At 70.6% G+C, this 57,671-nt stretch carries 52 protein-coding genes, 1 tRNA gene and 1 pseudogene (1 of these 54 running past the window's edge); 33 read left to right on the top strand and 21 right to left on the bottom strand.

Annotation, left to right across the window (positions count from 1 at the left end):
• Positions 1–206 carry the 5' end (the start) of a hypothetical protein gene (locus WFK95_RS21310; RefSeq protein WP_224652161.1) on the bottom strand. The gene continues 574 nt to the left of window position 1, outside the view, so only the first 206 of its 780 coding nucleotides appear in the window; its start codon is at positions 204–206; its stop codon lies beyond the left edge, outside the window.
• A gap of 118 nt (positions 207–324) precedes the next feature.
• On the opposite strand from WFK95_RS21310, the gene WFK95_RS21305 reads away from it, so the two are divergent.
• The 8 genes and pseudogenes from WFK95_RS21305 to WFK95_RS21270 all read left to right on the top strand — a co-directional run bounded on the left by WFK95_RS21305 (position 325) and on the right by WFK95_RS21270 (position 9,597).
• Positions 325–753, top strand: a complete 429-nt coding sequence (locus tag WFK95_RS21305; protein WP_259140398.1) for an acyl-CoA thioesterase — start codon at positions 325–327, stop codon at positions 751–753.
• 10 nt (positions 754–763) lie between these two features.
• Positions 764–1,387: a GNAT family N-acetyltransferase gene (locus tag WFK95_RS21300; protein WP_336671881.1), complete on the top strand. Its 624-nt coding sequence runs from the start codon at positions 764–766 to the stop codon at positions 1,385–1,387.
• Between the two features lie 2 nt (positions 1,388–1,389).
• A complete protein-coding gene (locus WFK95_RS21295; protein ID WP_336671880.1) occupies positions 1,390–4,266 on the top strand; it encodes a DEAD/DEAH box helicase in 2,877 nt (958 codons plus the stop codon).
• Between the two features lie 43 nt (positions 4,267–4,309).
• Positions 4,310–5,059 carry a hypothetical protein gene (locus WFK95_RS21290; protein WP_336671879.1) on the top strand — a complete coding sequence of 250 codons (750 nt, stop codon included), beginning with the start codon at positions 4,310–4,312 and terminating at the stop codon, positions 5,057–5,059.
• A 58-nt stretch (positions 5,060–5,117) separates the two neighbouring features.
• A pseudogene (locus tag WFK95_RS21285) lies at positions 5,118–5,270 on the top strand (type II toxin-antitoxin system VapB family antitoxin); the annotation flags it as partial.
• 101 nt (positions 5,271–5,371) lie between these two features.
• Positions 5,372–5,752 carry a VapC toxin family PIN domain ribonuclease gene (locus WFK95_RS21280; RefSeq protein WP_336672011.1) on the top strand — a complete coding sequence of 127 codons (381 nt, stop codon included), beginning with the start codon at positions 5,372–5,374 and terminating at the stop codon, positions 5,750–5,752.
• 78 nt (positions 5,753–5,830) lie between these two features.
• A complete protein-coding gene (locus WFK95_RS21275; protein ID WP_336671878.1) occupies positions 5,831–6,967 on the top strand; it encodes a metallophosphoesterase family protein in 1,137 nt (378 codons plus the stop codon).
• Positions 6,964–9,597: an AAA family ATPase gene (locus tag WFK95_RS21270; RefSeq protein WP_336671877.1), complete on the top strand. Its 2,634-nt coding sequence runs from the start codon at positions 6,964–6,966 to the stop codon at positions 9,595–9,597. The genes WFK95_RS21275 and WFK95_RS21270 overlap by 4 nt, the downstream gene beginning before the upstream one ends.
• A 135-nt stretch (positions 9,598–9,732) precedes the next feature.
• On the opposite strand, the gene WFK95_RS21265 is transcribed toward WFK95_RS21270, so the two are convergent.
• Together WFK95_RS21265 and WFK95_RS21260 are read right to left on the bottom strand one after the other, a co-directional pair.
• Positions 9,733–11,256 (bottom strand): acyl-CoA synthetase, encoded by a 1,524-nt coding sequence (locus tag WFK95_RS21265; RefSeq protein ID WP_336671876.1) that lies wholly within the window; start codon positions 11,254–11,256, stop codon positions 9,733–9,735.
• Between the two features lie 225 nt (positions 11,257–11,481).
• Complete coding sequence (locus WFK95_RS21260) at positions 11,482–11,952, bottom strand: SRPBCC family protein (RefSeq protein ID WP_336671875.1); 471 nt, start codon at positions 11,950–11,952, stop codon at positions 11,482–11,484.
• A 150-nt stretch (positions 11,953–12,102) separates the two neighbouring features.
• On the opposite strand from WFK95_RS21260, the gene WFK95_RS21255 reads away from it, so the two are divergent.
• On the top strand, positions 12,103–14,562 hold the full coding sequence (locus tag WFK95_RS21255; RefSeq protein ID WP_336671874.1) for an HAD-IC family P-type ATPase: 2,460 nt from the start codon (positions 12,103–12,105) through the stop codon (positions 14,560–14,562).
• Positions 14,563–14,566: 4 nt separating this feature from the next.
• Here WFK95_RS21255 and WFK95_RS21250 read toward each other — a convergent pair whose 3' ends face one another.
• From WFK95_RS21250 to WFK95_RS21240, 3 genes are all read right to left on the bottom strand, one after another.
• Positions 14,567–15,016 carry a hypothetical protein gene (locus WFK95_RS21250; RefSeq protein ID WP_336671873.1) on the bottom strand — a complete coding sequence of 150 codons (450 nt, stop codon included), beginning with the start codon at positions 15,014–15,016 and terminating at the stop codon, positions 14,567–14,569.
• A complete protein-coding gene (locus WFK95_RS21245; protein WP_336671872.1) occupies positions 15,013–15,360 on the bottom strand; it encodes a hypothetical protein in 348 nt (115 codons plus the stop codon). The genes WFK95_RS21250 and WFK95_RS21245 overlap by 4 nt, the downstream gene beginning before the upstream one ends.
• Before the next feature lie 77 nt (positions 15,361–15,437).
• Positions 15,438–16,529, bottom strand: a complete 1,092-nt coding sequence (locus WFK95_RS21240; protein ID WP_336671871.1) for a GGDEF domain-containing protein — start codon at positions 16,527–16,529, stop codon at positions 15,438–15,440.
• Between the two features lie 147 nt (positions 16,530–16,676).
• Here WFK95_RS21240 and WFK95_RS21235 point away from each other — a divergent pair, with 147 nt between their 5' ends.
• Together WFK95_RS21235 and WFK95_RS21230 are read left to right on the top strand one after the other, a co-directional pair.
• Entirely contained in the window at positions 16,677–17,381 is a 705-nt protein-coding gene (locus WFK95_RS21235; RefSeq protein ID WP_336671870.1) for an O-methyltransferase, read from the top strand.
• Between the two features lie 198 nt (positions 17,382–17,579).
• A complete protein-coding gene (locus WFK95_RS21230; RefSeq protein ID WP_336671869.1) occupies positions 17,580–19,184 on the top strand; it encodes an HNH endonuclease signature motif containing protein in 1,605 nt (534 codons plus the stop codon).
• A gap of 4 nt (positions 19,185–19,188) precedes the next feature.
• Here the strand turns inward: WFK95_RS21230 and WFK95_RS21225 are convergent, their stop codons facing one another.
• Together WFK95_RS21225 and WFK95_RS21220 are read right to left on the bottom strand one after the other, a co-directional pair.
• Positions 19,189–20,823, bottom strand: coding sequence for an FUSC family protein (locus WFK95_RS21225; protein WP_336671868.1), 1,635 nt, complete (start codon positions 20,821–20,823; stop codon positions 19,189–19,191).
• 90 nt (positions 20,824–20,913) lie between these two features.
• Positions 20,914–20,986: transfer RNA gene (locus tag WFK95_RS21220), tRNA-Arg, on the bottom strand.
• A 76-nt stretch (positions 20,987–21,062) separates the two neighbouring features.
• Between WFK95_RS21220 and argS the strand changes: the two genes are divergently transcribed.
• The 6 genes from argS (at position 21,063) to rho (ending at position 29,850) form a co-directional block, all read left to right on the top strand.
• Positions 21,063–22,715 carry an arginine--tRNA ligase gene (gene argS / locus WFK95_RS21215; RefSeq protein ID WP_336671867.1) on the top strand — a complete coding sequence of 551 codons (1,653 nt, stop codon included), beginning with the start codon at positions 21,063–21,065 and terminating at the stop codon, positions 22,713–22,715.
• The gene (gene lysA / locus WFK95_RS21210; RefSeq protein ID WP_336671866.1) at positions 22,690–24,090 is read left to right on the top strand and encodes a diaminopimelate decarboxylase; all 1,401 of its coding nucleotides are present in this window, start codon (positions 22,690–22,692) and stop codon (positions 24,088–24,090) included. The genes argS and lysA overlap by 26 nt, the downstream gene beginning before the upstream one ends.
• Positions 24,090–25,424 (top strand): homoserine dehydrogenase, encoded by a 1,335-nt coding sequence (locus tag WFK95_RS21205; protein WP_336671865.1) that lies wholly within the window; start codon positions 24,090–24,092, stop codon positions 25,422–25,424. Before lysA ends, WFK95_RS21205 begins: the two co-directional genes overlap by 1 nt.
• Entirely contained in the window at positions 25,417–26,514 is a 1,098-nt protein-coding gene (gene thrC / locus WFK95_RS21200; protein ID WP_224647880.1) for a threonine synthase, read from the top strand. Before WFK95_RS21205 ends, thrC begins: the two co-directional genes overlap by 8 nt.
• A gap of 8 nt (positions 26,515–26,522) precedes the next feature.
• On the top strand, positions 26,523–27,533 hold the full coding sequence (gene thrB, locus WFK95_RS21195) for a homoserine kinase (protein ID WP_336671864.1): 1,011 nt from the start codon (positions 26,523–26,525) through the stop codon (positions 27,531–27,533).
• 331 nt (positions 27,534–27,864) lie between these two features.
• On the top strand, positions 27,865–29,850 hold the full coding sequence (gene rho / locus WFK95_RS21190; protein ID WP_336671863.1) for a transcription termination factor Rho: 1,986 nt from the start codon (positions 27,865–27,867) through the stop codon (positions 29,848–29,850).
• Positions 29,851–29,906: 56 nt separating this feature from the next.
• Here the strand turns inward: rho and WFK95_RS21185 are convergent, their stop codons facing one another.
• Positions 29,907–30,122 carry a GNAT family N-acetyltransferase gene (locus WFK95_RS21185; protein ID WP_336671862.1) on the bottom strand — a complete coding sequence of 72 codons (216 nt, stop codon included), beginning with the start codon at positions 30,120–30,122 and terminating at the stop codon, positions 29,907–29,909.
• 154 nt (positions 30,123–30,276) lie between these two features.
• Positions 30,277–31,947, bottom strand: coding sequence for a serine/threonine-protein kinase (locus WFK95_RS21180; RefSeq protein WP_224647877.1), 1,671 nt, complete (start codon positions 31,945–31,947; stop codon positions 30,277–30,279).
• Between the two features lie 282 nt (positions 31,948–32,229).
• Here WFK95_RS21180 and rpmE point away from each other — a divergent pair, with 282 nt between their 5' ends.
• The 4 genes from rpmE (at position 32,230) to WFK95_RS21160 (ending at position 35,181) form a co-directional block, all read left to right on the top strand.
• Complete coding sequence (gene rpmE, locus WFK95_RS21175; protein WP_224647876.1) at positions 32,230–32,472, top strand: 50S ribosomal protein L31; 243 nt, start codon at positions 32,230–32,232, stop codon at positions 32,470–32,472.
• Between the two features lie 106 nt (positions 32,473–32,578).
• Positions 32,579–33,667: a peptide chain release factor 1 gene (prfA, locus tag WFK95_RS21170; protein ID WP_224647875.1), complete on the top strand. Its 1,089-nt coding sequence runs from the start codon at positions 32,579–32,581 to the stop codon at positions 33,665–33,667.
• A gap of 6 nt (positions 33,668–33,673) precedes the next feature.
• Positions 33,674–34,525: a peptide chain release factor N(5)-glutamine methyltransferase gene (prmC, locus tag WFK95_RS21165; protein WP_443081583.1), complete on the top strand. Its 852-nt coding sequence runs from the start codon at positions 33,674–33,676 to the stop codon at positions 34,523–34,525.
• Positions 34,522–35,181: an L-threonylcarbamoyladenylate synthase gene (locus WFK95_RS21160; protein WP_224647874.1), complete on the top strand. Its 660-nt coding sequence runs from the start codon at positions 34,522–34,524 to the stop codon at positions 35,179–35,181. Before prmC ends, WFK95_RS21160 begins: the two co-directional genes overlap by 4 nt.
• Position 35,182: 1 nt before the next feature.
• Here WFK95_RS21160 and WFK95_RS21155 read toward each other — a convergent pair whose 3' ends face one another.
• The 10 genes from WFK95_RS21155 to WFK95_RS21110 all read right to left on the bottom strand — a co-directional run bounded on the left by WFK95_RS21155 (position 35,183) and on the right by WFK95_RS21110 (position 45,005).
• Positions 35,183–35,806, bottom strand: a complete 624-nt coding sequence (locus WFK95_RS21155) for a hypothetical protein (RefSeq protein ID WP_336671861.1) — start codon at positions 35,804–35,806, stop codon at positions 35,183–35,185.
• Between the two features lie 84 nt (positions 35,807–35,890).
• Complete coding sequence (locus tag WFK95_RS21150; RefSeq protein ID WP_224647872.1) at positions 35,891–36,787, bottom strand: hypothetical protein; 897 nt, start codon at positions 36,785–36,787, stop codon at positions 35,891–35,893.
• Positions 36,788–36,833: 46 nt separating this feature from the next.
• Complete coding sequence (locus tag WFK95_RS21145) at positions 36,834–37,778, bottom strand: MlaD family protein (protein WP_336671860.1); 945 nt, start codon at positions 37,776–37,778, stop codon at positions 36,834–36,836.
• 14 nt (positions 37,779–37,792) lie between these two features.
• Positions 37,793–38,842, bottom strand: a complete 1,050-nt coding sequence (locus WFK95_RS21140; protein WP_336671859.1) for an MlaD family protein — start codon at positions 38,840–38,842, stop codon at positions 37,793–37,795.
• Positions 38,842–39,945 (bottom strand): MlaD family protein, encoded by a 1,104-nt coding sequence (locus WFK95_RS21135; RefSeq protein ID WP_336671858.1) that lies wholly within the window; start codon positions 39,943–39,945, stop codon positions 38,842–38,844. Before WFK95_RS21135 ends, WFK95_RS21140 begins: the two co-directional genes overlap by 1 nt.
• Positions 39,945–40,964 (bottom strand): MlaD family protein, encoded by a 1,020-nt coding sequence (locus WFK95_RS21130; RefSeq protein WP_224647868.1) that lies wholly within the window; start codon positions 40,962–40,964, stop codon positions 39,945–39,947. Before WFK95_RS21130 ends, WFK95_RS21135 begins: the two co-directional genes overlap by 1 nt.
• Entirely contained in the window at positions 40,949–41,974 is a 1,026-nt protein-coding gene (locus WFK95_RS21125) for an MlaD family protein (RefSeq protein ID WP_336671857.1), read from the bottom strand. Before WFK95_RS21125 ends, WFK95_RS21130 begins: the two co-directional genes overlap by 16 nt.
• A gap of 16 nt (positions 41,975–41,990) precedes the next feature.
• Positions 41,991–43,139: an MlaD family protein gene (locus WFK95_RS21120; protein ID WP_336671856.1), complete on the bottom strand. Its 1,149-nt coding sequence runs from the start codon at positions 43,137–43,139 to the stop codon at positions 41,991–41,993.
• 27 nt (positions 43,140–43,166) lie between these two features.
• Entirely contained in the window at positions 43,167–44,030 is an 864-nt protein-coding gene (locus tag WFK95_RS21115; RefSeq protein ID WP_224647865.1) for an ABC transporter permease, read from the bottom strand.
• A 117-nt stretch (positions 44,031–44,147) separates the two neighbouring features.
• On the bottom strand, positions 44,148–45,005 hold the full coding sequence (locus WFK95_RS21110) for an MlaE family ABC transporter permease (RefSeq protein WP_336671855.1): 858 nt from the start codon (positions 45,003–45,005) through the stop codon (positions 44,148–44,150).
• Positions 45,006–45,285: 280 nt separating this feature from the next.
• Here WFK95_RS21110 and WFK95_RS21105 point away from each other — a divergent pair, with 280 nt between their 5' ends.
• The 11 genes from WFK95_RS21105 to WFK95_RS21055 all read left to right on the top strand — a co-directional run bounded on the left by WFK95_RS21105 (position 45,286) and on the right by WFK95_RS21055 (position 55,048).
• Positions 45,286–46,488 (top strand): glycosyltransferase family 4 protein, encoded by a 1,203-nt coding sequence (locus WFK95_RS21105; protein WP_224647900.1) that lies wholly within the window; start codon positions 45,286–45,288, stop codon positions 46,486–46,488.
• A gap of 211 nt (positions 46,489–46,699) precedes the next feature.
• Positions 46,700–47,113, top strand: a complete 414-nt coding sequence (locus tag WFK95_RS21100; RefSeq protein ID WP_224647863.1) for an ATP synthase subunit I — start codon at positions 46,700–46,702, stop codon at positions 47,111–47,113.
• Entirely contained in the window at positions 47,110–47,862 is a 753-nt protein-coding gene (gene atpB, locus WFK95_RS21095; protein ID WP_224647862.1) for a F0F1 ATP synthase subunit A, read from the top strand. The genes WFK95_RS21100 and atpB overlap by 4 nt, the downstream gene beginning before the upstream one ends.
• A gap of 77 nt (positions 47,863–47,939) precedes the next feature.
• Positions 47,940–48,194: a F0F1 ATP synthase subunit C gene (locus WFK95_RS21090; RefSeq protein WP_040765682.1), complete on the top strand. Its 255-nt coding sequence runs from the start codon at positions 47,940–47,942 to the stop codon at positions 48,192–48,194.
• A gap of 29 nt (positions 48,195–48,223) precedes the next feature.
• Complete coding sequence (locus WFK95_RS21085; protein ID WP_224647861.1) at positions 48,224–48,736, top strand: F0F1 ATP synthase subunit B; 513 nt, start codon at positions 48,224–48,226, stop codon at positions 48,734–48,736.
• Entirely contained in the window at positions 48,737–50,083 is a 1,347-nt protein-coding gene (locus WFK95_RS21080; protein ID WP_224647860.1) for a F0F1 ATP synthase subunit B/delta, read from the top strand. It abuts the gene before it with no gap.
• Between the two features lie 46 nt (positions 50,084–50,129).
• Positions 50,130–51,764 (top strand): F0F1 ATP synthase subunit alpha, encoded by a 1,635-nt coding sequence (gene atpA, locus WFK95_RS21075; RefSeq protein WP_224647859.1) that lies wholly within the window; start codon positions 50,130–50,132, stop codon positions 51,762–51,764.
• Positions 51,757–52,677, top strand: a complete 921-nt coding sequence (locus tag WFK95_RS21070) for a F0F1 ATP synthase subunit gamma (RefSeq protein ID WP_224647858.1) — start codon at positions 51,757–51,759, stop codon at positions 52,675–52,677. The genes atpA and WFK95_RS21070 overlap by 8 nt, the downstream gene beginning before the upstream one ends.
• An 18-nt stretch (positions 52,678–52,695) precedes the next feature.
• Positions 52,696–54,141 carry a F0F1 ATP synthase subunit beta gene (gene atpD / locus WFK95_RS21065; RefSeq protein ID WP_224647857.1) on the top strand — a complete coding sequence of 482 codons (1,446 nt, stop codon included), beginning with the start codon at positions 52,696–52,698 and terminating at the stop codon, positions 54,139–54,141.
• Positions 54,142–54,147: 6 nt separating this feature from the next.
• Positions 54,148–54,531 (top strand): F0F1 ATP synthase subunit epsilon, encoded by a 384-nt coding sequence (locus WFK95_RS21060; protein ID WP_068524661.1) that lies wholly within the window; start codon positions 54,148–54,150, stop codon positions 54,529–54,531.
• A gap of 91 nt (positions 54,532–54,622) precedes the next feature.
• A complete protein-coding gene (locus WFK95_RS21055; RefSeq protein ID WP_336671854.1) occupies positions 54,623–55,048 on the top strand; it encodes a DUF2550 domain-containing protein in 426 nt (141 codons plus the stop codon).
• A gap of 12 nt (positions 55,049–55,060) precedes the next feature.
• On the opposite strand, the gene WFK95_RS21050 is transcribed toward WFK95_RS21055, so the two are convergent.
• Positions 55,061–55,633, bottom strand: a complete 573-nt coding sequence (locus WFK95_RS21050; RefSeq protein ID WP_224647855.1) for a cob(I)yrinic acid a,c-diamide adenosyltransferase — start codon at positions 55,631–55,633, stop codon at positions 55,061–55,063.
• Positions 55,634–55,681: 48 nt separating this feature from the next.
• Between WFK95_RS21050 and murA the strand changes: the two genes are divergently transcribed.
• Positions 55,682–56,935 (top strand): UDP-N-acetylglucosamine 1-carboxyvinyltransferase, encoded by a 1,254-nt coding sequence (gene murA, locus WFK95_RS21045; RefSeq protein WP_336671853.1) that lies wholly within the window; start codon positions 55,682–55,684, stop codon positions 56,933–56,935.
• Positions 56,936–57,671 lie beyond the last annotated feature (736 nt).

Raw genomic sequence — 57,671 nt, 5'->3', positions numbered from 1 at the left:
AGGTAGCGCTTCTCGAGCCGCTCGATGATCTGCGTGGGCGACTCGTCGGGGTGGTCGGCGCGCAGGCTCGCGACGTACTTCGCGACGGCCGGCGCCTGCAGGCGGGCGGCGCGGTCGATGACGGAGCCGAGGACGCCGCCACCGTCGCGCTGGACGGCGGGGAGCTGAGGCTCATCGGACTGGATGCGGGCGGGCTTGTTCGCCATGGTGACCTCCGTGGGAAGCGATCCTGGTGACCTTGTACTCCATCTAACCCCCGGCAACCCCCGGAAAGTTCCCGACCGGCGCACGCACCCGCGCGCCGCGCGCGTACCGTCGGACACCGTGCCGAGCATCGACGAGCAGCCGTACACCCTGGTCATCCCCACGCGGTGGAAGGACAACGACGTGTACGGGCACGTCAACAACGTCGTCTACTACAGCTTCTTCGACACGGTGATCAACACCTTCCTCATCCGCGAGGGCGGGCTGGACATCCACGACGGCGCCGTGATCGGCCTCTGTGTGGAATCTCACTGCCGCTACGACGCCCCGCTCGCCTTCCCCGAGCCCGTCACCGCCGGTCTCGCGGTCACCAAGCTGGGCCGGTCGAGTGTCACCTACGCCGTCACGCTGTTCGACGGTGCCGGCGCCCCCGCCGCCGAGGGCTGGTTCGTCCACGTCTTCGTCGACCGGGAGAGCCGACGCCCCGCCGGGGTTCCCGACGGGATCCGCGCCGCGCTGGAGCGCCTGCTCGTCAGTGCCCCGCAGTAGCCTGCGAACCATGGCCTTCCGCACCCCGCTGGAGCCCGTCACCCTGACGGGTCACCTCGTCACGCTCGCGCCGCTGGCGCACGACCAGCACGACGGCCTCCTCGAGGCGCTCGAGGACGGGCAACTCTGGGACCGCTGGTACACCTCCGTGCCCGCCCCGTCGGGCCTGCGCGCCGAGATCGACCGCCGCCTGGACCTGCAGGAGAAGGGCGAGATGATCCCCTTCACCGCGATCGACACGGCGGGCCGGGTGCTCGGCATGACCACCTACTACGACATCGACCCGACTGTCCCGCGGATGGAGATCGGCTACACCTGGAACCGCGCCTCCGCGCACGGCACCGGCACCAACGCGGAGTCCAAGTTGCTGCTGCTCCAGCACGCCTTCGATGTGCTCGGCTGCGAGTGCATCGGCCTGCGCACCCAGTGGGTCAACACCCAGTCCCGGGAGGCCATCGCCCGGCTCGGCGCCAAGCAGGACGGCGTGCTGCGCAGCTACAAGCGGTACCGCAACGGCGCCCTGCAGGACGCGGTGCTGTTCTCGATCCTCCGGCACGAGTGGCCCACGGTGGACGCGCACCTGCGGCACCGCCTGCGCCACCGGCACGAGGCCTACCGCTCCGTCCCGGAGTAGTCGTGCCCCGCCCCCAGGCCGCGGCGCACGGGCTGTGGCGCCCGGGCCTCGGGCTCGCGCTGTGGTTCACCGACGAGGTCGGCGAGCCCACCGCCGATCCCGACGTCGCGGTGCTGCCCGCGCCGATCGCCGAGGTGCTCGGCGACCGCCGACCCCGCCGCTCGGTCTCCCTCGCCGGGCCGCAGGGCCGGCTCGTCGCCCCCGCCCTCACCCTCGGCCCCGCCCGCGCCGCCGCGCTGCTCGATGAGCTCTCCCCGTCCGACGGTGCCGGCGACCTGCGCTACTTGCGCTGGGTCGCGAAGTCCGTCGAGCGGTTCGTCGCCGCCGGGGCCCTGACGCCCGCGCTGCGCAGCGACGACGGCGAGTGGATCGTCCGGTGGGCGCCCGTCGAGTCCGTGCAGTGGCGCACCTGGGTGCAGACCGCGGCCGCCGCGATGCCGCCGGTGCTGCGCCGCACGGGAGACCTCGCCGCCGTCCTCGACATGGGCGCGGAACTCACTGACCGGTACGCCCGCCTGCGGCTCGGCGACGGGCCGTGGTCCTGGGTCGCGGCGCCGTCCCTGCGCGCCCTCGTCGACGGTGAGCCCCTCCCGCCCCGGTCCGTCGCCGATGCCGGGGCCGCCGCCGCGTGGACCGAGTGGGCGGGCAGCGTCCGCTCCGCCGAGACCCTGCTGGTGCTGCGCCTCGTCGAGCCCGACGGCCGCAGCGTGGGCGAGAACCCGCTCGCGCCGAGGAGCACGCCCGGCGGGACGCCGTGGCGGCTCGAGGTCTGCCGCCGCGTCCCCGGCGCCGCGCCCGTGCGGGCCGACCCCGCCCGGATGAGCCCCGTCGACCTGGACGATCTCGCGGGCGAGCTGGCGCGGGCCCTGGCCGTGTATCCGCCGCTCAAGCGAGTCGCGCAGGACGACTCCTCGCTGGACTTCCTGCTCACCACCGAGGAGGCGGAGGCGCTGTTCCTCGAGGGCGCGCCCGGGCTGACGAAGGCGGGGTACGAGGTGTTGCTGCCCGCCTCGATCGCGACGGTCCGCCCCGCGCTGCGGCTCGTCGGGCGGGAGCAGCCAGGGCGCACGGCGCTCACGGTGCAGGCCGGGCTCGCCGAGATCAAGGACTTCGCCTGGCAGCTCGCCGTCGGCGACACCGTGCTCACCGCGAGCGAGCTGGCCTCCCTGGCGAACTCGGCGTCGGGGCTGGTTGAGGTCCGCGGCAAGTGGGTGCGCGCCGACCGCCGCACCCTGGCACAGGCGGCGCGGTTCGTCGCCGAGCAGCGCTCCGCCGCGGAGTCCGGTACGGACCTGAGTGACCTGCTGGGGATGATCGCCGATCCCGCGGCCCTGCCCGCGCCGCTCGCCGCCGTCGACGGGCTCGGCTGGCTCGACTCGGTCTACCGCGGCGGCACCATCGCCCCGGCTGAGGTGACGGCACCGTCGACGCTGAAGGCGGTGCTGCGCGACTACCAGCTGCGCGGGCTCGAGTGGCTGGTCACGCTGTGGCACAGCGGCATCGGCGCCGTCCTCGCCGACGACATGGGCCTGGGCAAGACGATCCAGGTGCTCGCGCTGCTCTGCCACGAGCGCGAGGCGGGGGTGTCGGTGCGGCCGACGCTGCTGGTCTGCCCGATGTCGGTGGTCGGCAACTGGGTCGCCGAGGCGCAGCGCTTCGCCCCGGGCCTGAACGTGCACGTGCACCACGGCACCGACCGGCCGACCGGCGAGGAGTTCGGGCGGGTCGCGGCGGCCTCGGACGTCGTGGTCACCACCTTCGCGCTCGCCGCGCGCGACCGGGAGCTGCTCGCGGGGCACCACTGGGGCCGCGTCGTGGTCGACGAGGCGCAGCACGTCAAGAACGTCAACACCGCCGCCGCGAAGGCGCTCCGGTCGATCCCCGCGGCGCACCGCGTCGCGCTCACCGGCACCCCGGTCGAGAACCGCCTCGAGGACCTGCGCGCCGTGATCGACCTGGTCAACCCGGCCCTGCTCGGCTCGGCCCGCACCTTCCGCAATCGGTTCGCGCTGCCCATCGAGCGGGAGCAGGACAAAGCGGCCGTGCGCCGGCTCAACACCCTGACCTCGCCGTTCATCCTGCGGCGCGAGAAGACCGACCCCGCCATCGCGCCGGAGCTGCCCGAGAAGGCCGAGTTCACGGTGCGCGCCTCGCTCACGTCCGAGCAGGCGGGGCTGTACCAGGCCACGCTCAACAGGCTCGTCGAGGAGCTGCGGGAGTCGCAGGGCATGGGCCGGCGCGGCCTGGTGCTGGCCTCGCTGACCCGGCTCAAGCAGATCTGCAACCACCCCGCGCACTACCTCGGCGACGGCTCGCCGCTGCTGCGCCGCGGGCAGCACCGCTCGGGCAAGGTCGAGCTGCTCGCCGACATCCTCACCACCGTCGCCGACGAGGGCGAGCGCGCCCTGGTCTTCACCCAGTACGCCGAGTTCGCGCGCATGCTCCAGCCATGGCTCACCGGCCTGCTCGGCGCCGAGGTCCCCGTGCTCGACGGTGCCGTGCCCCGCACCGAACGCGACGCGATGGTCGCGCGGTTCCAGTCCGGCGGCGGCGCCCCCGCCCTCGTCGCGACGGTGCAATCCGGCGGTACGGGCCTCAACCTCACCGCCGCGAATCACGTGATCCACGTGGACCGCTGGTGGAACCCGGCGGTCGAGAACCAGGCCACCGACCGCGCCTTCCGCATCGGCCAGACGCGGGCGGTCCAGGTCCGCAAGTTCGTCTGCGCGGGGACGTTGGAGGAGCGGATCGACGGGGTGATCGCGGCCAAGAAGGAGCTCTCGTCGATGACGGTACGGACGGGCGAGGCCTGGCTGACCGAGCTGAACAACGACGAGCTCTACGAGCTGGTCGCCCTGCGCGACGAGGCGGTGGTCTGAGATGGCGCGATCGCCGAGAAAGGCGCGCGACACCGCGCGGCCCATGGGTGCGACGTGGTTCAGCCAGCGGCTCATCCAGCAGCGCGAGGAGGTCACGGAGCGGCGCAAGGTCCAGTACGCGCGGCGGCTCTACCAGGAGCACCAGGTGTACTCGCTGGCCGTGGTGCCCGCGTCGATCACCGCGACGGTGCAGGGCAGTCAGTTGGACCCGTTCGGCGTCGCACTCGCCCGGGTGCCCGGCGACGCGGCCGCGGTGGTCTCGCTGCTCGTCGCCCAGGGCGCGACGGCGGAGCTGCTCGGCGTCACCCGCGGCGAACTGGGGCGCACGCTGGGGGAGCTGGTGCTGCCCGAGACCGCCTCCGACGTGATCGTCGACTGCGCCTGCCCCGACGACTCCGACGCCTGCGTACACGCCCTCGCCGTCACCTACGAGTTCTGCGCCGCCGCCGACGGCGACCCGTCGCTGGTCCTCGACTTCGCGGGCGTCCCCCTCGCCGGGCTGCTCGCCCGCGTCAGCACGTCCGAGCCGTCGCGGGCACCGTCGAGTCCGGAGGCCGACGGTGCCCGCGGCGACTGGGAGGGAGATTCCTGGGACGCCGGCGCCGCGGCCTTCTACGGGGAGGGCTACGACCTGCCACCGCTGCCCGAGCCGTCCCCGATCGATGCCATGACCCTGCTCGACCCGGCGCTGCTGCGCACGGCGCTGCGGCGTACGGGCACGAAGCCCGCCGACGTCGCCGAGGCCCAGGACGAGCTCGCCGAGCTCTACGACCGCCTCCGCGACCCGCGCTGAGCTGCGCAATGTGGATGATGTTGGTGGTCTGCATACAGAGCCAACAAGGAGGTTGCGCATGTCAGTCACACAGATCGACCTCGACGACGAGGCGCTGGCCGAGGTCATGCGGCTGGCGGGGGTCCGCACCAAGAAGGAGGCGGTGAACCTCGCGCTGAGCGACTATGTCGACCGGTTTCGCCGTGTCGAAGCGCTTGCGCGCTCCCGTGAGCGGGCGAAAACGTGGGACTACGACGGGTGGGTCGCAGCACGTGCCGACGAGAAGGCGGTGCGTTGATTCAGTTCCTCGCGGATTCCTCGGCGGTGTGGCGACTGCAGCGGGACCCTGAGCTGACGGGACAGTGGCTGGAAGCCCAGCTCAGCGGTGCGATCGGGTCGTGCGACCCGCAACGAGCCGAGTACCGCGGGGCTGCGCGGAACGCCGATGAGTTCGACCAGATGAGTGCGATGTTCATCGACCTCTACCCGGACGTTCCGGTCCCGAAGGCGAGCTGGCGGTGGATCGAGTCGGCGCAGTACCGTCTCGCGAAGGTCGGCGCGGTGCGCGCGTTGTCCGTGGTCGACCTGCTCGTCTGCGCGACCGCCGCGGCCCGCGGCCTCGTCATCCTCCACGACGACGCCGACTTCGAACTCGCCGACCGCCTTCTCCCTGATGTGCAGGCGCGACGCGTCGTCGGACCGACGGCGAGCTGATCGTTCGGCCGCGTCGGTGACGGAACCTGTCGGTGGGGGTCACTACCCTGAGGGGCGACCTACGAGGGGGTGACGGGCATGCGCTTTCTGCACACGGCGGACTGGCAACTGGGGATGACCCGGCACTTCCTCGATGCGGACGCGCAGGCCCGGTTCACCGACGCCCGGCTGGACGCGATCTCCCGCCTCGGGGCCGTTGCGGCCGAGCGGGAGGCGGAGTTCGTCGTCGTCTGCGGTGACGTCTTCGAGGACAACCGGCTCGCCCCCGCGGTCGTCGCCCGCAGCCTCGACCGGATCGCCGCGATCGGCCGCCCCGTCTACCTGCTGCCCGGCAATCACGATCCGCTGGACGCCGCCTCGATCTACACGTCCGAGGTCTTCCGGCGGCACCGCCCGGCCAACGTCATGGTGCTCGAGAGTCCCGGCGTGCACGAGGTGCGTCCGGGCGTCGAGCTGTTGGCCGCGCCGTGGTTCTCCAAGCACCCCGCCGGGGATCCGCTCACCGAGGCCGTCGCCGCGGCCGCGCCGCCGGCTGCGGGCGTGATCCGCGTCGCCGTCGGGCACGGCGGCACCCTGCCCGTCGGCGCGCGCGACCAGCGCCTCATCGACGTCGCCGCGCTGTCGGATCGGATCGCCGCGGGCGAGCTGCGCTACGTCGCCCTCGGGGACCGGCACTCGGTCACCGAGGTCGCCCCGGGCGTCTGGTACTCCGGCGCCCCCGAGGTCACCAACTTCGACCACAAGGAGACGGGGTCGGGCTCGGTCCTCGTCGTCGACGTCCCGGACGAGGGCCCGGCGCGGGTCGAGCCGGCGCGGGTCGGCACGTGGCGGTTCGCCTCCCGCGAGTTCCCGCTCACCGCCGAGCGTGACGTCGACGCGGCCGTCGGCGCGCTCGCTGCGCTCCCGGACAAGGACCGCACGGTGGTCAAGGTCGGCTTCACCGGCACCGTCGGGCTGGCGGCCAAGGCTCGGCTGGACGCCGAGATCGAGGCCCTGCGGGCCCGGTTCGCGGCCGTCGAGCTGTGGGAGCGCAAGACCGACCTCGCGGTGCTCCCGGGCGAGGAGGAGCTGGACGCGCTCGAGCTCACCGGCCCGGCCGCCGACGCCGCGCAGGAGATGCTCGGCGTCGCGCGCAGCGGCGGGGAGCGCGCGGCCGACGCCTCCGGCGCGCTCGCGCTGCTCTACCGCCTCACCCGCCAGGAGGTGGGCGCATGAGGCTGCACCGCCTGGCGGTCAAGGATTTCCGCGGCGTCACCGAGCGCGAGATCGCCTTCGCCGACACCGGCGTCACGCTGCTGCACGGCCCCAACGAGGCCGGTAAGTCGTCGATGGTCGAGGCGCTCCAGCTGCTCCTGGAGGTCAAGGCCACGTCGAAGTCGCAGCGGGTCGAGGCCGTGTGCCCCGCGCACCGCGACGCCGGCCCGTTCGTCGAGGCCGAGCTGACCGTCGGCCCGTACCGTTTCGTGTACGCCAAGCAGTACCACCGCCGCCCCGGCACCGTGCTCACGGTGCTCGAGCCCACGCCGCTGCAGCTCACCGGCGGCAGCGCCGAATCGTGGGTCGCGGAGCAGATGGCCGCGCACGTCGACGGCGACCTGCTCGCCGCGCTCACCGTGCTGCAGGGCCCCGGCCCCGGGCAGCCCTCGCTGCGCGACAGCGCCGCGTTCGCGAAGGCGCTGGACTCGGCGTCCGGCGGCGCGGGGGAGGACGAGCCGGGTGCCGAGCGGCTGGCCGAGGCCGTCGCCGCGGAGCGGGCCCGCTACTTCACCCCGACGGGGCGCCCGACGGGCGAGCTGTCCGCCGCCCGCGCCCGCGAGGCCGCCGCCCGCACCGCGCTGGACGAGGCCGAGGCCGCGCTGCGCGAGGTCGACCGGGTCGTCGAGCAGCACTCGCTCGCCTCCGCCCGCCTCGGCGCCCTGGTGGAACGACGGTCCGCTGCCGCCGCGGCGCTCGAGGCGCTCAGCGCGGATCAGGAGCGGATCGGCGCGCTCCAATCGCGGCTGGCGCAGTCCCGCTCCGTGCTCGAATCGTCGGTGCTGCGCGAGCAGCACGCGGGCGACGCCGCCAACCGCCGGCGGCGGCTGATCGACCGGCAGGCCCTCGCCGTGGAGCGCACCGCGCAGGTCCGGACCCAGCGCGACCGGGCGCTCGCGGACCGCGAGGTGCTCGCCGCGGAGGCGTCCTGGCTCGAGACGACGGTGCACGAGCTGTCGGCGGTCTCGGCCGACCGGCGGGAGCGGAAGTCGCAGGCGCAGTACGCCGTCGACTACGCCCGCGAGTCCGTGGGCTATCAGCGCACCGTGAAGCGGATCGAGCAGGCGCAGCTGCTCGGTAAGGAGGTGGAGGACGCACGGAACCGGCTCGCCGCGAACCCGATCGACCGCCGTGCCCTGCAGACCATCGCGGTCGCGGAGCAGCGGTACGAGAAGGCGCAGGCCCGGTTCTCGGCGCTCGCCGCGACGCTGACGCTCGAGCGCCTCGGCTTCTCCGACGTGCTCGTCGACGGCCGCAACATCGGCGAGGAGCCGGTCGAGGTCGTCGCGGGGAACGGCACCGTGATCGAAGTGCCCGGCGCGGTCCGGATCGAGGTCGTGCAGCGCGGCGAGAGCGCCGACGCCGCCGCTGAGGTGAAGGCCGCCCACACCGCGCTGCTCGCCGCCTGCCGCGACGCGGGGGCGGAGGACGTCGCCGCGGCCCGCGAGCTGCACGAGCAGCGTGACGCCGTCGAGATCGAGCTGCAGGAGGCGCGGATCGCCCTCGCCCACGCGCTCGGCGACAACACCCTCGCCGAGCTGCGGCAGCTGGCGGAGGAGTCGGCGGAGCGGATCGTCGCGCTGGAGGCCGCGGTCGACCCCGAGCTGCTGGCAGTGGACCCGGAGCGGGCCAAGGCGAACCTCATGGACGCCACGCAGGCGGAGGTCGCCTCGCGCGGCGAGGAGCGGCAGACCCGCGAGCAGCTGGGGCAGAAGCAGCAGGAACTGCACACGGCGGATGTCACGGCGCGCACGGCGGCCAACCGGCTGCAGGACTTCGACAACCAGGCGTCCGAGCTGACGGCGGCGCTGGAGCGCGCCCGCGCCGAGTCCGCCGACGACGCGTTGGGCGCCGCTGCGGACGCCGCCGTCACCGGGCGGGAAGCGGCCGGCGCCGAGGTGGCGGCGCACGAGGCCGCCGCCCGGGAGGCGGACGTCGCCGGATTCGCCGCCCGGTTCGCGGCCGCCCGCGCGCAGGACGAGCGCGCCCGCGCCGCGGGGGCGTCGGCGCGGGAGGAGCTCGCCGGCCTGAACGGCCAGTTGCAGCTGTTCCAGGCCGACGGCCGCCGCGACCGGCTCGACGCGGCCGAGGCGGAGCACGTGCACGCCGACCGTGCCCTGACCTCGGTGGAGGAGCGGGCCCGCGCGGCGGCACTGCTGCACGAGACGCTCACCGCGCACCGCGACGCCCGCCGCGCCCGTGTGCAGGCGCCGTACCAGCGGGCGCTGGAGGAGCTGGGCCGCACCGTGTTCGGTGATCCGCTCACCATCACCGTCGGTGACGATCTGACCATCGCCTCGCGCACCGTCGACGGGGTCACCGTGCCCTTCGAGTCGCTCTCGGGCGGCGCGCAGGAGCAGCTGGGCGTGCTGAGCCGGCTGGCCTGCGCCCGCCTGGTCGACGGTGCCGACGGCGCCCCAGTCATCTTCGACGACGCCCTCGGACACAGCGACCCCACGCGCCTCGGCGCGATGGCCGACGCCCTCGTCGAGGCCGGCCGCGGCGCGCAGGTGATCGTCTTCAGCTGCGTCGCCGGCCGGTTCGACGCCCTCCGCGGCCGCGACGGCGTCACCGAGGTCGCCCTCGGCTAGACCGATCGCGGTTCCGGCGGTGTGCAGTGCCGGGGCCGTACGGGCAGCCGGGGCCGGGGGCACCCGGTCCGGCGCCGTACCAGCAGCGGCCGCCGCACGACGGTCCGTAGGTCCGGCGCCGAGGGCGCCGTCCGGCTAGACCTGCTCGCGCAGCTTGAACTTGAGCACCTTGCCGGCGGGGTTGCGGGGGAGGGCGTCCACGAGGTGCAGGGCCAGCGGCAGCTTGTACGGCGCGAGGGAGTCCTTCGCGAAGTCGCGCACCTCCTCCAGCGTGAGCGAGGCCTCGGGCTTGAGCGCGACGATCGCGGTCACGGCCTCGCCCCACTTCTCGTGCGGCGTGCCGATGATCGCGACCTCCGCGATCGACGGGTGGCGGTAGAGCACCGACTCGACCTCGGCGGGGTAGACGTTCTCGCCACCCGAGATGACCATGTCCTTCACCCGGTCGACGACGGTGACGTAGCCGTCCTCGTCCTGCTGACCCACGTCGCCGGTGTGGAACCAGCCGTCGGCGTCGATGGCGGCGCCGGTGGCGTCGGGGTTCTGCCAGTAGCCGGGCGTGACCTGCGGGCCGCGCACGCAGACCTCGCCGCGCTCCCCGGCGGGGGCGGGGGCACCGTCGGGCCCGAGCAGCGCGACCTCGGAGAGCGGCAGGATGTGGTGGCCGGCGGCGCCGATCTTGCGGGCGGTGTCGTAGACGTCCATGACCAGGGCGAGCGGCGCGGTCTCGGTGAGCCCGTAGCCTTGGCAGAAGGGGATGCTCCGGCCGTTGTAGAGCGCGATGAGCGGCTCGGGGACGGGAGCGCCGCCGCAGGTGAACTGGCGGACGCTGGAGAGGTCCGCGGTCTCGAACGCCGGCACCTGGCTCATGAACAGGAACATGGCGGGCACGCCGAACATCGTGGTCACGCGGTGCTTCTCGATGAGCTGCAGCGCGGCGGTGGGGTCGAAGGCGGGCAGGATCACCAGCTGCCCGCCCTTCTGCAGGGTGATCAGCGTGGTCACGTTGAGGCCGCCGATGTGGAACAGCGGCGCCGCGACGAGGCTGATGTCGGTCGACATCGTGTCGAGGCTCAGCAGCGCGTTCATGTTGTTCCAGAACATGTTTCCGTGCGTGAGCATGGCGCCCTTGGGGCGGCCAGTCGTGCCCGAGGTGTACATGATGAGCGCCAGATCGTCCTCCGCCGGCGACTGCGGTTCCGTGATCGGAGCGCGGTCCGCGAGGAGGGCGTCGAGCTGCTCCCAGCCGTCGACGGGCTCCAGCGCGATCGCGCGCGCGAGGCCCGACGAGGCCCGAACCGGCTCGACGACGGCGGCGCGATCGGCGTCGGCCACCAGGGTGTGCACGCCCGCGTCCGTGAGGATGAACTCCAGCTCCGCCGAGGTCAGCCGGAAGTTCAGCGGCACGAAGACGGCGCCCGCGCGGGAGGCGGCGAACATCGTGGTGAGGAAATCGGGGTGGTTGAAGCCCACGTAGCCCACGCGGTCGCCCGTGCGCACGCCCCCGGCCACCAGCTCGGCGGCGAGGCGATCGGCCCGATCGGCGAGCTCCCGGTAGCTCCACGTCGTGTCGCCGTAGGTGACGGCGGGGCGGTCCCCGCTCACGGCGGCGCGGCGCGCGATCCAGGATCCGAGGTCGACGGCGGGGCGAGCGGGCATGGTGACTCCTTGACGTGCGGGGAAGGTGGCACTGATCTTCTCCGCCCGAGGCCCCCCGGGGTGCCGATTTGTCAGATTCTTAGGTCCAGGGGCAGTCGGTCGCCATCGGCGCCCGATCAGGCGCCGACGTGTGCACCGTTGACCACCCCGTGGGTGGTCTTCGGTGCACACGTGTCGGTCGGACGGTCAGGGGGCCGGTGGTCGGCAGTGGCCCGCCGCACGGCTCTAACGGTTCTCCGCCCGCGCCTTCAGGGCCGCGAGGCCCTTCTCGAAGTCCTTGCCGGCGAACTTGTCCATCGGGACGATCCTGCCGATCAGCGAGAACAGGCCGCTGGTCTCGCCGGTCATGGTCCAGGTGACCTCGACACCCGCACCCGACGGGACGATGTCGAAGCGCACGTGGTTGTGCGAGGACATCGGCTTGATGAACTCGAGGTCCACGTCGACCGAGCGACCGGCCTCCACGGCGGAGATCGTCATCCGGCCGGCCCCGGCCTTCCGGTTACCCTTCCACGCGTAGCTCGCGCCCGGTCCGCTCGACGGCCCGGTGTACTCGCGGTGCAGCTGCGGGTCGAGGTCCTCCCACGGCGACCACAGGCGCCACTCGTGGAAGTCGGCGATGAGGCCGTAGACGGTCTCGGCGGGCGCGGCGGGCGCGGCGATCGCGGTGGATCGGGTGACGGTGAAGGCGGTCATGCGCGGAAGAATACGGCGCGATCGGAGACGGAGCGCGGCGAACACGGATGGGCCGACCGTCGGGAAGGCCCTCCGCCGCGGTGTCACTCCGACACCGGCACGACGTCACCACAGGGCCGCGGGTGCAGGGGCGTCATTAGACTCGCGGTCATGACTGCTGCCCCCGACACGACCTCCGGCGTCCCCGCGTCCGGCCTCACCGCGGCGCAGGTCGCGGAGCGGGTTCGCGACGGCCGGGTCAACGCGCTGCCCAACCGGTCGGGCCGGAGCACCTGGGACATCGTCCGCGCCAACGTCTTCACCCGCATCAACGCGATGCTCGGCGTGCTGTTCCTGCTGGTGCTGTTCACGGGCTCGCTCATCAACGGGCTGTTCGGCCTGCTGATCGTCTTCAACTCGGGCATCGGCATCATCCAGGAGCTGCGCGCCAAGAAGACGCTGGACTCGTTGGCCATCGTCGGGCAGGCCCATCCGGTGGTGCGGCGCGACGGGGTCGCCACCGAGGTCGGGCAGTCGGACGTCGTGCTCGACGACGTCATCGAGATCGGGCCCGGCGACCAGATCGTGGTCGACGGCGAGACGATCGAGTTCGATGCCCTCGAGGTCGACGAGTCGCTGCTCACCGGCGAGGCCGACCCCGTCGACAAGCAGTTGGGCGACGAGATCTTCTCCGGCAGCTTCGTGGTCTCCGGCTCGGGCGCCTACCGCGCGACGAAGGTCGGCGCCGACGCCTACGCCGCGAAGCTCGCCGACGAGGCCAGCAAGTTCACCCTCGTCAACTCCGAGCTGCGCTCCGGCATCGACAAGATCCTGCAAGTGATCACCTGGCTGCTGGTCCCGGCGGGCGTGCTCACCGTCTTCAACCAGCTGGTGATCTCGAAACAAGAGCTCAACCAGGCGATCCTCGGCATGGTGGCGGCGCTGGTCCCGATGGTCCCCGAGGGGCTCGTCCTGATGACCTCGATCGCGTTCGCGGTCGGCGTGGTGCGGCTCGGGCAGCGCAAGTGCCTCGTGCAGGAGCTGCCCGCGATCGAGGGCCTCGCCCGCGTGAACGTGGTGTGCGCCGACAAGACCGGCACGCTCACCGAGAACGGGATGCGGCTCTCCGAGCTCGACGTCCTCGACGGCGACCGCGCCGACATCGAGACCGCGCTCGCCGCCGTGGCGGCGCTCGACCCGCGCCCCAATGCCAGCGTGCAGGCGATCGCCGAGGCCTACCCCGACGCGCCGGACTGGCGCGCCGCCGCCGTGGCGCCGTTCAGCTCCGCCAAGAAGTGGTCGGGCGTCTCGCTCGCCGCCGGCGACGCGCCGCGCGGCAACTGGATCCTGGGCGCCGCCGACGTTCTCCTCGACCCCGAGTCCGACGGTGCGCGGCGCGCCACCGAGCTCGGCTCGACGGGGCTGCGCGTGCTGCTGGTTGCCTCGACCGACCTGCCGGTGGACACCGAGGTCGACGGGCTGGAGGCGCCCGGGCGCCTGGTGCCGCGGGCGCTGATCGCGCTGGAGCAGCGGGTGCGCGTCGACGCCCGCGACACCCTCGACTTCTTCGACTCGCAGGGCGTCGCCGTGAAGGTGATCTCCGGCGACAACGCCGTCTCGGTGGGCGCCGTCGCGCACTCGCTGGGGCTGGGCTCGCCCGATTCGTCGGTCGACGCGCGGAAGCTGCCGGCGGACAACGACGAGCTGGGCGAGGTCGTCACCGACAACGTGACCTTCGGCCGCGTGCGTCCCGACCAGAAGCGGGCGATGGTCAAGGCCCTGCAGTCGCGCGGTGACACCGTCGCCATGACCGGCGACGGCGTGAACGACGTGCTCGCGCTCAAGGACTCCGACATCGGCGTGGCGATGGGCTCCGGTAGCTCCGCCGCGCGGTCGGTCGCGCAGATCGTGCTGCTGGACAACAAGTTCGCCACCCTGCCCTACGTGGTCGGCGAGGGCCGGCGCGTGATCGGCAACATCGAGCGCGTCGCGAACCTCTTCCTCACCAAGACGGTCTACGCCGTGCTGCTTGCCTGGCTCGTGGGCCTGGCGGGTCTGGGCGCCAAGATCTTCGGCTTCGCGCCGATCTCGTACCCGTTCCAGCCGATCCACGTCACGATCGCGGCCTGGTTCACCATCGGTATCCCCGCCTTCGTCATGTCCTTGGCGCCCAACAACGAACGGGCCAAGACGGGGTTCGTCGGGCGGGTGCTGCGGCTGGCAGCACCGTCGGGCGTGGGGATCGGCCTGGCGACCTTCCTGTGCTACCTCGTGGTGAACCCGGGCGGCTCCGGAGCTGCGCTGGGCGGGAAGGCCGCGACGCTGAGCCCCGAGCAGATCCAGGCGTCGACGGCGGCCCTGATCACGCTTCTGGTGGGCTCGCTGTGGGTCCTCGGGATCGTCGCGCGGCCGTACACCTGGTGGAAGATCCTGCTGGTCGGCGGCTCGGTCGCGTTCTACGTGGTGCTGTTCTCGATCCCGTTGGCGCAGGAGAAGTTCTTCCTCGACGTCAGCGACCCCGCGATGGTGGGCACCGGCTTCGCCTTCGGTGGGGTGTCGATCGTGCTGGTGGAGGTCCTGCGGCGGGTGGCGCCGTCGGTCTTCCGCTCGGTCGCGCACCGTCGGGCCTGAGACCTCACTCGGGCAGCGGCGTTCCCCACCAGTGGACGCCGTTCGCGTCGCGGACGAGGCGATCGGCGCGCGCTCCGAGCGGCTCGCCGATGCAGAAGGCGGCGGCGTCCCGGCCGACGGTCTCCGGATCGTCGACGGTGCCGTACAGCGGTGAGATCGTCGCCTCCGTCGCGAATCCCAGTGTGATGGGCTGGTCCCACCAGCGGTAGACGACGTGGAACAGGTCGCCGGTGGTGCCCGCGTCGATGACGCCGACGCACCACTCCTCGGTGATCCGGCCATCCCTCAGCGCCGTCAGACACCCGAGGAGCGCGGCCTCCTCGGGCGTGCGCGGCGTGCCGAGCTCCTCGATGAGTCTGCTGTGGCTGCGGGTCGTTCGCGGCAGCTCCGGTGAGTAGGTCGCGGCGGCCTCGTCCGGGGTGAAGAAGTCCTCGTCGACCACGGGGCGGCTCACCGGCTGTCCCGGCTGTCCCACACACGCAGACCGATGAGGTACCGCTGGTCCGGGTGGTCCCACGGCAGCGATTCCTGGAAGCGCTTGTGCAGCGCGAAGATCTCGTAGCCCTGCAGTGGGCTGTGTCCGGGGTACCAGGCATGTTCGCGGATGATCCGGTTGGCGTTCGCCAGCACGTCCTGCAGCGTCGCGTCGTCGATGCGCAGCTCGGCGCTGAGCTCGCCCATGATCGGGAGAACGCCGTCCCGCGGGGGAGGGGGCTCGCCCCACCACGCGATCAGCATGAGCGGTGGCACGTCCACCTCGACCGTGACGACCCGGGGGGCGAAGGACTCGATCCTCATGTCCCGATCGTAGGGTGGCCGGCGATCGGACTCGGCGGTGCGCGGGGCCCGCGACGAAGAGCGCCGCGACCGCGCGGTCACCCGTCGACGGTCGTGGTCCGGTTCCGCCCCGCGGTCTTGCTCGCCTTCAGCGCGCGATCCGCTCGGTCGTTGAGATCGTCGAGCACCGTCGAGGTGCGGTTCGTGGGTGCGTGGTCCATGCGCACGAGGCCGATGCTCAGGGACACGGAGGTCCCGTCCGGCAGTCGCACGGGCTCGCGGTGGATGGTCTCGGTGAGGAACTCCGCGTCCCGATCAGGCTCTCCGCTGATGACCGCGAACTCGTCGCCGCCGAGTCGGCCCACGACGGCATTCGGGGTGGTGCCCCCGGAGATCAGGCGCGCGACGTTACGGAGCACGCCGTCGCCGACGGTGTGACCGAAGCGGTCGTTGATGCCCTTGAACTCGTCGACGTCGATCGCCGCTATCAGCAGGTCGCCGGTTGCGCGGTTCAGGAGGCGGCCGCTCGAGAATTCGAATCCGCGGCGATTGAGGAGGTTCGTCAGCGGATCGAGAGACGACTCGAGCAACTGCTTGCTGATCAGGCGCTGCATCTCGACGGTGTACCGCCGGAGCAGGGCCACGACGGCGTTGGACACGACGAGCGCGACGACCACTTCGAGACCCACGGTGAGCGGGTTGAACCCGGCGGCGAGGAGCGTCCCTCCTAGTACGAGGACGACCGCCGTCGAGAAGGCGATGTGGAGGGCCATGACCCGTCCGCCCACGAAGTGCGCCACGTAGGCGCCGATCACGGAGAACAGGCCCGTGCCGATCAATGCGGCTTGGGCGTTCTGCATGCACAGCACGACGCCGGCGAGGCCGGCGTCGGCGTAGGCGACGAAGGCGATGCTGCTCTTGCTCCGCGCTCCCTTCGACCAGAGCGCGCCGGCGAGGGGAGTCCTGGCGACGATCGCGGACGCGGGGATCACGCTGAGGCAGATGAGCCCGATCGTGATCTGTCGCCACCGGCTGTCGCCGGCGCCGTCGGGGATGACGATCGTGACCGAGCCGAACGCCCCGAACGCGACGGTCAGGGCCGCGATCGCATACCGCCACAGCTGGTCCCGCAGCTCGATGCGGCGGAGGAGATGGCGCGGTGTCCCGGCTCCGAGAGTCATCTCCTCCATGCCTCCCATCGTCCCACGGGGCACCGCCGACGCGTTCGGGATCGCATGCTTCGAGATCGCCAAGAACGGGTGTCGGTGCCTACGTCGATGGCACGACTCGCGACGCGAAATCTTGTTAGGCCAAACAAAAGTCGGTACCGTCGGTGCATGGACAAGCTCGCGCCGTCGCCGCTGGATCCGCTCGCCGCCGCGGTGGCGGGCCGCCTGCACGCGCAGAGCAAGAAGCAGATCATCGCCAACGTCCCCGGCTTGGCGCGACGTATGGCGGTCTCCCTGGTGCGGGAGCGCTCGATCGACTTCACGCAGGGGGATGAGGGGAGGAAGTTCGTCGCCGACAAGCTCGTCGCGATCGCGCCGGCGAAGGCCGCGCTGATCCACATGCTGTGCCGCTCGATCGGCGCGACGCGGATCGTGGAGGCGGGGACGTCGTTCGGGGTCTCGACGATCTACCTCGCCGCGGCGGTGCGCGACAACCTGGCTGAGGGCGAGGAGGGCGTCGTGATCGGGACCGAGCACGAGCCGGGGAAGGTGCGGCGGGCGCTGCGGAACCTGCGGGAGGCCGGCGTCGCCGAGTACGTCGAGATCCGGGAGGGCGACCTGCGGGAGACCCTCGTCGACCTGACCGGACCCATCGACTTCATGCTGGTGGACATCTGGACGCCGATGGCCCTACCCGCGCTGCGACTGGTGACGCCGCACCTCCGGCCCGGCGCGCTCGTGGTGTGCGACAACGTCGTCGGCGCCGCATCCGAGTATTGCGAGTACCTCGAGTTCGTCCGTGACCCCGACGGGCCGTTCTCGTCGGTGACGGTGCCCGGCAACGGCGGCCTGGAGATCTCCCGCAAGCGCTGACGGTCTGCACGGGTGGCCCCATGGACCGCACTACCGAGCTCACGCGCAGCTCCACGCCATCACCGCCGAGCCGGGCGACATCCACGGCTGCCGGGGCGAGCCCACCGCCTGCGACCGAATCTGGAATGAACATTCGAGTGTGTAGCACTGCATCGAACGCGGACGTAGAATCGAGGTAGGGAAGAGGGGGTGATGGCGATGAATTCCGATACAGCAGACGAATATCTCGCCGTTCTCACGGCCTTCGAACACGCGGCCGAGCGGCTCGCATCCGCAGACCCGGTGATGCTCTCCTCGCAGGAGGTACTCGACAGCCTGCGCAGGCTGGAGACGGCGGCCCGCAAGGTGCCCTACGGCCAGAATCTGCTCGTCGGCGTGGCGTTCGAACAGGGCCTACCTGCAGAATTGGGCTACACCGGGATCAAGGAACTCCTTGTCGACCAGTTGCGCCTCGCCGGCGCGGAAGCGCGTGATCGGTTGCACGGCGCGTGCAACCGCGTGCCGCGGCACGCCCGCGGCCTCGCGCCGGAGCCCAAGTACGAGCTCATTGCGGAGGCACAGCGCGAGGGACGGATCTCGGAGCGGCACGCCACCGCGATGGGGAAGGTCCTCGACACCTGCTACCGCCTGAACGGCAGCGACCTCGACGACCTCGAGGAGGTCCTCGTGACAGCGGCGGAAAGCGTTCCGCCGGAAGACATCGCCGTGATCGGGAAGCACGCCCTCGCTCTCCTCGATCCCGACGGTGCCGAACCCGACCGGGATCGCATCCGACGGTCGCGCGAGCTCACCGTGAGCGCCCAGGGCGACGACCTCATGTCCGACATCGGCGGTGCCCTCTCGCCCGAATGCCGCGCCCTGCTCGACGCGGTGCTCGAGAAGTTCGCTCGCCCGGGCGTCGTCAATCCCGATGATGCCGCGGCCCCCGTCGACCTCGGTGACGCGGACGCGATCTGTGAGGCGGCCGCGCGGGATAAGCGCACCGCTGCGCAGCGCAATCACGACGCGCTGGCGCACGCGCTGGGCGTAGCGATCGACTCGGGTGAACTCGGCAGTCATCGCGGCGTGCCGTGCGTGCCGATCATCACTGTGGGGATCGATCAGCTCGAGTCCGAGACCGGCATCGCGACCACCGCCACCGGTGGGCGGCTCCCTGTCGCGGACGCGCTGCGGATGATGGGTGCCAATCCCAAGTACGTCCTGGTGCTCGATCTGGCGTCGCGACCGTTGTTTCTCGGACGGGAGAAGCGTCTCGCCTCCGCGGATCAGCGGATCGCGCTGTACGGGGCCGAGAAGGGGTGCACCGCTCCCGGATGCGACGCGGCCGCGACCCGCTGCCAGGTGCACCACATCACCGAGTGGGCCGACGGCGGCGCGACGGACGTCACCGCGCTCACCCTCGCCTGCGACGCCCACCACGGCAAGGTCGTTCCCGACCTGACGGAGAATCCGCGCGGCTGGGAGACGATCACGATCCCGCACGGCGAGCCGTACGCCGGGCGGACCGGCTGGCGTCGCGGCGCCGACCCCGCCGGGACGCATCGCGTCAATCACCGGCGTCACGCCGAGGAGCTCCACCGCGAGGCACTCGTCCGCTGGCGCACGCGGTGCGCGCAGTTCCGGGATGCGTGGGTCGAACAGGACCTCCGTCGCCAGTTCGAGGAATCCTGCGCCGACCACGAACTGATCGCGAAGGTCCTCGACGGTCCGCACGGCCCGCCGCTCCTTGAACAGCTGCTCGCCGACCACGATGCCGACACCGCCTGGTGCGCACCGTCGAACACCGGCGCCTACGCGGCCTGAGGCCTCAGAACCGGCGCCGCCAGTCGGAGCCATCGGGGAGGCGGGCGTCGGGGGCGGCCGTCCAGAACGCGGAGGCTAGGTCGTAGCCGTCGTGCACCAGCGCCGCCCGCGCGGGCCAGAGATCCGCCGTCCACTCGGGCTCGTTGTGCATCGAGTCGATGCCCGCGCGCACGCCGCCCTCCAGCTCGAAGTGCAGGTGCCGGGCCGCCTCGCGGGCGGACTCGGCGCCCACCGGCACGGCCGCGGCGGCGTCGACGAGATCCGTGGCCGCGCCCCGGATCCGACGATCGGTCCAGGCGAACGTCCGACGGTGCGCGCCCGGGTCCAGCAGGTACATCGCGAGCAGCGCGATCACGACGCCCACCAGGGTCTCCAGCAGACGGTCGCGCATCACCGGTCCCGCCGCCCCGCCGGTGACGCCCGCACCGCTCGCCAGCAGCGCCACCGGGGTGATCACCACGACCGCCGCGGCGTAGTTGCGCACGACGAGGATCTCGATGCAGAACTGCAGTGCGGCGACCACCGCGATCAGCGCGTAGCCCTGTGGAGCCGCCGCGTGCAGGCCCGCGAACAGAACCAATCCGACTGCGGTGCCGAGGAATCGGTGCAGCGCCCGCACGGTCCCGTGCACGCGGTCGACCCCGGTCTGCAGCACCACGAGGGCGCTGATCGCCGCCCAGTGCGGTCGCTCGAAGCCGAGCGCGATGCTCACCGCGCCCGCGGCGATGCAGGCGACGCCGACCCGGCCCGCGGTGATCGCGGCGTGCGAGGAGGGGTTCAGCGAGCGGCGCAGGCGGTGGCCCACCGTCGGCCGCAGCCGTGACGTGGTGACCGCGCGCGTGGGGTCGGCCTCCGTGTCCGCGTCATCGGAGGAGGCGGCGGCGAAGCGACGGTTCGCATCCCGCAGGTCGGCCAGCAGCGCCGCATCGGCGGGGCGGCTCGCCGCCCGGGCGTCGTCCATCGTCGACCAGGCCGCGACCAGGGCGGAACCGGCGGCGTGCCGGCGCTCGGCGGAGGGCGGACCGTCGGTGGCGAGATACGCGTTCACCGTCCCGATCGCGCGCCCCGCGGCCTCCCGCTGCGGCGCCGACGGATCGACCAGCACCCCGGACATCGAGACCAGCACCGACGAGATCGCGCCCAGGGAGGCACCGACGACCAGCATTGCGGGATCGGCGCCGGATTCGACGGCGATCAGCCCTCCGGACCCGACGAGCGCGAAGAACAGGGCGCCCGGCGGACCCAGCCGCAGCGCGTCGACCACGAAGACGGCCGCCACGGCGGGGATGACCGTCATCAGCACGGCGCAGGTCTTGAGAAGGACGCCGCCCGCGGGCACGGCCCACCCGATCGTCGCCCCCATGGACACCGCGACCAGCAGCGCCAGCCCTGCGGCCGCCACCACGTGGCCGCGTACGCGGTAGGCGCGGCCCTCGCCGTACAGCACGGCGAAGGCGCCGAAGGTGGTGAAGAGGGCCGAGCTCGCGTGCCCGGCCGCGACCAGCCCCGCGCCGGGGATCGCCACCGCCGCCGCGGCCCGCAGGCCGGCCCGCCACCGCCAGACGGGCGCACCGTCGGCGAAGACGAGCGAGCGGACCCGCGCGACGCGGGGCGGGGGATCGTGGAGTGGTTCGCTCACCGGACCATTCCAACACCGCCGCCGCGGCGGCGCACACGCGGCAGTGCGGGGGAGAGATCGGGGCGAAGAATGCAGTGACGCAGAAGAAAGTGCCCCCGGCAGGATTCGAACCTGCGGCCTTTCGCTCCGGAGGCGAACGCTCTATCCCCTGAGCTACGGGGGCGCAGGGCGTAGCAAGGTTAGCGCATAGGGCAGGCCCGGCGGAAACCGGGCGGTCAGGCGCACCTTAGGATGGACCGGTGACTCCCGCTGACCTTTCGGAACTCCTGCACGCCACCGCGACCACCGTGCTCACCGAGCGCGGCCTCGACGTCTCCGTGCTGCCCGAACGCGTCACCGTCGAGCGGCCCCGCAACCCCGAACACGGCGACTACTCGACCAATATCGCGATGCAGGTCGCGAAGAAGGCCGGCGTCAATCCGCGCGACCTCGCGACCTGGCTCGCCGAGGCCCTCGGCAACGCCGACGGCGTCGACGAGGCCACCGTCGCGGGCCCGGGCTTCCTCAACATCCGGCTCGCCGCGGACGCGCAGAACCAGCTCGTCGTGAACATCCTCGAGCAGGCGGGCGCGTTCGGGCAGGGCACGGCGCTCGACGGTGCGCTCATCAACCTCGAGTTCGTCTCCGCCAACCCGACGGGCCCCGTCCACCTCGGCGGCGCGCGCTGGGCCGCCGTGGGTGACAGCCTCGGCCGCGTGCTCGAGGCCCAGGGAGCCGAGGTCACTCGCGAGTACTACTTCAACGACCACGGCGCGCAGATCGATCGGTTCGCCCGCTCGCTCGACGCGGCCGCCCGCGATCAGCCGACGCCCGAGGACGGCTACGCCGGCGACTACATCGGCGAGATCGCGGCCACCGTCGTCAAGGACCACCCGGGCATCGTCGACCTCCCCGAGACCGAGCGGGTGGAGGCCTTCCGCGCCGACGGCGTCGAGCTGATGTTCGGGCACATCAAGCGCACCCTGCACGAGTTCGGCACCGACTTCGCCGTGTTCACCCACGAGGACGAGATGTTCAGCTCGGGCCTCGTCGAGAGCAGCGTCCAGCAGCTCAAGGACAACGGCAACCTGTACGAGAAGGACGGCGCCTGGTGGCTGCGGGCCACGGACTACGGCGACGACAAGGACCGCGTCGTCATCAAGTCCGACGGCAACGCCGCGTACATCGCGGGCGACATCGCCTACATCAAGCACAAGTTCGACCGCGGCTTCACTCTCGCGATCTACATGCTGGGTGCGGACCACCACGGCTACATCGGCCGGCTCAAGGCCGCGGCCGCCGCGCTCGGCTACGACCCGGCGCAGATCGAGGTCCTGATCGGCCAGCTGGTGAACCTGGTCAAGGACGGCAAACCCGTCCGCATGAGCAAGCGCGCCGGCACCGTCATCACCCTCGACGATCTGGTGGACGCCGTCGGTGTCGACGCCGCGCGCTACTCCCTGGTGCGCAGTTCGGTGGACACCTCCATCGACCTCGACCTGGATCTCCTCGCCCAGGCGAGCAACGAGAACCCCGTCTACTACGTGCAGTACGCGCACGCGCGGCTCTCGGCCATCGCGCGCTCGGCGGCCGAGCTCGGCGTCGTCGCCTCGACGGAGCACCTCGGCCTGCTCGACCACGCCCGCGAGGGCGATCTGGTGCGCACCCTCGGCGAGTTCCCTGCCGTGGCCGCGGGCGCCGCGAATCTCCGTGAGCCGCACCGCATCGCGCGGTACCTCGAGGAGTTGGCCGGCGCCTACCACCGCTTCTACGGCGAGTGCCGCGTGCTGCCGATGGGCGACGAGGAGCCGACCGACCTGCACCGCGCCCGCGTGGCGCTGTGCGCCGCCACCCGTCAGGTGCTCGCCAACGGCCTGGCGCTCGTGGGTGTTTCGGCACCCGACCGGATGTGAGAGGCCACCACTCGTGAGTGAACTGGATCGGGCCGTGTGGCCCGCCCACGCGCGCCGGGAGGCCGACGGTGCGGTCTCCGTCGCCGGCGTGCCCGTCACCGCGCTCGCGGCCGAGTTCGGCACCCCGCTGCTCGTGATCGACGAGGACGACTTCCGGGCCCGCTGCCGCGGCATGCGGGAGGCGTTCGGCGACGACGCGGCGGTGCACTACGCCTCGAAGGCCTTCCTCTCCATGGAGATCGCCCGCTGGGTGCGCGACGAGGGACTGAACCTCGACGTCTGCAGCGGCGGCGAGCTCGCCGTCGCCCTGCGCGCCGGCTTCCCCGCGGAGCGGATCGCGCTGCACGGCAACAACAAGTCGGTCGCCGAGCTGGACTACGCCGTCGAATCGGGCATCGGGCACGTGGTCGTGGACTCGCTCTCGGAGATCGCGCGGCTCGACCGCGCGGCAGGGGAGCGGAACACCGTGCAGGAGGTGCTGATCCGCCTCACGCCCGGCGTGGAGGCGCACACCCACGAGTTCATCTCCACCGCGCACGAGGACCAGAAGTTCGGCTTCTCCCTCGCGTCGAACGGAACCGACTCGCCCGCGATGAAGGCCGTCACCGCCGTCTTCACCGCCGACAACCTGCGACTCGTGGGCCTGCACAGCCACATCGGCTCGCAGATCTTCGACGTCAACGGCTTCGAGATCGCCGCCCGGCGCGTGCTCGAGCTGCTGCGCGACGTCGTCGCACGCTTCGGCGCGGAGAAGACCGCGCAGCTGAGCACCATCGACCTCGGCGGCGGCCTGGGGATCTCCTACACCCCGCACGACGACCCGCCGCCCGTCGCCGACCTCGCTGCCAAGCTGCGGCACATCGTCGAGACCGAGTCCGCCGCACTGGGACTGGCGACGCCGCACCTCGCCGTCGAGCCCGGTCGCGCCATCGCGGGCCCGCCCGGGATCACGCTGTACGAGGTGGGCACGATCAAGGACGTCGTGGTGGACTCCGAGGACGTCGGCCCGCAGGGTTTCCGGCGCTACGTGTCCGTGGACGGCGGCATGAGCGACAACATCCGCACCGCCCTGTACGGCGCGGAGTACACCGCCGTGGTCGCGAGCCGCGATCCGCAGGGCGATCCCGTGCTCTCCCGCATCGTCGGCAAGCACTGCGAGACCGGCGATATCGTGGTCCGCGACACCGACACCCCCGGCGACCTGGCGGAGGGCGACCTGATGGCCGTCGCCGCCACGGGGGCCTACTGCTATTCGATGTCCAGCCGCTACAACATGCAGCCGCGTCCCGCGGTGGTGGCGGTCAAGGACGGCGCGGCGCGGCTCATCCTGCGCCGGGAGACCGTGGACGACCTGGTGAGCCTGGAGGTGCTCTGATGACCGAATCCGCACAGCAGAGGGAACTGGGCGTCGCCCTCCTCGGCATGGGCACCGTGGGCACCGAGGTGGCGCGCATTCTCGTGGAGAACCCCGACGACCTCGCGGCCCGCGTCGGCGCGAACCTCGTCATCCGCGGGATCGCCGTGCGCGACACCACGAAGGACCGCGGCCTCAAGGCCCTCGGCCTGAAGAAGAGCCTGCTCACGGACGACGCGGAGGCCCTGGTCGGCCGCGACGACGTCGACATCGTGGTCGAGGTGATGGGCGGCATCGAGCCGACCCGCACGCTGATGCTCAGCGCGTTCAAGGCCGGCAAGTCGGTGGTCACCGCGAACAAGGCGCTGCTCGCGGAGTACACCGGCCAGCTCGCCGACGCCGCCAACAAGGCCCGGGCCGACCTGTACTTCGAGGCGGCCGTGGCCGGCGCGATCCCCGTGATCCGCCCGCTGCAGCAGTCCCTCGCGGGCGATTCGGTGGGTCTCGTCGCGGGCATCGTCAACGGCACCACCAACTTCATCCTCTCCAACATGGCGGAGAAGGGCGAGGCCTACGAGACCGTGCTCGCGGAGGCAGGCCGCCTGGGCTACGCGGAGGCCGATCCGACCGCCGACGTGGAGGGCTACGACGCCGCGTCCAAGGCCGCGATCCTCGCGTCGATCGCCTTCCACACCCGCGTCAAGGCCGACGACGTGCACCGCGAGGGCATCACCGGCGTCACCGCCGCGGACATCGAGGCGGCGAAGGCCTTCGACTGCACCATCAAGCTGCTCGCGATCTGCGAGAAGATCACCGATGCCGAGGGCGCGCAGCGGGTCTCGGCCCGCGTGTACCCGGCGCTGGTGCCCTTCAAGCACCCGCTCGCCAGCGTCGACGGTGCCTACAACGCCGTCTTCGTCGAGGCCGAGAACGCCGGCCGCCTGATGTTCTACGGCGCCGGCGCGGGCGGCGCGCCCACGGCCTCCGCCGTGATGGGCGACCTGGTGGCCGCGGCCCGCAACAAGGTCGTCTCGGGCCGCGGACCCCGCGACTCGGCGTACGCCAAGCTGCCGATCGCGCCGATCGGCGAGGTGCTCACCCGCTACTACGTGGCGATGGAGGTCGCGGACCGGCCCGGCGTGCTCAGCGCCGTCGCGAACGAGTTCTCGGCGCGGAGCGTGTCCATCAGCACCGTCCGCCAGCAGGCCGACACCCCCGAGCGGGGCGCGCGCCTGGTGATCCTCACCCACAAGGCACCCGACGCGGCCCTCTCGGCCACCGTCGAGGCGCTGAAGAACCTGGACGTGGTGACCGCCGTGTCCTCCGTGCTCCGTCTGGAGGGAACCAGTGACTAATTCCGCTGCCACCGTGCACACCCCGTGGCCCGGCCTGATCGAGGCCTACCGGCACCGTCTGCCCGTGTGCGACACGTGGGAGCCGGGCTGGGCGCCCGTCACCCTCCGCGAGGGCGCGACCCCGCTGCTGCCCGCGCGGGCGCTCTCCGAGCTCACCGGCTGCGACGTGCACCTCAAGGTCGAGGGCCTCAACCCCACCGGCTCCTTCAAGGACCGCGGCATGACCATGGCCGTCACCGAGGCCAAGGCCACCGGCAAGAAGGGCGTGCTGTGCGCGTCCACCGGCAACACCTCCGCCTCCGCCGCGGCCTACGCCGCCATCGCCGGCCTCGAGTGCGCCGTGCTGGTGCCCGCGGGCAAGATCGCCATGGGCAAGCTGGCCCAGGCCGTGATGTACGGCGCCAAGATCATCGAGGTCGACGGCAACTTCGACGACTGCCTCGAGCTGGCCCGCAAGACCACCGCCACCTTCGACACCATCTCGCTGGTGAACTCGGTGAACCCGGTGCGCATCGAAGGCCAGAAGACCGCGGCGTTCGAGATCGTCGACGCCCTCGGCAAGGCCCCCGACGTGCACGCGCTCCCCGTCGGCAACGCCGGCAACATCACCGCGTACTGGAAGGGCTACAGCGAGTACGCCGCCGACGGCATCATCTCCGCGCGCCCGCGCATGCTCGGCGTGCAGGCCGCGGGCGCCGCGCCGCTGGTCAACGGGGCCCCGGTCAAGGACCCCGAGACCATCGCCACCGCGATCCGCATCGGTAGCCCCGCGTCCTGGAACCAGGCCGTCGCCGCCCAGCAGGAGTCGAACGGCCAGTTCCGCGCCGCCACCGACGAGAAGCTGCTCGAGGCCTACCGCCTCATCGCGAAGACCGAGGGCGTCTTCGTCGAGCCCGCGTCGGCCGCGTCCGTGGCCGGCCTCCTCGCCGCCACCGCCGACGGCTGGATCGAGAAGGGCTCCACCGTGGTGTGCACCGTGACCGGCAACGGCCTCAAGGACCCGGACACCGCGCTGAGCAGCCTGCCCGAGATCGCCCGCGTCGGCATCGACCCCGTCGCCGTGGCCGCCGCCATGGGGCTGACGGAGTAGCCGCGCCCGTGTCCCCCGCCTCGAACGCCCCGCTCGTCCTGCCCGTCGGCCTGAAGGCCACCGTGACCGTCCCGGCCTCCAGCGCCAACCTCGGCCCCGGCTTCGACACCCTCGGCCTCGCGCTCGGCCTCTACGACGACGTCACCGTCGAGACCGTCGATCCCGGGACCGACGGTGACCTGACCGTCGTGGTCACGGGGGAGGGCGCCGGGGAGGTGCCCGACGACGACCGTCACCTCGTGGTCGTGGCGCTGCGCCGCACCCTCGCGCACCTCGGGGTCACCGCGACCGGGCTCCGCCTGACCTGCGTCAACCGCATCCCGCACTCGCGCGGCCTCGGCTCGTCGGCCGCCGCCGTCGTCGCCGGGATCGCGGCCGCCGCCGCGCTGGCCGCCGACGCCGACGCGCCCCGCGGGCTCACCACCGACGAGATGGTGCAGCTGGCCTCCGAGTTCGAGGGCCACCCCGACAACGCTTCCGCGAGCGTGCTCGGCGGCGCGGTAGTCTCCTGGACCGTGCCCGCGGTGCCCGTCCCCGACGTGGCCGGCTACCGCGACCACGCGGCGGCGAGCGCGGCACCGTCGGCGCCCCTGCACTACGGGGCCCGGCGCGTGGACGTGCACCCCGACATCCGGGCCTACGCCTTCGTGCCCGACGTGCAGTCCTCGACGTCGGTGACGCGCGGCATGCTGCCCCGCCTGGTGCCGCACGCCGACGCCGCGTTCAACGCCTCGCGCGCCGCGCTCATGGTGCTGGCGCTCACCGCGCACCCGGACCTGCTGCTGGACGCCACCGAGGACCGGCTGCACCAGCGGTACCGGGCCGCCTCCATGAAGGAGTCGTTCGCGCTGGTCGAGCGGCTGCGCGCCGCCGGCGTGGCCGCCGCGATCTCCGGCGCCGGGCCCACCGTGCTCGCGTTGACCCCCCAGGCGCTGCCGACCCGCCTCGCGGACGCCGCCGTCGAGGCCGGATTCGTCGTGCGCGAGCTGCCCATCGCCGACGGGGTCGTGCGCGGCTGAGCGCGCGGTCCCGGGGGTGGTGATTGCCGGGCGCCGGTACCCGCGCTATCATGGCAAAAGTGTCCGACCAGTGTGCGGACGCTGTTTCGGCACATTGCCATTCCACGCCCAGCAACCAGCCTCGGACGTGTTGGCGCGCCGGTCTCCACATCAGGCCGAGACATCTGTGCCCCCGCCGGAAACGCGGGGCCCGGCAGCCGAAGCGCAACAAGCACCTTCGTCATTCGTGCGTCGCCCGCGAAAACACCTGTGCACCAACGCAGGACAGCCCGGCGAGCACGGTAGGCCCCTGCTTCCGCAGTGCGCGAATCAGGGAATTGAAAGGAACTCCGTGACCGAAACGGACGTGACCACCAGCCCGGAGACGGCCACCGCCGCGGCCAGCACCACGCGGGCCGACGAGCGTCGCCGCTCGGGCCTCAACGGCATGGTGCTGGCCGAACTGCGAGGCATCGCGAGCGAGCTGGGGATCAAGGGGGTCTCCGGGCTCCGCAAGGGCGATCTCATCGCCGCGATCAACGACCACGGCGGCGCCGCCAAGACCGCGCCGAAGGTCGCCAAGGCCGAGGCTCCCAAGGCTGAGGCTCCCAAGGCTGAGGCGCCCACGAGCGAGGCGCCCACGAACGACGCCCCCAAGGCGGAGGCGCCGCAGGCCGAGGCCGCCGACGCGCCGAAGACCGAGGGCCGCACGGCCCGCGCCCCGCGGGGCGAGCGGGCGGCGAAGGCCGACCGGGCACCGTCGGACAACGGCGACGCGAGCGCCCAGGCCGACGCGCCCCAGGGCGACGCCCCGAAGAACGAGGGCGAGCAGGGCCAGCAGGGTCAGCGCCGCGAGCGCAACCAGCGCCGCAACCAGAACGCCGACGGCGAGGGCCGCCAGCAGGGCGAGAACCGCCAGGACCGCCAGCAGGGCGACCGCCAGCAGGGCGAGAACCGCCAGGACCGCCAGCGCAATCAGAACAACAACCAGGGCGGCCAGGGCAACAGCCAGGGCAACCGCAACCAGAACAACGGTCCGGACGACGACGGCGACGGCACGGGGCGCCGCGGGCGCCGCTTCCGCGAGCGCCGTCGCGGCCGCGACCGCAACCAGAACGACGGCGAGCCGCAGGTCAGCGAGGACGACGTCCTGCAGCCGGTGGCCGGCATCCTCGACGTGCTCGACAACTACGCATTCGTGCGCACCTCGGGCTACATCGCCGGGCCGAACGACGTCTACGTCTCGATGAACATGATCCGCCGCAACGGCCTGCGCCGCGGCGACGCGATCACGGGCGCCGTGAAGATGCCCCGCGACGGCGAGAGCTCGGGCGACACCGGCGGCAACCAGGGCGGCGGCGGTGGCCGCGGCAACCAGGCGAACCGGCAGAAGTTCAACCCGCTCGTGCGCCTGGACTCGGTCAACGGCCAGGACGTGGAGTCGGCGAAGAACCGGCCCGAGTTCAACAAGCTCACGCCGCTGTACCCCAACCAGCGGCTGCGCCTCGAGACCGCGCAGAACATCCTCACCACCCGTGTGATCGACCTGATCATGCCGATCGGCAAGGGCCAGCGCGCCCTGATCTCGGCGCCGCCGAAGGCCGGTAAGACCACGGTGCTGCAGGACATCGCGAACGCGATCGCCACGAACAACCCCGAGTGCTACCTCATGGTGGTGCTGGTGGACGAGCGCCCGGAGGAGGTCACCGACATGCAGCGCAGCGTGCGCGGCGAGGTGATCAGCTCCACCTTCGACCGCCCGCCGGGCGATCACACCTCGGTCGCCGAGCTGGCGATCGAGCGGGCCAAGCGGCTCGTCGAGGGCGGCAAGGACGTGGTGGTGCTGCTCGACTCGATCACCCGCCTCGGCCGCGCCTACAACAACTCGAGCCCCGCGTCGGGCCGCATCCTCTCGGGCGGTATCGATTCGACGGCCCTGTACCCGCCGAAGCGGTTCCTGGGCGCGGCGCGCAACATCGAGAACGGCGGCTCGCTGACGATCATCGCCACGGCGCTGGTCGAGACCGGCTCCACCGGCGACACCGTGATCTTCGAGGAGTTCAAGGGCACCGGCAACGCCGAGCTCAAGCTGGACCGCAAGATCTCGGAGCGGCGCGTCTTCCCGGCCGTCGACGTCGCGGCGTCGAACACCCGTAAGGACGAGCTCATCATGGCGCCCGACGAGGCTGCCGTGGTGAACAAGCTGCGCCGGCTGCTCGCCGCGCTGGACAGCCAGCAGGCCATCGACCTGCTGATCAGCCAGCTCAAGAAGACGCAGAACAACATCGAGTTCCTCATGACGGTGCAGAAGAACAGCGGCTTCGGCGACAACGACTGACCGCATCACGCAGACGACGCGCCCCACTCCTTCGGGAGTGGGGCGCCGTTGCGTGTTCAGGGGTGTTTCGGTACGTTCTCCGTCGTGCGCACCATGAACACGTCGACGGCGTCCTCATGCACCGTCTCGAACCCATGGCGTTCATACAGCCGCCGGGCCGGGCTGCCGAGCGGGACGTCGAGGCGGACCGTGTCGGCGGTGGTGAGAACCTCGCCCAGCACAGCGGTGCCGATGCCTTGGCCCTGAGGAGCCTTCCCGCGGGAGGTGTTCACAGAGTCCGGGGTAGCGACCCGATGATCGGTGAGGAACTCCCGCGGGAGTGGACGGGCGTGTAGGCGACCGGCGCCGGAGTGAAGAACCCCCGCGGGAGCGCCGTGGGGCGCTGCGGGAGACGACGGCACCGTCGGGCGGGCCGACGGGGCGCGCCTACTGCGGCAGGAACGGCGTGATCGCCGCGGCGATCTCCGTGCCGCGGTTGCAGTCCCGGTTGCCCACCTTCTGCAGTCCGATGTAGAGGACGCCGTTGGTCAGCGACTTGTACGCGGTGATGCAGTAGTCGGGTGTGTTCGTGTTCGTGCTCGGCACCGTGAAGGAGCGCCACTTCGTCGTGCCCGACACCGACACCGCCGCGCCCGTCTCCCACGAGTTCGACGTCTCGAAGGTCGCGAACTTCACGTCCGCGTTGCTGGCCTTCGAGTCGGAGCCCTTGCAGGCGTACTTCGCGCCGGCGGTGCCCGACCGCTGCCCCGGGTCGTCGGCGAGCGGGCTGATGCCCAGCGTCGAGATCGTGGTGGGCGGTAGCAGGCACGGGTCGATGAAGCCGTCGCGCACCGTCGAGGTGTTGCTCACCGGTGTCGTGGTCGCGGGCGTCGACGGCGCGCTGCTGGCGGCGGTGCTGGTCGGGGAGGCGACGGCATCGTCGGAGCTCGTGCTGAGCGCGAGGATCGAGACCGCGGCCACGGCCACCACCGCGACCGCGGCGATCGCGCCGATGACCACGCCCTTCTTGGTGCCGCCCTGCTGCGGCGACTGCCCGGCGAGGCCCACCGGCCCGCCCTGCCACGTGCCCTGCGGGCCCGCGACCTGCGGATTCGACACCGGGCCCGACGGCCGGGCGAAGGGCTGCGAGGGCACGCCCTGGAACGGCGGGGGAGTCGCGGGACGGAAGCCCGCGCCGGGCGGCGGCGTCGCGACCCGCGTGGTCGGGTTCGACGGTGCCTGCCCCTGCGGGTACGCGCCCGCCGCGGCGGCGTGCAGGGCCTGCGCGAAGTCGTGGCACGTCGCGTACCGCTGCTGCGGCGCCTTGGCCATTCCGCGGGCGATCACGGCGTCGATCGCGGGCGGGAGGCCCGGGCGCTGCCGCGACGGTGCCGGGGGCGGGGCCATCAGGTGGTCGCGGATCACCGCGGTGCCGCTGCTCGCGCCGAAGGGCTTGGCGCCCGTGAGCAGCTGGACCGTGGTGCCGGCGAGGCTGTACTGGTCGCTGCGGCCGTCCACCGGGTCGCCGCTGAGCTGCTCCGGCGAGGCGTAGTCGAGGGTGCCGACCACCATGCCGACGGATGTCAGGTCGCTGTGCTCCTGCTGCTGGCGGGCGATGCCGAAGTCGCCGAGCATGACGCGCGGCGTCGAGCCCGTGGCGTCGATCATGATGTTGCCGGGCTTGACGTCGCGGTGCAGCAGGCCCTGGGTGTGCGCGTAGTCGAGCGCCGCCGCCACCGCGTCGACGATGGTCAGCACCTGGTTCACCGGCAGCCCGGTCGGGTTGCTCGCGAGCAGCGCCGAGGCGTCCTGGCCCGGGACCAGCTTCATGGACATCCACAGCCGGCCGTCGTCGTTGCCGCGGTCGTACACCGGGACGATGTTCGGGTGGTCGAGCCGCGCAGCCATGTCGGCCTCGCGCTCGAACCGCGCCCGATACGTCGGGTCGTGGGAGAAGGCCGTGGGGAGCACCTTCAGGGCGTCCACGCGCGGCAGCCGCGGGTGCCGCGCGGCGTACACCGCGCCCATGCCGCCCGCGCCCAGCAGGCGCTCCACGACGTAGCCGCCGATCACGGTCCCGGCGGGCTCGATCGCCGGTCCATTGCCTGACTCGTTCACGTCTTCACTCCCGGATTTCTCGAGAACTCGGCCCGCTCGCTTCGCTCCCGGTGCCGGTCTGGTGACAGCTCGTAGCTAACACCGGCGGACTTGCGGCGCGCCAGTCAACCACCAAACGTCCGCCGCATCGTGACCACGGCGTCGTCGCCCACCTGCGGGAGCCGGGAATTTCTCGAAGCCCAGTGCGTTCTGGCATACTGGAACGTCGGTATGGGTTCCGGTTCACGGTCCTGGCGCACGCCAGGGGCGACCCGGCGACCACGAACGAGAAGGACGGCAATCATGAAGCAGGGTATTCACCCCGAGTACGTGGCCACCACCGTTGTGTGCGGTTGCGGCAACACGTTCGAGACGCACAGCACCAAGGCCGACGGCCGCATCAACGTCGAGGTCTGCTCGCAGTGCCACCCGTTCTACACGGGCAAGCAGAAGATCCTCGACACGGGCGGCCGTGTCGCGCGCTTCGAGAAGCGCTACGGCAAGCGCGCCGGCAAGGCCACCGAGGCCGCAGCCGACTCGCAGTAGCTGTCCCGCCGACGCCCGTCCTGCCCCGCAGGCCGGGCGTCGGCGCGTTTCACGGGTACCCCAGCTCCCGCATCGCCCCGCCCCGTCCGAGAAAGGCACCGCCGCCATGAGCGCCTCGTCCCCCTCCGCGATCGACGACATCCTCGCCGAGTACGCCGGCCTCGAGCAGCAGATGTCCGACCCGGCGCTGCACAACGACCCGGCCGCCGCGCGCAGGGTGGGCAAGCGCTTCGCCGAGCTGGCGCCGGTCATGGCGACGCATCGCAAGCTGGAGGCCGCCCGCGAGGACCGCGCCGCCGCGCAGGAGCTGGCCGCCGACGACGCCTCCTTCGCCGAGGAGGTGACCGCGCTGGGCGAGCAGATCGTGACGCTCGAGCAGCAGCTCACCGACCTGCTCGCGCCGCGCGACCCGCACGACTCCGACGACGTGGTCCTCGAGGTCAAGTCGGGGGAGGGCGGCGAGGAGTCCGCCCTGTTCGCCGGCGACCTCGCCCGCATGTACCTGCGCTACGCGGAGCGCCGCGGCTGGAAGGTCGAGACCCTCGGGGCCACCTACTCCGACCTCGGCGGCTACAAGGACGCCACGTTCGCGATCAAGTCCCGCGGCGCCGGCGCCGACGGGACCATCGACGGGGTGTGGGCCCGGATGAAGTTCGAGGGCGGCGTGCACCGCGTGCAGCGCGTCCCCGCCACCGAGAGCCAGGGCCGCATCCACACCTCCGCGGCCGGCGTGCTCGTCTACCCCGAGCCCGACGAGGTCGAGGAGGTGCAGATCGACGAGTCCGACCTGCGCATCGACGTCTACCGCTCCTCCGGCAAGGGCGGGCAGGGCGTCAACACCACCGACTCCGCGGTCCGCATCACGCACCTCCCGACGAACATCGTCGTGACCTGTCAGAACGAGCGCTCGCAGCTGCAGAACAAGGCCCGCGCCATGCAGGTGCTGGCCGCGCGCCTGCAGGCCCTCCGCGAGGAGGAGGCCGAGGCCGCCGCGTCGGACTCCCGGGCCGCGCAGATCCGCACCGTCGACCGCTCCGAGCGGATCCGCACCTACAACTTCCCCGAGAACCGCATCGCGGACCATCGCATCGGCTACAAGTCGCACAACCTCGACCAGGTCCTCGACGGCGAGCTCGACGCCCTCCTGGACGCCCTTCAGGCGGCTGATCGCCAGGCGCGCCTCGAGGCCGAGTAACCCGGCGTGACCCGACCCACGATGCTGGCCGCCGCCGCGACGGCCCGGCTGGCGGAGGCCGGCGTCCCGTCGGCGCGGTTCGACGCGGAGGTCCTGCTCGCCGAGGCCCTCGGCATCGACCGCGGGCGGATCCCGATCGCCGACGACGCCACCCCGGAACAGATCGCCGCGTACGAGGCCCTGCTGGCCCGGAGGGCGGCCCGGGAGCCGCTGCAGCACATCCTGGGCCGCGCCTACTTCGGCCCGCTCACGCTGGCCGTGGGGCCCGGCGTCTTCGTCCCGCGGCCCGAGACCGAGCTCCTCGCCGTCTGGGCCGCCCGGCAGGTCGGGCGCGGCGCCGCCGTCGTCGACCTCTGCGCCGGCTCCGGCGCGCTGGGCCTGTACCTCGCGGCGACGGTGCCCGACTCCCGCGTCGTGCTCGTCGAGCGCGACCCCGCGGCCCTGGACTACCTGCGCCGCAACGCCGACGCGGCCGCGCTCGCGGGCTCGGCGACGGTGCTCGACGCCGACGTCCGCGACCCAGCGCTGCCCGCGCGCCTGGCGGAGTTGCTCGGCACCGTCGACCTGGTGGTGTCCAATCCGCCGTACGTGCCCAAGGGGGCGGAGCTCGACCGGGAGGCGGCCGCCGACCCCGCCGTCGCGCTGTTCTCCGGCGCCGACGGGCTGGACCTGATCCGCGACCTCGCGCCGCTCGCCGCTCGACTCCTCGCCGCCGGGGGCGCCGTGGGCGTCGAGCACGACGACAGCAACGGCGCCGGCACCGCCGAGCAGTTGCGCGCGGCCGGCTTCGGCGGCGTCGCCGAGCACCGGGACCTCGCGGGAAGGCCCCGGTACGTGACTGGCAGGATGGACCCGTGAGCATCGCCAGCCGCGCCTTCGACTGCACCGACCCGGAATCCCGTGCCGCGGGCCTCAGCGCCGCCCGGTCCGCGCTGAAGGGCGGCCACCTCGTGGTGATGCCGACCGACACCGTCTACGGCATCGGCTGCGACGCCTTCGACGGGCGCGCCGTCGCGGCGCTGCTCGCCGCGAAGAACCGCGGCCCCGACATGCCCGTCGGCGTGCTCGTGGGCTCGTGGAACACCATCGACGGGCTCGTCAGCCGCGTCAGCGACGCCGCCCGCGAGCTGACCCGCGCCTTCTGGCCCGGCGCCGTCTCCCTCGTCGTCGAGCAGGCGCCCAGCCTCGCATGGGACCTCGGGGACACCCGTGGCACCGTGATGCTGCGGATGCCGCTGCACCCCGTCGCGATCGAGCTGCTGCGCGAGGTCGGGCCGATGGCGGTCTCCAGCGCGAACGTCTCCGGCCGCCCGCCCGCCGCCACCATGCTGGAGGCGCGGGATCAGTTGGGCGACTCGGTCGACGTCTACCTCGACGGCGGGCCCTCCGAGCACGCCGCGCCGTCGAGCATCGTCGACCTGTCCGGGCCGCAGCCGCGCGTGCTGCGCGAGGGCGCCGTGAGCACCGCCCGGATCGCCGAGGTCCTCGGCGTCACCGTCGAATCGCTGGCCTGAGCTACTTCGTCGGGCCCGCGGTGCCGCCGACGTCGGTGATCAGCCAGTTCTGCGCCTTGTCCAGCGTCACGTCGTAGCGGGTGAGCAGCTCGCGGCCGGCGGTGGCCTGCACGTTGTTCGCGGTGACCGTCACGAACACGGCCACCTTGTAGGTCGAGTCGCTACGGCTGGTCACCACCGCGACGGGGTCGGTCCCCTTCGACACCCACTGCAGCGGCTGCAGCAGCTGGTTCATCGCGCCGGCCGTCGCCTCGAGCTTCGCCTTCAGCGACGGCGAGACACCGGTCGTGATCGCGGTGCGCCACGGGGTGAGGTCGCGGTAGTCGAAAGTCGACGACCCGATCGCGTACTTCCCGGCGACGTCCTCGGCCTTGGCGTCGTCGGCCGCGGCCTGCTGGGTGGTTGCCAGCTCGGCGCGCGCGTCGTCGGCGCGGCCCTGGGCGCCGCTCCACAGCACGGCGAAGGTCACCGTCGACGCCAGGAGCGCGAGCACGAGGACGGACGCGACCACCAGCCCGGTCACCAGGCCGGCCGAGCGGCGCGGTGGGGGAGTGGGGGCGCCGAATCCCTGGGGTGCGTACCCCTGGGGCGCGTATCCGGGCGGCGGGACCTGCGGCTGATTCACCATTCCATGATCGCATGTTCACGAGAACAACGAAGCGCCCGGACCCCTGCGGGATCCGGGCGCTTCGGCGGGACGGCTACGGCGTCAGTTGCCAGGAGCGGGCGTTTCCGCGGGCGTCTGCGCGCCCTCGGTCGGTGCCGCCGGGGTCGGCTGAGTGGCCTGCGAGGACGGATCGGCGAGCGAGCCGCCCACGTCGGTGATCTGCCAGTCCTTGTCCTTGTCCAGGGTCACGTTGTAGACGGTGACCACCTCGCGGCCGCTGGCGGCCTGCACGTTGGTGGCTTCGACCTTGACGTAGGCGCTGACCTTGTAGATCGGGCCCGACTGCGAGTTGACGACGGCGTCCATCACGGTGCCCTTGGACACCCACTGCAGCGGCTGCAGCAACTGGTTCATGGCGCCGGCGGTGGCGTCCATCCGCGTCTTGAGGTCGGGGGAGACGCCCTTGACGATGGCCGCGCGCCACGGTCCGAGGTCGCGGTAGTCGAAGGTCGAGGCGCCGGCGGCGTACTCCGCGGCCACCTTCTCGGCCTGCGACTTCTCGGCGGCGGCGGCCTTCATGTCGCTGTTCTCGGACTTCTGCAGGCCCCACAGCACGCCGAAGGTGATCGACGCCGCGAGCAGGGCCAGGATCACGACGGTGATGACCACCGTGGTGACGGTCGCGCCGGCAGTCAGACCCGCGGCCTGGTTCCGCGTCGCCGCGGCCCGGGCCGACGCCTTCGGGCGGCGCACGGGCGCCTCCACGACGTCGTCCTCGTCGTCCTCGACCGGGGGAGCGGGGCGCTTGGCCGTCTTCGCGGCGGGCGCGGCCTTCTTCGCGGTCGAGACCTTCTCGGTCGGAGCCTCGTCCTTCGTCGCGATCTCCTCGGTCGCGTCGGCGGTCTCCTCGGCCGCCTCGTCGACGGTGTCCTGCACGGTCTCCTCGGTCGCCGCGGCCTCGTCAGCGAGGTTCTTGTCGTCCGGGGTGGAATCAGTCACTTGTCGCGTAGCCAATCGTGTCGGGGTTCGTCGGTCCGGTGGAGCGCTACTTCTTCGGCGGGATGACCACCGTGAGGTTCGCGGCACCGTCGGAGCCGACCGTGTTCAACGCCTGCGAGAGTAGCGCGGCCATGTCGATCTGGGGCAGCACGTCCGTCAGGGCCTGCACCACGGGCACCAGCGGCTCGGTCATCGGACCGAGGTTCGACAGGAGCTTGCTGGTGTTCGGGGCGATCTTCATCAGGAACGGGTTGACCGACTTCGTGAGCATCTCGGGCCCGTTGATGCCCTTCATGAGGACGTCCAGCGCCTTGAGCATCTCGACGTCCTTGACCACGAAGGTGCGGGTCGCGGGACCGAACTCGGAGATCGCGCCCGGCAGCCAGTCCATGTCGGCCTGGTAGTCCTGCGTGTTCTCCATCATGCGGCGGATGTTGGGCATCCGGGCAGTCAGGGTACGGGCCAGCAGATCGCCGGCCTGCGAGATGTTCGGCAGCGAGCCCTGCGTGTTGCTGGTCGCGTCCGCCAGGGTCTCGGTGATGCCGCCGAGGTCCGTCGAGTTGATGTTGCTGGTCAGGCCCGAGATCAGCTGGAAGGTCTCGGGCAGCGACAGCGGCTCCTTGATCTTCGCGATGTCGATCGTCGAGCCGTCGGCCAGGTACGGGCCGTTGAGGTTCTCGGGGCGGAAATCGATGTACGGCTCGCCGACGGCGGACAGCTGCTCGATGCGCAGGCCCGTGTCCGACGGGATCTTGTACTTCCCGTCGTAGCGGAACTTCACGACGACCTTGCCGTCCTTGCGGTCGATCGTCTCGACGTTGCCCACCTTGACGCCGCGCAGCAGCACGGAGGAGTCGGGGAGCAGCTGGTTTGCGTTGTCGAGCTTCATCGTGACCGAGCGGTAGTCCGCCAGCGGCCGCCAGTGCAGCACGCCGAAGGCGATGTACGCCGTGCCCAGCACCATGACCAACGCGAAGGTCAGGAGGCTCAAGAAGGTGCTCTTTTTCACGGAACTGCTCCCACCATCCGAAGGTTGTTGACCGCCTGGCGGGCGGCATCGGAAGTGGGCACGTTCCCGTTGGTGCCCAGCTCCTTGACGTTGACCTTGGCCCCGCTGGAGAGGAACGGCAGGATCTTGTTCTTCAGCAGGTCCTCGAGGTTCGCCAGGTTCGCCTGCCGGCCGTTCATGTTCGGCCAGCCGGGGAACATCAGCGGCTTGATCACGCCCGCGACGGTCGCCGTCGAGGCGTCGAGCAGTGGCGCGGTGAAGATCAGCGGGGAGAGCGCGTCGGACAGCCGGCTGAGCAGCTTGATGGCGCCGGTGGTCAGGTCGAGCGTGTCCCCGAACCAGTCGTCCGTCGGCTTGAGCAGGGCGACGAGGATCTGGTCGTTGTCGTTGACCGTCGTCACGAGGCCGCCGACCGACGTGATCGCCTGGCTCACGTTGTCGCTCTGCGCGCCGAGGTCGACCACGGTCTGCGAGACCGTCTTGACCAGGCCGGAGAGCTTCTGCGGGTCGGCCGGCAGGTTGCTGTTGATCCGGCTGAAGGTGTCCTGCAGCTGCATCAGGCTGCCGCTGCCGAGGAAGTTCGCGAGGTCGGCGAGGATGTCCTCGATCTGCGTCGGCGGCTTGGTCTGCGTCGTCGGCAGCGTGTCGCCGCCCTTCAGCGGCTTGCCCGGCTTGCCCGGCGTGGTCTTGAGGGCCACGTAGGTGTCGCCGAGGATCGTGTCCTGCTGCAGCGTCGCGGTGACCGTGTTGGGCACCTGGACGCCGTTGTTGATCTTCACGTCGACGACGGCCTTGCCCTCTTCGAGCGTCACCTTCTGCAGGCGACCGGAGACCACGCCGTCGAAGACGACGCGCGCCCGGTCGGGCAGGTTGAGGACGTTCGTGAAGTCGAGGTGCACGACGTAGCCGTCGCCGCCGCCGGGCTGGCCGGGGGCGGGGATGGCCGACGGGTTGAAGGGCACGGAGCCGCAGCCGGCCAGCACCGCGCCGGTGGCGACCGTGGCCACGCCCATTGCGAGGGCCCGCCTGGTGAATGGATTGCGCATCAGTACGCCGCTCCCGTCGCGCGCAGGACCGTGGAGATGAGCTCCACGTTGACGTGGCCCGCATCGGCGACCTTGCACTGGCCCGGCGCGAACCGGTTCAGGTTGTTGCAGGTCTGGGCCGGGTTCTTCGACGGCACCAGCGCTGACGGCGGCCGGTACGTGATCTTGGTGGCCAGGGTCTTCTTGTCGACGCTCACCTGGAAGGCCCGGATCAGCGGCGGCAGGATGTTGAGCAGGTCGCCGAACTGCTTGGTCGTCGCCGCCAGCAGGGTCGTGGTGGGGACGGTGACCTCGAGCAGGGGAGCGATGAAGGCGCCGTACTTGTCGAAGACGGTGGCCAGCACCTTCACCAGCGGGACCAGCTGCGGGAAGGCGCCGATACCGGTGTCCATCAGCGGCTCGCCGACGTTCTTGATCCGGAACGCGTACTTCGTGAGGAAGGCGCGCATCTCGTCCCAGTTCTGGACCAGGCCGTCGGAGGCGGGGGCGAAGGCGTCGAGGATCGCCGCCACGTCGCCCATGCCGGGGCCGGGGTTGCGCATCAGCTCGCCGAGCTTGTTGGTGAGCGCGGAGATCTCCGGGCCCGTGCCCTGCGTCGCCTTGTTCAGCGCGGGGATGGAGGCCATCGCCTTGCGGAACTCCTCGTCACCGCCGCCGACGGTCAGATCGTCGACGACCTTCGAGACCGCCTGGAGCGACTCGGTGATCGACAGCGGCGTCTTGGTGTTGGTGATGCACTTGCCGGGCTGCCACGTCGGGCCGCCGGTGTAGGTCTGGAGGAGCTCCAGGCGGCGCTGGGCGACCAGCGAGTCCGCGATCGCGACGACGCCGACGTTGGTCGGCAGCTTGCGGTCGGCGGGTAGGTCGAAGTCGACGCGGGTCGTGGCGCCGTTCGGGGTGATCTTGGTGATCTCACCGATCGGGTAGCCGAACTGCGCCACCTTGCTGCCGGTGAACAGGCCCACCGAGTTGTCGAGCTCGGCGCAGTACGCGGTGGTCTTCTCGGTGAGGCCCTTGAAGGCCACACCGCCGAGGACCAGAGCGGCGGCGACGATGACCACGAACGCGGACATCGCGCCGCGGGAAGCGAGGAACTTACGCATCAGCAGGTCACCCCCGGGCTCGGAATGCAGACATTGGTCGCGAGGAAGGTCTGCTCGGACTGGTTCAGCTGGATCGTGCCGTCGGGCGCGATCGTCTTCTGCAGGCCGGCCAGCATCTCCTTGGCGTTGGCGATCGCGGGCTCGGCCTGCTGCACCACCTCGCGGGCCTTGGCCACCAGCGCGTCGAAGCGGCTGGCGAGCGGGTCCACGTTGTTGAGGTAAACGTTGAGCAGGGGACCGAGGCGCTGCACGAGCTGCGTGGTGTTCGACAGGTAGCTCTTGAAGCCGGCCAGGTTCACCTCGGCGGCGGAGAAGAACGTGCTCATGTTCCGCATCAGCGAGAGCAGCAGGTCGCCGTTCTGGTTGATGGTCGTCGAGTACTCGCCCATCACCTTGACGAAGTCGCCCGCCTGGTCCTGCTGACGCAGGATGTTCTCGAACATCTTGTTGAAGGTGCCGACGGTGTTGCGGATCGACTCCGGCTGGTCCTCGAGCGCCTGGTTCAGCTGCGACATGGACTCGCGGATCGGGGTCGCCTTGATCTTCTCGACCTTCGGCGTGGCCTGCTGGAAGGTCTCCAGGAGGCTGTACGGCATCGATACGCGCTCCGGCGGGATCGGCTTGTCGCCGAGGCTCGTCGTGCCCATCGGGGTCAGCGCCATGTAGTAGCCGCCGACGGTGGTCAGCATCTTCATCGACGCGGTGGTCGCGTCACCGAGGAAGACGTCCTTGTCGACGCGGAACTTCACGCGCACCCGGTCGTCGAGCAGCTCGACGTCGGAGATCGATCCGACGCTGATGCCGGCGACGCGGACGTCGACGCCCGAGCGCACGGCCTGCGCCTCCTTGAAGTCCGCCGAGTACTCCTTGGTGCCCGGCTGGAAGACGAAGAGGTAACCGCAGATCGCCAGGACGATGACGGCGATCAGGGCGCCGACGATGCCCCAGTTCAGCTGGTACCGGCGGTCCTGCGCCGCCGTCGGCAGCGGACGGTTGAAGAGGTTCACTTTGGATTGCATACCGTCACCTTCTGACCTGCGACGAAGAGATTCATCATGCCGGGGAGCTTGGCCTGGCCCTTGCTGCAGGTCGCCGAGACCGCGGGCCCCGCCTGCGGCTTCGTGCCCTCGTTCAGGAGCTGGACGATGCCGGGGAGGGTCGCGAGCGCGTTCACCAGCTGCTCCGCCATGGGCATCGCGTTGCTGACGATGGCGTCGAGCGGCGGGTTCTCGTTGGGCGTGAGGCCCAGTGCCGCGAGCAGCGCGTTGGTGCGGCTCACCACACCCGAGGTCTTGTCGGACCACTCGCGCATCGAGTCGATGTTGCTGGCCAGCGTGCGGGCGAAGACGTCCAGCTGCTGGAGCACCTTCGTCAGGCCGGGGGAGGCCCCGCCGATGGACTCCGATACCGAGCCCAGGTTCGTGATGAGCTGGGTCAGGACGCGCTGCCGGTCGTTGCTCACGGCCATCAGCTTGTCGAGCGAGCCGAGCAGCGGGCCGAGGCCCTCGCCGTTGCCCTGGATCACCGCGAGCACCGACTGCGACAGGTGGTTGATGTCATCGGCGTTCAGCGTCGACAGGACCGGCTTGAGGCCGACGAAGACCGACGTGATGTCGAACGAGGACTGCGTGTACTTCTCCACGATCGTGCTGCCGGGCTTCACCTCCGCCGCCGTGCTCTTCGGCGTGGGCCGTACCTCCAGGAACCGGGAACCGGTGAGGTTCTGGTACCGGATGGCCAGCGTGTCGTCGGCACGGAACTTGCGGTCGCGCTGCACCGAGAACGTCACGGCCGCGTTGGAGAGCCGGTGGTCCGAGGACTGCTTGACCGCGATGTCCTTGACCTTGCCCACCTGCACACCGAGCATGCGGACGTCGTCGCCGACCTTGAGGCCGGACACGTCCTTGAACTCGGCGTGGAAGGTGTCGAGGTCGCCCTGGGGCGGCCGGGTCAACGCCTGCATCACCAGTACGAGCAGCAGGATCATCACCGCGGCGAAGACCACGATCTTGATCGAGGTCGCCTTCATTGACTTCATCGTTGGCTCAGCTCCCAGGCTTCGTGGACGTCGGGGTGCTCGGCTTCGCGGACGACGGTGCGCCCTGCGACGGCGTCGCCGGCTTGGTCTCGCCCGGCTTCGCCTCGGTGGGCTTCTCGCCCGGCTTCGGCGGGATGTAGGTGAACGTCGGTGCCGGCGGCAGCATCGCGCCGATGGCAGGGTAGTCGACCGACAGCCGCAGGTTCAGCACCGGCCCGTTCGGGGTGTTCGGCATGGCCTTGCGGACGTTGTCGATCAGCTGCCCGATCTGGATGCCGACGCCCGTCGCGCTCCCGTTGGGGAAGGCGTTGAGCAGCGGCTGCATTAGGGCCACCAGCATCGGCGTCGCCGTCTGGAGTCCCGCCAGGGCCTTCGGGTCGAGGATCTTCTGCAGTGCGGCGGTCAGGCTGTCGCGCTCGTTGGTGAGCGAGTCCAGCGTCGCCTTGCCGCGGTTGACCCACGCCTTGTCGTGCACCGGCGCGTAATCGAACAGCGTCTTCACGGCCGGGATGAGCGCCGTGGTCGCGGAGTCGGCGCTCTCGATGGCCTGCGTGATCACCGGGAAGGTCTGCGCGGTCGTGAGCCGCTGCGTGTCCTGCACTGCCTGCGCGACACTGCCGAGGGCCGTGAAGAGCGGGAGCATGGCCTTCGACGAGGCGTCGAAGTTCAGCAGGATCTGGCTCATGTGCGGGCGCAGGGCGTCGCTGTTGACGTCGCCGATCGTCATGATCATGTTCGAGACGGTGTTGTCGGTGATCGGCTTGGTGGGCGCGATCTGGGCGCCGTCCTGCAGCGTGCCGCCGCCGTCGTGCGGGGTCAGGATGACCTCGGAGACGCCGAACAGGTTGCCGGCGGAGTACGCGGCCTCGAGGTTGTTGGTCAGCGACTTGCCGTCGGCCGACTTCATGGTGACCTTCACGCCCTGCTGGCCGTTGCCCAGGGCGGAGATACCGGTGACCTCACCGACCTTGATGCCCTGGATCCGGACGGGCGCGCCGTCCTTGATGCCGGCCGCCACCGCGGGGGAGCGGAGCGTGAACGAGAACTCGTCCTTGGGCCACAGGGCCTTGACCAGCCACCCGACGAGCAGGATCGCGAGGATGACGGCGACAGCGATGAGCCCGCGGCGCCGCAGCACCGACCGCTCGATCGACATTCCTGGTACGGAAACGACTCCCATTGGTTACCCCTTGAAGTAGACCGGGGAGGTGAAGCCCCACAGCGCGACGGTCATGACGAGGTTGAGGACGACGACGGCCACGAGACTGGCGCGGATGGCTCGGCCGGAGGCCGTACCGACGCCCTCCGGACCACCGGAGGCGAAGAAGCCCTGGTAGCAGTGGATGATGATCACGGCGGTCAGGAACACGGCCACCTTGATCACGGAGAAGACGATGTCCGACCCGCTCACGAACTGACTGAAGTAGTGGTCGTACGTGCCGGATGGCATGCCGTACACCGATTTCACCACCCAGGCGCAGGAGAGCCAGGACAGGATCAGGGTGATCAGGTAGACGGGGACCACCGCGATCAGGCCCGCGAGCACGCGGGTCGTCACCACGAAGGACACCGAGCGCAGGCCGAGGGACTCGAGCGCGTCGATCTCCTCGTTGATGCGCATGGCGCCGATCTCGGCGGTCATTCGGCAGCCGGCCTGTGCCGCGAAGCCGACGCCCGCGAGCATCGGGGCGAACTCACGGGTGTTCGCGAACGAGGCGACCACGGCCGTCAGGGGGCCCATGCCGAGCATGTTGAGGATGGCGAAGCCCTGCACGGCGACGATGCCGCCGACGGTGATGCCGAGGACCGCCAGCACCGGCGCGGTGCCGCCGCCGACGACGAGCGCGCCGCGGCCCCACGTGATGTCCGTGAGGATGTACATGATCTGCGACCGGTAGTGCTTGATCGCGTGCGGAACGGTGCGGATCACCTCGGCGATGAAGGAGACGACGTGGCCGATGGTGTCGAAGAGGCTCCAGGCCGATCCGGATGCTCCGAACAGGTTGAAGAACCAGCGTGTGCCCCGAGGGCGATAAACGGTTGCCATGTATCAGCTCACCTGTTCAGGGACGAAGGCGGTCGGTACGGCGGTGCAGGAGGTCATGGGTCCGCCGACCTGCGCCGGGGATGAAGAGGGTTGTGCCCTGCGTGAGTTGGACATGGGTCAGCCCACCTGCATCGGGAAGAACATCGTGGTGACCTGCGTGATGAGCAGGTTCAACCCGAAGATGACGACGAACGAGAGGACGACGGTGGCGTTCACCGCGTCGGCGACGCCGCGCGAGCCGCCGCGGGCCTCGAGGCCGCGCTGGCAGCCGATGATCGCGATCACGGTGCCGAAGATGAAGGACTTGATCAGCGAGATCCACACGTCGACGGGGTGCGCGAAGGAGCCGAACGACAGCCAGTAGGCGCCGGGCGTCACGCCCTGGCCGCCCACGGCCACCAGGTAGCCGGCGAGCGTGCCGATGGCCATCACGAGGATGTTGAGCAGCGGCGCGACGATCCACGCGGCGAGCAGTCGGGGCACCACGAGGCGGTTGAGCGGGTTGATGCCCATGACGCGCATCGCGTCCGTCTCTTCGCGGATCGTGCGGGCGCCGAGGTCGGCGGCGATGGCGGAGGCGCCGGCGCCGGCGAGCAGCAGGCCCGTGGCGATCGGGGCGCCCTGCGTGATGACGGCGAGGCCGCCGGCGGCACCCTGGAGCGAGTCGGCGCCGAGCTGGGCGATGATGTTGCCCACCTGGATCGAGATGACGATGCCGAACGGGATGGCGATGAGGACGCCCGGGAAGGTGGTGACGCCGATCATGTACCAGACCTGGTTCAGCGCCTCCTTCCACTGGAGTCGGCCGCGGACCGTGTCCGTCACCATGGCCACCAGCGACATGATCAGCATCCGAACGCTGCGCCCGATCGTGCGGATCGAATCCACGACGGTGCTGGAGAAGTTCTTGCTGATGATCGACCAGTAGGAAGGTCGCCTGGCAGGCGTCGAGCCCTGCACAACGGATTGCGTCACCGCGAACGTCTCCTCTCGACTGTGGCCACACTGTGACCCACATACTGCGTTCTCAGGTGTATGACCGAGGACACTATAACGGTCCAACGAGTGATGTGCGTAATTGGCCTGCTTCGCGGAGGCTATGTGAGCGACTCGTCAGTAACATTCGGGCAGTCGGGTGGATCGTGTCCATCCGCTCAGGTCAGGCGGGGTGCGACGAAGTGTCATCGCAAAGCCTCGGCCCGCCGGAAGCCGTCGGCTCGGGGGTGCGAGTAGATTCGCACGCGTGCACATCGAGATGCTGGGCGGGGGGGTCGCCGGGGCCGGCGCTGCCGGGGTCCCGATGCGGGAATTGCTGGTAGTGGGACTGACAGCTGCAGTTGTCACATTCTTCGCGACGTCGCTGGTCCGGGTCGTGGCGACCCGTTTCGGGGCGGTCGCCGTCCCGCGTGCGCGCGACGTCCACGTGGTTCCCACTCCGCGTCTCGGGGGCGTGGGCATCTACATCGGGATGGTCGCGGGGATCTTCTTGGCCGCGCAGTTGCCCGCTCTTACCCGGGGCTTCGCCTATTCCAAGGATGCCGTCGCCGTTCTGGTCGCCGGCGCGGTGATCGTGGTCGTCGGTGTCATCGACGACCGGTGGGGCGTCGACGCCCTCACGAAGCTGGTCGGACAGATCTTCGCCGCCGCCCTCCTGGTGGTGATGGGGGTGGCCTGGAACGTGGTCTACGTCCCGGGGATCAATACGACGGTGGTGCTCGACCAGCTGCAGGCCGGCCTGCTCACCGTGGTGGTGGCGGTCGCCACCGTCAACGCCATGAACTTCATCGACGGGCTCGACGGCCTCCTGGCGGGGGTGGCGGCCCTCGCGGCCCTCGCGATCCTCATCTTCTCCGTGGGGCTGATGTTCGACTCGGGCGGTGACGCACCGTCGTACCCCCCGGCCCTGATCACGGCCGCGCTCTTCGGCGCCTGCATGGGCTTCCTGCCGCACAACTTCCAGCCCGCCAGGATCTTCATGGGCGACTCGGGCTCGATGCTCCTCGGCCTCACTCTCGCCGCTGCGTCGACGTCCGCGTCGGGCCGCATCTCCCAGAACGCCTACGGCACCACCGACATCTTCGCGCTGCTGCTGCCGCTCCTCCTGGCGGTGGCGGTGATGTTCGTGCCGATGCTCGACCTCCTGCTGGCCGTCGTGCGCCGCACGCGCGCCGGGGTGCACCCGTTCACCGCCGACAAGATGCACCTGCATCATCGGCTGCTGCAGATCGGACACAGTCAGCGCCGCGTCGTCGTGGTCATCTACCTGTGGGTGGGTGTGCTGGGCCTGAGTGCCGCGGCGTCCACGATGCTGCCGCCGACCCTCATCGCGCCCCTGTTCGGAGCGGGCCTGCTGTGCGCCCTCGTCGTCACCGTCGTGCCGCGGATCGTGCCCCGCCTGCGGGAGCGCTACTCCGAAACCGCGAGGTCAGATACATCGCCCAAGACGGGTGCCCGGTAACGCAGGACGGCCGTCCTGTTGTACTATCGTGTGTAGTTGATCGGCTGGATCACGGCGCAGCCCCGATGTGGGGAGTGCCCCTACTTCTTGGTAGAGTCTCAGCCAATCACAAAGAATTCGTGATGTGACCCACGCTACGGATTCGGCAGACGCCGCCCCCGTTCGCCGCGAGACCCTTCGCGTGAGCGACCCTGACCCCGAAGGAGGGGACATGACGACGCCCGCCCCCTCGGCCGATCGCACAGCGCCCCGCGGCGTCGTGACGTTCGCCAACCCCTTCGTGATCCTCGCGGGCATCTCTGTCGTCGTCGCGGGCATCGCCGCCGCGTACGGCGAGATCTGGTTCGGCGCGTGGTTCTTCGTCGGCGGGCTCATGGCCCTCCTCAACGCGAAGCTCGCGGTTCTCAAGGTCTCGGTGATCACCGCGGACGACGAGCCGCGGAAGGCTCCCGTCGCGGTCAACTCGATGGTGCGCCTCGCCGTGGTCACGGTCGTCGCGCTGGTCATCGCCTACTTCCTCCGGCCCGCAGGCCTGGGCGTGATCTTCGGCCTCGCCGTCGGTCAGGTCGTCCTCGTCCTGAACACCGTCATCCCCGTTCTGAAAGGGCTTCGCCAGCAGTCATGAACACCAACCTGTACGCCGAAGGCGCGATCAAGGTAGCCCACTACAAGTCGTTCGAGTTGTGGGGCATGACCTTTCACTGGGACACGATCCTGGCGACCGCGATCGCCGCGACGATCGTCCTGATCCTGGCGTTCATCCTGAAGGCGAAGGTCACCTCGACCGGCGTGCCGAGCGGTGTTCAGCTGTTCTGGGAGGCCGTCACCATCCAGCTCCGCGGCCAGGTCGAGGGCGCGATCGGCATGAAGGTGGCGCCGTTCCTGCTGCCGCTGGCGATCGCGCTGTTCACGCTGATCCTCTTCGCGAACTGGCTCGCCGTGCTGCCGCAGCAGTACTCCGGTGAGGGCGGTACCCCGACCGAGATCTTCATGCCGCCGGCGGCCGACGTGAGCTTCGTCTACGCCCTCGTGCTGGTCGTCTACCTCGGCTACCACTTCGCCGGCTTCCGCACCCACGGCATCTTCGGCTACCCCGCGAAGGTCGTGAAGGGCCACGCGATCGGCCTGGCGCCGATCAACGTGATCGAGGAGCTCATCTCCAAGCCGCTGTCGCTCGCACTGCGACTCTTCGGCAACGTCTTCGCGGGCACGGTCATGGTCGCGGTCATCGCGCTGCTGCCGGCCTACATCCTCTGGTTCCCGAACTCCCTGTGGAAGTCCTTCGAGCTCTTCGTCGGCCTCATCCAGGCGTTCATCTTCTCGCTCCTTACCATCCTGTACTTCTCCACGTCCATGGAGAAGACGGACCACTGACGTGTTCGCGGCCCACACGGGCCACGGACGAGTAGACCCTGGTAGGCCGACTACCAGAAACCGAAAGGGAAACAACAATGGCAGATGTGACAATCGCTCAGGGTGCGCTCATCGGCGGCGGCCTGATCATGGGTGGCGGCGCGATCGGTGCCGGTATCGGTAACGGCCTCGCCGGTTCCCAGCTTGTCGCTGGCATCGCGCGGCAGCCGGAGGCCCAGGGCCGCCTGATGACCCCGTTCTTCATCACCGTCGGCCTGGTCGAGGCCGCGTACTTCATCAACCTCGCCTTCATGGCCCTGTTCGTGTTCGCTACCCCGATCACCGCAGGCTGAGACACTCGCAAGAAACGGGGACTGTCGTCATGCAGCTCGCTGAGGGAAACTTCCTTCTTCCCACCGCGGGAACCTTCATCTCGTGCCTGATCATCTTCCTGATCGTGCTCGGTGTGATCTGGTTCTTCGTGGCTCCTTCCATCCAGAAGGTCCTGGACGATCGCGACAAGATGATCCACCAGACCGCGAACGACGGTCGCGCCGCGGCCAAGGGATTCGAGGACGCCGAGTCGGAGTACCGCGCCGGAGTCGCCTCCGCCCGCGGTGAGGCCGGCAGCATCCGCGACGAGGCGCGCGCCGGTGGCCGCGTCTCGATGGAGGAACAGAAGCAGCGGGCTGCGGCCGAGGCGGACGCGATCACGCGGGAGAAGACCGAGCAGCTGCGCACCGCGGGTGAGTCCGCGGCCGCGGCGGCGCGCGCCGATCTCGCTCCGCTCTCGGCGTCGTTGGCGAGCCGCGTGCTCGGTTTCGACGTCACGCAGGACCCGGCCCTCACGGCGAAGCTGGATGCACTCTCGAGCGAAAAGGTGGTGAAGAACTAAATGGGTGTCTTTATCGGCAACCTGATCGCCTTCGCGGTCATCCTCTTCGTCCTGTGGAAGTTCGTGGTTCCGCCGGTGAAGCGGCTCATGAAGGAGCGCCAGGACACGGTCCGGGCGCAGCTGGAGGAGTCTCGCATCGCGCAGGAGAAGCTGTCGCAGGCGGGCCAGGCGGGGGAGCGCGCGCGCTCCGACGCCGCCCGTGAGGGCAGCCAGATCCGCGACGAGGCACGTGGCGACGCGGACGCGATCCGCGAGGAGCTGCGCGCCCAGACCGACCGCGAGGTCGCGCGGATCGGCGAGCACGGGCAGGGCCAGGTCGCGCTCAACCGCAGCAACCTGGTGCGGGGCTTCCGCTCCGAGCTCGGTGCGGAGGCCGTCGACGTGGCCGGGCGTCTCGTCCGCGACCACCTCAGCGACCCCGCCAACCAGTCCACGTCCGTCGACCGCGCGCTCACCGAGCTCGAGTCGATGACCGAGGGCGCCGACACGGCCCGCGTCACCGAGGCCGATCGCATCGGCACGCGCTCCCTGCGTGCCGCCAGTCGCGACGCGATCCGGCAGCTGGCCGCCGGCTTCGACCAGCGGACCGCCGGTCTGGACCGGGCCGCGCTGGCCCGCGTCGCCGACGACCTGGCCGACGTGGTCAACGTGCTGGGCGAGCAGCCCGTGCTGCGCAAGCACCTCGCCGAGTCGGCCGAGGCGCCCGCCGCCAAGCGTGCGCTCGTCGACAACCTCTTCGGCGCCAAGATCAGCGCCGAGGCGAACGCCTTCGTGCAGGACGCCGCGGCGGCGAAGTGGTCGGCCCCGGCCGACTTCGTGACCGCGATCGAGCGCCAGGCCCGCGTGGCGGTGCTGCTCGGTGCCGAGCGCGCCGACGCGCTCGACGAGACCGAGGACGAGCTGTTCCGCGCGGGACGCATCCTCGAGGGCGAGGCGCGACTCACCGCGGCGCTGTCGGACTCCCGGGTTCCGGCCTCGGACCGGATCGCGCTGCTGGACAAGGTCTTCGGCGGCAAGGTGAACGAGTTCACCGCGGCGCTGCTGCGCCAGACGGTGCGCCTCGTGCGCGTCGGCCGCGTGGACGCCGCCGTCGCCTCCATCGCCGAGCTGGCTGCGGCCCGTCGCGGCGAGTCCGTCGCCGTGGTCGAGTCGGCGGTCGCCCTGACCGACGCGCAGCGGACCCGCACGGCGGATCTGCTGGCCCGGATCTACCAGCGCAAGATCGCGGTGCAGACCGAGGTCGTCGCCGAGCTCCTGGGCGGCCTGCGCATCACGGTGGGCAACGAGGTCATCGAGGCCGACATCGCGTCGCGCCTCGACAAGGCCGCCGAACAGCTGCCCCGCTAACAACCAAACTTCCACCCAGAAACACAAAAGAGGGAAACGAGTACTCATGGCTGAGTTGACGATCTCAACCGACGACGTCAAGGGCGCGATCGAGCAGTACGTCTCGACGTTCGAGGCCGACGCCTCCCGCGAGGAGATCGGCACCGTCTCCGACACCGCCGACGGCATCGCCCACGTCACCGGGCTCCCGGGCGCGATGGCGAACGAGCTGCTCGAGTTCCCCGGTGGGGTTCTCGGCGTGGCCCTGAACCTCGACGAGGACGAGATCGGCGCCGTCATCCTCGGTAACTACGAGGAGCTCGAGGAGGGCCAGCAGGTCCGCCGCACCGGCGACGTGCTGTCCGTGCCCGTGGGCGACAAGTTCCTCGGCCGCGTGGTCAACCCCCTCGGCCAGCCGATCGACGGCCTGGGCGACATCGAGGCCGAGGAGCAGCGCGTCCTCGAGCTGCAGGCGGCCTCCGTGCTCGAGCGTCAGCCCGTCGAGGAGTCGCTCGCGACCGGCATCAAGGCCATCGACGCCATGACCGCCATCGGCCGTGGCCAGCGCCAGCTGGTCATCGGTGACCGCAAGACCGGCAAGACCGCGGTCTGCGTCGACACCATCCTCAACCAGAAGGCGAACTGGGAGTCGGGCGACCCGACCAAGCAGGTCCGCTGCATCTACGTCGCCATCGGCCAGAAGGGCTCGACGATCGCCGGTGTGAAGACCGCGCTCGACGAGGCCGGCGCGATGGAGTACACCACCATCGTCGCGGCCCCCGCGTCCGACTCGGCCGGCTTCAAGTGGCTCGCCCCGTACACCGGCTCGGCCATCGGCCAGCACTGGATGTACCAGGGCAAGCACGTCCTCATCGTGTTCGACGACCTGTCCAAGCAGGCCGAGGCCTACCGCGCCATCTCGCTGCTGCTGCGCCGCCCGCCGGGCCGCGAGGCGTACCCCGGCGACGTCTTCTACCTCCACTCCCGCCTGCTGGAGCGCTCGGCGAAGCTGTCCGACGCCCTCGGCGGCGGTTCGATGACCGCGCTGCCGATCATCGAGACCAAGGCCAACGACGTCTCGGCGTTCATCCCGACCAACGTCATCTCGATCACCGACGGCCAGGTCTTCCTCGAGTCCGACCTCTTCAACAAGGGCGTGCGCCCCGCGATCAACGTCGGCACCTCGGTGTCCCGCGTCGGTGGCGCCGCGCAGACCAAGGGCCTCAAGAAGGTCTCGGGCTCGCTGCGCCTCGAGCTCGCCCAGTTCCGCGAGCTGGAGGCCTTCTCGGCCTTCGCCTCGGACCTCGACGACGCCTCGAAGGCGCAGCTGGCCCGTGGCGCCCGCTGGGTCGAGCTGCTCAAGCAGGACCAGTACAGCCCGTCTTCGGTCGAGGACGAGATCGTCTCGATCTACCTCTGCGGCGAGGGCCACTACGACTCGGTGCCCGTCGAGGACGTCCGCCGCTTCGACGGTGAGCTGCTGAGCCACCTGCACCACGCCGCGGCCGGCGTCTACGAGTCGATCGCGGGCGGCAAGGTCCTCGAGAAGGACCAGGCGGAGATCCTCGTCGCCGAGACCAACCGCTTCAAGCAGAGCTTCCTCGCCTCCGACGGCTCGCGCGTGGTGAACGAGGCCGAGTCCGACGCCCTCCCGGCCGAGGACGTCGAGCACGAGACGATCAAGGTCAAGCGCAATGGCTAGTATCCGAGAGCTGCGCTCGCGGATCCGTTCGGTCAACTCGACCAAGAAGATCACCAAGGCGCAGGAACTGATCGCGACCTCGCGGATCACCAAGGCGCAGGCCCGAGTCGCGGCCGCCAAGCCGTACTCCGAGGAGATGACCTCGGTGCTCTCGGAGCTGGCCAGCAAGTCCGGCTCGCTCGATCACCCGCTCCTCACCGAGCGGGCGAACCCGAAGCGTGCCGCGATCCTGGTCGTCTCCTCCGACCGCGGCATGTGCGGTGGCTACAACTCCAACGTGCTGCGGGAGACGCGCGAGCTCATCCAGCTGCTCAAGGACGAGGGCAAGGAGCCCGTCCTGTACGTCATGGGCCAGAAGGGGCTGGACTACTTCCGGTTCCGCGGCCAGGACGTCGCGGGCGCGTGGACCGGCTTCTCGCAGCTGCCGCACCACTCGGACGCCACCGCGGCGACCGAGACGCTGGTGAAGCTGTTCGAGACCGGCTCCGAGGAGTACGTGACGATCGACGGTGTCGAGACGCACGGCGTCGACGAGCTGCACCTCGTGTACACGCGCTTCGTGTCGATGCTCTCCCAGAACCCCGAGGTGCGCCGCATGGCTCCGCTCGTGGTCGAGGAGAGCGACGGCGCGTCGGACGACGACGCCCCGGCCCGCAACTTCACCTTCGAGCCCAGCGCCGACAGCCTGCTGTCCTCGCTGCTGCCGAGGTACGTCGCGACCCGAGTCTTCGCGGCCCTGCTCGACTCCGCGGCGTCGGAGAACGCCGCGCGTCGTACGGCCATGAAGGCGGCCACCGACAACGCCAACGATCTGGCCGTCTCGCTCTCCCGCGAGGCCAACCAGCTCCGTCAGGCGCAGATCACCCAGGAAATCAGCGAAATCGTCGGTGGCGCCGGCGCCCTCGCGAACTAGAAACCGGAAAGCAGACACATGACTACAGCAACCCAGCCCGCGTCGGCGGGCACCGCTGCGGCCACCGGTCGCGTGACGCGGGTCATCGGCCCGGTCGTCGACATCGAGTTCCCGCGCGGCGCCGTCCCCGCCCTGTTCAACGCCCTGCGCGCGGAGATCACCCTCCCGTCCGTGGCCAAGACGCTGACCCTCGAGGTCGCGCAGCACCTCGGCGACAACCTGGTGCGCGCCATCTCGATGCAGCCCACCGACGGCCTGGTCCGCGGCACCGACGTCACCGACTCGGGCTTCCCGATCCGCGTGCCCGTCGGCGACGTCGTCAAGGGCCACGTCTTCAACGCCCTCGGCGACTGCCTGGACACCCCCGGCCTCGGCCGCGACGGCGAGCAGTGGGGCATCCACCGCAAGCCCCCGGCCTTCGATCAGCTCGAGGGTAAGACCGAGATCCTGGAGACGGGCATCAAGGTCATCGACCTTCTGACCCCGTACGTCAAGGGCGGCAAGATCGGTCTGTTCGGTGGTGCCGGCGTCGGCAAGACCGTTCTGATCCAGGAGATGATCACCCGTATCGCGCGCGAGTTCTCGGGCACCTCGGTGTTCGCGGGCGTCGGCGAGCGTACTCGTGAGGGCACCGACCTCCACCTCGAGATGGAGGAGATGGGCGTGCTCCAGGACACCGCGTTGGTGTTCGGTCAGATGGACGAGCCGCCGGGCACGCGTATGCGCGTCGCCCTCTCGGCCCTGACCATGGCCGAGTACTTCCGCGACATCCAGCACCAGGACGTGCTGCTCTTCATCGACAACATCTTCCGCTTCACGCAGGCCGGTTCCGAGGTCTCGACCCTGCTGGGTCGTATGCCCTCGGCCGTGGGTTACCAGCCCACCCTGGCGGACGAGATGGGTGAGCTCCAGGAGCGCATCACCTCGACCAAGGGCCGGTCGATCACGTCGCTGCAGGCCATCTACGTGCCCGCTGACGACTACACCGACCCGGCGCCGGCCACCACCTTCGCGCACCTCGATGCGACCACCGAGCTCTCGCGTCCGATCTCGCAGCTGGGTATCTACCCCGCCGTGGATCCGCTGACGTCGACCTCGCGCATCCTCGAGGCGTCGATCGTGGGTGACAACCACTTCCGCGTCGCCAACGAGGTCAAGCGCATCCTGCAGAAGTACAAGGAGCTGCAGGACATCATCGCCATCCTCGGTATGGACGAGCTCTCGGAAGAGGACAAGGTCACGGTGCAGCGCGCTCGCCGTATCCAGAAGTTCCTCGGCCAGAACTTCATCGTCGCCGAGAAGTTCACGGGCGAGAAGGGCTCGGTCGTGCCGCTGGCCGACACCATCGAGGCCTTCGACCGCGTGTGCAAGGGCGAGTTCGATCACCTGCCCGAGCAGGCGTTCAACAGCTGTGGTGGTCTCGACGACGTCGAGGCCGCCGCGAAGAAGATCGCCGGGAAGTAGTTTCCAGTGGCTGACACGGCGTTTCAGGTAGAGGTCGTCTCCGTCGAGGAGCGGCTGTGGTCGGGCGAGGCGACGTTCGTCATCGCTCAGACCACGGAGGGTGAGCTGGGTGTCCTGGCTCATCACGAGCCGCTGTTCGGCCAGCTCACCACCGGTGGCGCCGTCGCCATCGACACGGTGGGCGGCGAGCGACTGGCTGCGGCGATCCGCGGCGGCTTCCTCTCGGTGACCGGCGAGAAGGTCACCGTGCTGGCGGACGGGGCCGAGTGGGCCTCGACGCTGGAGGAGGCCGAGGTCCGGCGCGCCCTCGAGGCGGCGGCGGACGGGTCCGACGAGCAGGCGACCGCGCAGGGACAACTGCGCGCGATCGAGTTCCTCGCGGGCAAGTAGCATAGAAGAAGCAGCGTGAAAGCCGGTGGCCCGGTGAAGACGGGCCACCGGCTTTCCTGCTATCCGGACACGGAGCAGTGAGGAGCGCGTGATGGGCGGAGTCTTCTTCGCCGCGGTGGTCGCGGTCCTGCTGCTGCTCGTCGTCGGCGCGGTCGTGGTCCTGCGCCTGTACTGCCTCCGCGTGGCGGGTGTGCCGATCATCCTGCGGTACCTGCCGGCGGCGGGGGAGCAGGGTTGGCGGCACGGCACGCTCCGCTACGACGACCACGAACTCAAGTACTACCGGCTCTCCAGCGTGCGGCTCGGTCCCAGCTGGACGCTGCCGCGCAGCGAGACGGAGATCGTCGGCCGGCGCGCGCCGCACGGCACCGAGCTCGACGTCATCGACCCCGACATGGTGATCGTGCACGCCGTCACCCCGGGCGGGGAGACCGAACTCGCCTTCGCGCGGGACGGCCTCACGGCCTTCCAGTCCTGGCTCGAGTCGCGCCCCAGCCCGCGCCGTCAGCGGCCCTAGTAGCTCGCCCGGTCAGCGGTCGCCGCCGGGCTTCCACAGCACGTCGCCCCCGGGATTCGCGACCCGGGACAGGATGAACAACAGGTCCGAGAGCCGGTTGAGGTACTTCGCCGGCAGCACTGACACCGTCTCCCCGTGTTCGCGCACCGCATCCCACGCCGCCCGCTCGGCCCGTCGGACGACGGTGCGCGCGAGGTGCAGGTACGCCGCCAGGGGAGTGCCGCCCGGCAGGACGAAGGAATCGAGCTTCGGCAGGTCCGCGTTGTACTCGTCGCACCAGGCCTCGAGCCGGTCGACGTAGTCGGGCGTGACGCGCAGGGGCGGATACTCCGGATCGTCGACGATCGGGTTGGAGAGGTCCGCGCCGACGTCGAAGAGCTCGTTCTGGATCCGCAGGAGGACGGCGCGCAGCTCGGGCCCCGGATCGCCGACGGTGACCGCGAGCCCCAGGGCCGCGTTCGCCTCGTCGCAGTCGGCGTACGCCCGGAGCCGGGCGTCCGACTTCGTGACCCGGGAGAAGTCGCCCAGGCCGGTGGTGCCGTCGTCGCCGGTGCGGGTGTAGATGCGGGTGAGGTGGACAGCCATGGTCACAGGCTGTCACAGGCCCGGGCGACGTGCCATAGGCTGAGCACTGTGGGAGAGAAGTTTCTGGTACACGGCGGAGCCCGGCTGACCGGCGAGGTCACGGTGGGCGGCGCGAAGAACAGTGTGCTCAAGCTGATGGCGGCCACGTTGCTGGCCGAGGGCACGTCGGTGCTCACCAACTGCCCCGAGATCCTCGACGTGCCGCTGATGGCGGACGTGCTGCGGGGCCTCGGCGCGGAGGTGGAGCTCGACGGCGACACGGCGCGGATCACGACGCCGGCGGTGCTCAACCATCGCGCCGACTTCGACGCGGTCAAGCAGTTCCGCGCGTCGGTGTGCGTGCTGGGCCCGCTGATGGCCCGGGAGCACCGCGCGGTGGTCGCGCTCCCGGGTGGCGACGCGATCGGCTCGCGGCCCCTGGACATGCACCAGTCGGGGCTCCGCTCGCTCGGCGCGACCAGCTCGATCGAGCACGGTTGCGTTGTGGCGCAGGCGGACTCGCTCCGCGGCGCCGAGATCACGCTGGAATTCCCCTCGGTGGGGGCCACGGAGAACATCCTGATGGCGGCGGTCCTGGCCACGGGACTGACCGTGATCAGCAATGTCGCGCGGGAGCCGGAGATCGTCGACCTCTGCGCGATGCTCGTGCAGATGGGCGCCGATATCGAGGGCATCGGAACCGACACGCTCATGGTGCGCGGGGTGGAGAAGCTGCACCCCACGGAGCACCGGGTGATCGGGGACCGCATCGTCGCGGCCACGTGGGGCTTCGCCGCGGTGATGACGCGGGGCGACATCACCGTGAACGGCGTGGCACCGGAGACCCTCGGGGTCGTGCTGCAGAAGCTGCAGGACGCGGGGGCGACGGTGACCGAGCGTGCGGACGGCTTCCGCATCGCCTCACCGGAGCGACCGCACGCCGTGAACGTCGCGACGCTGCCCTTCCCGGGATTCCCGACCGACCTCCAGCCGATGGCCATCGGCATGGCGTGCGTCGCGGACGGTACGTCGATGATCACGGAGAACGTCTTCGAGGCGCGGTTCCGGTTCGTCGAGGAGATGGTGCGCCTCGGAGCGGACGCGCGGACCGACGGTCATCATGCGGTGATCCGGGGAGTGGAGCAGCTGTCGAGCGCCCCGGTCTGGTCGACCGACATCCGCGCGGGCGTCGGCCTGGTCCTGGCCGGCCTCTGCGCCGATGGGGTGACCGAGGTGCACGACGTCTTCCACATCGATCGCGGGTATCCCAACTTCGTCGGGAACGTGACGGCGCTGGGCGGACGGATCGAGCGGGTCTCCTAGGAGGGGGTCCACGCCGGCAGCGGACATCGATGCGGGCCGGAAGGCCCGATCACCCGGACGACCTGCCGATTTGTGTTCCGAGTTCGACGTGTGTAACTTATATCGAGTCAGCAGCGCCCAGGCGCCGCCCGGCAAGGCCCACAGCAGTCCAATGAATCTGGAACTCGACGTGCCGCCGGAAGTTCGGAAACCGGGAAGATCCGCAAGGATCATCGCGCTGACCGCCACGGAAGAGAAACCTTCTCCTCGATCACGCCCAGCGGGATCGTGTGGTTCCTCCATGTGGTGAGCGGTTCGGATGCCCGAAACGCGGCCCGCGAGAGCGAGTTGCGAACGAAATTCCGACCTGCTAGGCTAGAACGGTTGCTCCGAGCAGCCAGCCCCACGAAAGAACATCACTTTCGAGCGCCCAGCGCGATCGAGAGGGTTTCGACGTGAGGTTGAGCAGATCGAAGCGCTTCCGAAGCGGCCCGCGAGAGCGAGTTGCACACGGAAATCCGCTCTGCTAAGCTAGAACGGTTGCTCCGAACGAGTAGAGCCGGTCAAGTTGACCTGCTGACTCCGATAGAGTAGCATGAACTGCCTGCGAAGGTGCGGTTCACACAGAAAACATATGGTGTGAGCGGCCGCGTTTGGCGTGTTCTTTGAGAACTCAACAGTGTGTCGATGAAATTGTCAGTGCCAAAATTTTTTGGCACGCATGGACAATCAAATTATTTGGTTGTTTGTGTTGTGG

This window comes from Tsukamurella sp. USMM236, from assembly GCF_037148755.1.
Taxonomy (GTDB): domain Bacteria; phylum Actinomycetota; class Actinomycetes; order Mycobacteriales; family Mycobacteriaceae; genus Tsukamurella.
This window is presented reverse-complemented; position numbering and strand designations above follow the sequence as displayed.

Bases quoted from the DNA above. Each gene is read 5' to 3' on its own strand.
- WFK95_RS21300 (WP_336671881.1), top strand. From the start codon at position 764: ATGGCCTTCCGCACCCCGCTGGAGCCCGTCACCCTGACGGGTCACCTC.
- WFK95_RS21290 (WP_336671879.1), top strand. From the start codon at position 4,310: ATGGGTGCGACGTGGTTCAGCCAGCGGCTCATCCAGCAGCGCGAGGAG.
- WFK95_RS21275 (WP_336671878.1), top strand. From the start codon at position 5,831: ATGCGCTTTCTGCACACGGCGGACTGGCAACTGGGGATGACCCGGCAC.
- WFK95_RS21270 (WP_336671877.1), top strand. From the start codon at position 6,964: ATGAGGCTGCACCGCCTGGCGGTCAAGGATTTCCGCGGCGTCACCGAG.
- WFK95_RS21265 (WP_336671876.1), bottom strand. From the start codon at position 11,256: ATGCCCGCTCGCCCCGCCGTCGACCTCGGATCCTGGATCGCGCGCCGC.
- WFK95_RS21260 (WP_336671875.1), bottom strand. From the start codon at position 11,952: ATGACCGCCTTCACCGTCACCCGATCCACCGCGATCGCCGCGCCCGCC.
- WFK95_RS21255 (WP_336671874.1), top strand. From the start codon at position 12,103: ATGACTGCTGCCCCCGACACGACCTCCGGCGTCCCCGCGTCCGGCCTC.
- WFK95_RS21245 (WP_336671872.1), bottom strand. From the start codon at position 15,360: ATGAGGATCGAGTCCTTCGCCCCCCGGGTCGTCACGGTCGAGGTGGAC.
- WFK95_RS21240 (WP_336671871.1), bottom strand. From the start codon at position 16,529: ATGGAGGAGATGACTCTCGGAGCCGGGACACCGCGCCATCTCCTCCGC.
- WFK95_RS21235 (WP_336671870.1), top strand. From the start codon at position 16,677: ATGGACAAGCTCGCGCCGTCGCCGCTGGATCCGCTCGCCGCCGCGGTG.
- WFK95_RS21230 (WP_336671869.1), top strand. From the start codon at position 17,580: ATGAATTCCGATACAGCAGACGAATATCTCGCCGTTCTCACGGCCTTC.
- WFK95_RS21205 (WP_336671865.1), top strand. From the start codon at position 24,090: ATGACCGAATCCGCACAGCAGAGGGAACTGGGCGTCGCCCTCCTCGGC.
- rpmE (WP_224647876.1), top strand. From the start codon at position 32,230: ATGAAGCAGGGTATTCACCCCGAGTACGTGGCCACCACCGTTGTGTGC.
- prfA (WP_224647875.1), top strand. From the start codon at position 32,579: ATGAGCGCCTCGTCCCCCTCCGCGATCGACGACATCCTCGCCGAGTAC.
- WFK95_RS21140 (WP_336671859.1), bottom strand. From the start codon at position 38,842: ATGCGCAATCCATTCACCAGGCGGGCCCTCGCAATGGGCGTGGCCACG.
- WFK95_RS21135 (WP_336671858.1), bottom strand. From the start codon at position 39,945: ATGCGTAAGTTCCTCGCTTCCCGCGGCGCGATGTCCGCGTTCGTGGTC.
- WFK95_RS21130 (WP_224647868.1), bottom strand. From the start codon at position 40,964: ATGCAATCCAAAGTGAACCTCTTCAACCGTCCGCTGCCGACGGCGGCG.
- WFK95_RS21125 (WP_336671857.1), bottom strand. From the start codon at position 41,974: ATGAAGGCGACCTCGATCAAGATCGTGGTCTTCGCCGCGGTGATGATC.
- WFK95_RS21120 (WP_336671856.1), bottom strand. From the start codon at position 43,139: ATGTCGATCGAGCGGTCGGTGCTGCGGCGCCGCGGGCTCATCGCTGTC.
- WFK95_RS21115 (WP_224647865.1), bottom strand. From the start codon at position 44,030: ATGGCAACCGTTTATCGCCCTCGGGGCACACGCTGGTTCTTCAACCTG.
- WFK95_RS21105 (WP_224647900.1), top strand. From the start codon at position 45,286: ATGCTGGGCGGGGGGGTCGCCGGGGCCGGCGCTGCCGGGGTCCCGATG.
- WFK95_RS21100 (WP_224647863.1), top strand. From the start codon at position 46,700: ATGACGACGCCCGCCCCCTCGGCCGATCGCACAGCGCCCCGCGGCGTC.
- atpB (WP_224647862.1), top strand. From the start codon at position 47,110: ATGAACACCAACCTGTACGCCGAAGGCGCGATCAAGGTAGCCCACTAC.
- WFK95_RS21090 (WP_040765682.1), top strand. From the start codon at position 47,940: ATGGCAGATGTGACAATCGCTCAGGGTGCGCTCATCGGCGGCGGCCTG.
- WFK95_RS21085 (WP_224647861.1), top strand. From the start codon at position 48,224: ATGCAGCTCGCTGAGGGAAACTTCCTTCTTCCCACCGCGGGAACCTTC.
- WFK95_RS21080 (WP_224647860.1), top strand. From the start codon at position 48,737: ATGGGTGTCTTTATCGGCAACCTGATCGCCTTCGCGGTCATCCTCTTC.
- atpA (WP_224647859.1), top strand. From the start codon at position 50,130: ATGGCTGAGTTGACGATCTCAACCGACGACGTCAAGGGCGCGATCGAG.
- WFK95_RS21070 (WP_224647858.1), top strand. From the start codon at position 51,757: ATGGCTAGTATCCGAGAGCTGCGCTCGCGGATCCGTTCGGTCAACTCG.
- atpD (WP_224647857.1), top strand. From the start codon at position 52,696: ATGACTACAGCAACCCAGCCCGCGTCGGCGGGCACCGCTGCGGCCACC.
- WFK95_RS21055 (WP_336671854.1), top strand. From the start codon at position 54,623: ATGGGCGGAGTCTTCTTCGCCGCGGTGGTCGCGGTCCTGCTGCTGCTC.
- WFK95_RS21050 (WP_224647855.1), bottom strand. From the start codon at position 55,633: ATGGCTGTCCACCTCACCCGCATCTACACCCGCACCGGCGACGACGGC.